Origin of the sequence: Nocardioides sp. NPDC087217 (genome assembly GCF_044744805.1) — a bacterium.
In the GTDB taxonomy this organism is placed as follows: Bacteria; Actinomycetota; Actinomycetes; order Propionibacteriales; family Nocardioidaceae; genus Nocardioides.
On the sequence record NZ_JBIUZB010000002.1, the window covers coordinates 1,401,137 to 1,446,967 of the forward strand.

General features: G+C 70.0%; 40 protein-coding genes (1 of these 40 running past the window's edge). 11 read left to right on the forward strand and 29 right to left on the reverse strand.

Features of this window, described 5'->3' with window-relative positions:
* Both ACIO3S_RS14165 and ACIO3S_RS14170 read right to left on the reverse strand, forming a co-directional pair.
* Positions 1-1,014 carry the 5' portion of a PLP-dependent aminotransferase family protein gene (locus ACIO3S_RS14165; protein ID WP_400464482.1) on the reverse strand. It extends 378 nt beyond the left edge of the window, so the window shows 1,014 of its 1,392 coding nt (coding positions 1-1,014); the start codon lies at positions 1,012-1,014; the stop codon falls past the left edge of the window.
* A gap of 38 nt (positions 1,015-1,052) precedes the next feature.
* Complete coding sequence (locus ACIO3S_RS14170; protein WP_400464485.1) at positions 1,053-1,625, reverse strand: hypothetical protein; 573 nt, start codon at positions 1,623-1,625, stop codon at positions 1,053-1,055.
* A gap of 49 nt (positions 1,626-1,674) precedes the next feature.
* Here ACIO3S_RS14170 and ACIO3S_RS14175 point away from each other — a divergent pair, with 49 nt between their 5' ends.
* Positions 1,675-6,363 carry a DNA glycosylase AlkZ-like family protein gene (locus ACIO3S_RS14175; protein ID WP_400464488.1) on the forward strand — a complete coding sequence of 1,563 codons (4,689 nt, stop codon included), beginning with the start codon at positions 1,675-1,677 and terminating at the stop codon, positions 6,361-6,363.
* Positions 6,364-6,367: 4 nt separating this feature from the next.
* The gene (locus ACIO3S_RS14180) at positions 6,368-7,120 is read left to right on the forward strand and encodes a DNA-formamidopyrimidine glycosylase family protein (RefSeq protein WP_400464491.1); all 753 of its coding nucleotides are present in this window, start codon (positions 6,368-6,370) and stop codon (positions 7,118-7,120) included.
* On the opposite strand, the gene ACIO3S_RS14185 is transcribed toward ACIO3S_RS14180, so the two are convergent.
* The 10 genes from ACIO3S_RS14185 to ACIO3S_RS14230 form a co-directional block, all read right to left on the reverse strand.
* The gene (locus tag ACIO3S_RS14185; RefSeq protein WP_160022459.1) at positions 7,117-7,359 is read right to left on the reverse strand and encodes a hypothetical protein; all 243 of its coding nucleotides are present in this window, start codon (positions 7,357-7,359) and stop codon (positions 7,117-7,119) included. The two genes, ACIO3S_RS14180 and ACIO3S_RS14185, sit on opposite strands and share 4 nt — an antisense overlap.
* 113 nt (positions 7,360-7,472) lie before the next feature.
* The gene (locus ACIO3S_RS14190; RefSeq protein ID WP_160022457.1) at positions 7,473-7,760 is read right to left on the reverse strand and encodes a helix-turn-helix transcriptional regulator; all 288 of its coding nucleotides are present in this window, start codon (positions 7,758-7,760) and stop codon (positions 7,473-7,475) included.
* A 60-nt stretch (positions 7,761-7,820) separates the two neighbouring features.
* Positions 7,821-8,306: a CinA family protein gene (locus ACIO3S_RS14195; protein ID WP_400464495.1), complete on the reverse strand. Its 486-nt coding sequence runs from the start codon at positions 8,304-8,306 to the stop codon at positions 7,821-7,823.
* Between the two features lie 66 nt (positions 8,307-8,372).
* Positions 8,373-10,346 (reverse strand): ExeM/NucH family extracellular endonuclease, encoded by a 1,974-nt coding sequence (locus ACIO3S_RS14200; RefSeq protein WP_400464498.1) that lies wholly within the window; start codon positions 10,344-10,346, stop codon positions 8,373-8,375.
* Positions 10,347-10,500: 154 nt separating this feature from the next.
* Positions 10,501-11,124: a CDP-diacylglycerol--glycerol-3-phosphate 3-phosphatidyltransferase gene (pgsA, locus tag ACIO3S_RS14205; RefSeq protein WP_400464501.1), complete on the reverse strand. Its 624-nt coding sequence runs from the start codon at positions 11,122-11,124 to the stop codon at positions 10,501-10,503.
* A 10-nt stretch (positions 11,125-11,134) separates the two neighbouring features.
* Positions 11,135-12,538, reverse strand: coding sequence for a 30S ribosomal protein S12 methylthiotransferase RimO (rimO, locus tag ACIO3S_RS14210; RefSeq protein ID WP_400464646.1), 1,404 nt, complete (start codon positions 12,536-12,538; stop codon positions 11,135-11,137).
* Between the two features lie 106 nt (positions 12,539-12,644).
* Positions 12,645-13,067 (reverse strand): universal stress protein, encoded by a 423-nt coding sequence (locus ACIO3S_RS14215; protein ID WP_350718269.1) that lies wholly within the window; start codon positions 13,065-13,067, stop codon positions 12,645-12,647.
* On the reverse strand, positions 13,067-14,590 hold the full coding sequence (locus ACIO3S_RS14220; protein ID WP_400464504.1) for a tripartite tricarboxylate transporter permease: 1,524 nt from the start codon (positions 14,588-14,590) through the stop codon (positions 13,067-13,069). The genes ACIO3S_RS14215 and ACIO3S_RS14220 overlap by 1 nt, the downstream gene beginning before the upstream one ends.
* A 10-nt stretch (positions 14,591-14,600) precedes the next feature.
* Positions 14,601-15,131, reverse strand: coding sequence for a tripartite tricarboxylate transporter TctB family protein (locus ACIO3S_RS14225; protein WP_400464507.1), 531 nt, complete (start codon positions 15,129-15,131; stop codon positions 14,601-14,603).
* The gene (locus ACIO3S_RS14230) at positions 15,128-16,177 is read right to left on the reverse strand and encodes a Bug family tripartite tricarboxylate transporter substrate binding protein (protein ID WP_400464510.1); all 1,050 of its coding nucleotides are present in this window, start codon (positions 16,175-16,177) and stop codon (positions 15,128-15,130) included. The genes ACIO3S_RS14225 and ACIO3S_RS14230 overlap by 4 nt, the downstream gene beginning before the upstream one ends.
* Before the next feature lie 101 nt (positions 16,178-16,278).
* On the opposite strand from ACIO3S_RS14230, the gene ACIO3S_RS14235 reads away from it, so the two are divergent.
* Positions 16,279-17,961 carry an ATP-binding protein gene (locus ACIO3S_RS14235; RefSeq protein WP_400464512.1) on the forward strand — a complete coding sequence of 561 codons (1,683 nt, stop codon included), beginning with the start codon at positions 16,279-16,281 and terminating at the stop codon, positions 17,959-17,961.
* Positions 17,958-18,683: a response regulator gene (locus tag ACIO3S_RS14240; RefSeq protein WP_350718279.1), complete on the forward strand. Its 726-nt coding sequence runs from the start codon at positions 17,958-17,960 to the stop codon at positions 18,681-18,683. The genes ACIO3S_RS14235 and ACIO3S_RS14240 overlap by 4 nt, the downstream gene beginning before the upstream one ends.
* Before the next feature lie 9 nt (positions 18,684-18,692).
* On the opposite strand, the gene ACIO3S_RS14245 is transcribed toward ACIO3S_RS14240, so the two are convergent.
* The 4 genes from ACIO3S_RS14245 to ACIO3S_RS14260 form a co-directional block, all read right to left on the reverse strand.
* The gene (locus tag ACIO3S_RS14245; RefSeq protein ID WP_400464515.1) at positions 18,693-19,709 is read right to left on the reverse strand and encodes a LacI family DNA-binding transcriptional regulator; all 1,017 of its coding nucleotides are present in this window, start codon (positions 19,707-19,709) and stop codon (positions 18,693-18,695) included.
* Between the two features lie 23 nt (positions 19,710-19,732).
* Entirely contained in the window at positions 19,733-21,103 is a 1,371-nt protein-coding gene (locus ACIO3S_RS14250; RefSeq protein ID WP_400464518.1) for a glycoside hydrolase family 16 protein, read from the reverse strand.
* A 201-nt stretch (positions 21,104-21,304) separates the two neighbouring features.
* Positions 21,305-23,215 carry a helix-turn-helix domain-containing protein gene (locus ACIO3S_RS14255; RefSeq protein WP_400464521.1) on the reverse strand — a complete coding sequence of 637 codons (1,911 nt, stop codon included), beginning with the start codon at positions 23,213-23,215 and terminating at the stop codon, positions 21,305-21,307.
* Complete coding sequence (locus ACIO3S_RS14260) at positions 23,212-25,896, reverse strand: DNA translocase FtsK 4TM domain-containing protein (protein ID WP_400464524.1); 2,685 nt, start codon at positions 25,894-25,896, stop codon at positions 23,212-23,214. Before ACIO3S_RS14260 ends, ACIO3S_RS14255 begins: the two co-directional genes overlap by 4 nt.
* A gap of 76 nt (positions 25,897-25,972) precedes the next feature.
* On the opposite strand from ACIO3S_RS14260, the gene ACIO3S_RS14265 reads away from it, so the two are divergent.
* Entirely contained in the window at positions 25,973-26,626 is a 654-nt protein-coding gene (locus ACIO3S_RS14265) for a lysoplasmalogenase (RefSeq protein ID WP_400464527.1), read from the forward strand.
* On the opposite strand, the gene ACIO3S_RS14270 is transcribed toward ACIO3S_RS14265, so the two are convergent.
* From ACIO3S_RS14270 to gcvT, 9 genes are all read right to left on the reverse strand, one after another.
* Complete coding sequence (locus ACIO3S_RS14270) at positions 26,623-28,308, reverse strand: ribonuclease J (RefSeq protein WP_350718289.1); 1,686 nt, start codon at positions 28,306-28,308, stop codon at positions 26,623-26,625. The genes ACIO3S_RS14265 and ACIO3S_RS14270 overlap by 4 nt on opposite strands.
* An 11-nt stretch (positions 28,309-28,319) precedes the next feature.
* Positions 28,320-29,207 (reverse strand): 4-hydroxy-tetrahydrodipicolinate synthase, encoded by an 888-nt coding sequence (gene dapA, locus ACIO3S_RS14275; protein WP_400464530.1) that lies wholly within the window; start codon positions 29,205-29,207, stop codon positions 28,320-28,322.
* 16 nt (positions 29,208-29,223) lie between these two features.
* Positions 29,224-30,162, reverse strand: coding sequence for an LLM class F420-dependent oxidoreductase (locus ACIO3S_RS14280; protein ID WP_400464533.1), 939 nt, complete (start codon positions 30,160-30,162; stop codon positions 29,224-29,226).
* 27 nt (positions 30,163-30,189) lie between these two features.
* Positions 30,190-30,810: a hypothetical protein gene (locus ACIO3S_RS14285; protein ID WP_400464536.1), complete on the reverse strand. Its 621-nt coding sequence runs from the start codon at positions 30,808-30,810 to the stop codon at positions 30,190-30,192.
* Positions 30,811-30,993: 183 nt separating this feature from the next.
* A complete protein-coding gene (locus ACIO3S_RS14290; RefSeq protein ID WP_400464539.1) occupies positions 30,994-31,506 on the reverse strand; it encodes a dihydrofolate reductase in 513 nt (170 codons plus the stop codon).
* Complete coding sequence (locus tag ACIO3S_RS14295) at positions 31,496-32,290, reverse strand: thymidylate synthase (protein ID WP_400464541.1); 795 nt, start codon at positions 32,288-32,290, stop codon at positions 31,496-31,498. The genes ACIO3S_RS14290 and ACIO3S_RS14295 overlap by 11 nt, the downstream gene beginning before the upstream one ends.
* Before the next feature lie 26 nt (positions 32,291-32,316).
* Positions 32,317-33,147, reverse strand: coding sequence for a PhzF family phenazine biosynthesis protein (locus tag ACIO3S_RS14300; protein WP_400464544.1), 831 nt, complete (start codon positions 33,145-33,147; stop codon positions 32,317-32,319).
* A 33-nt stretch (positions 33,148-33,180) separates the two neighbouring features.
* Positions 33,181-33,438 carry a hypothetical protein gene (locus tag ACIO3S_RS14305; protein ID WP_176883497.1) on the reverse strand — a complete coding sequence of 86 codons (258 nt, stop codon included), beginning with the start codon at positions 33,436-33,438 and terminating at the stop codon, positions 33,181-33,183.
* 5 nt (positions 33,439-33,443) lie between these two features.
* Positions 33,444-34,586 (reverse strand): glycine cleavage system aminomethyltransferase GcvT, encoded by a 1,143-nt coding sequence (gene gcvT, locus ACIO3S_RS14310; protein WP_400464547.1) that lies wholly within the window; start codon positions 34,584-34,586, stop codon positions 33,444-33,446.
* A 77-nt stretch (positions 34,587-34,663) separates the two neighbouring features.
* Here gcvT and ACIO3S_RS14315 point away from each other — a divergent pair, with 77 nt between their 5' ends.
* Together ACIO3S_RS14315 and sucB are read left to right on the forward strand one after the other, a co-directional pair.
* Positions 34,664-36,205 (forward strand): leucyl aminopeptidase, encoded by a 1,542-nt coding sequence (locus ACIO3S_RS14315; protein WP_400464550.1) that lies wholly within the window; start codon positions 34,664-34,666, stop codon positions 36,203-36,205.
* A gap of 228 nt (positions 36,206-36,433) precedes the next feature.
* The gene (gene sucB / locus ACIO3S_RS14320) at positions 36,434-38,236 is read left to right on the forward strand and encodes a 2-oxoglutarate dehydrogenase, E2 component, dihydrolipoamide succinyltransferase (protein WP_400464552.1); all 1,803 of its coding nucleotides are present in this window, start codon (positions 36,434-36,436) and stop codon (positions 38,234-38,236) included.
* A 67-nt stretch (positions 38,237-38,303) separates the two neighbouring features.
* On the opposite strand, the gene ACIO3S_RS14325 is transcribed toward sucB, so the two are convergent.
* Positions 38,304-39,050 (reverse strand): DUF6612 family protein, encoded by a 747-nt coding sequence (locus ACIO3S_RS14325; RefSeq protein WP_400464555.1) that lies wholly within the window; start codon positions 39,048-39,050, stop codon positions 38,304-38,306.
* Positions 39,051-39,237: 187 nt separating this feature from the next.
* Between ACIO3S_RS14325 and lipB the strand changes: the two genes are divergently transcribed.
* The 3 genes from lipB to ACIO3S_RS14340 all read left to right on the forward strand — a co-directional run bounded on the left by lipB (position 39,238) and on the right by ACIO3S_RS14340 (position 41,745).
* Entirely contained in the window at positions 39,238-39,975 is a 738-nt protein-coding gene (lipB, locus tag ACIO3S_RS14330; protein WP_160022406.1) for a lipoyl(octanoyl) transferase LipB, read from the forward strand.
* 81 nt (positions 39,976-40,056) lie between these two features.
* A complete protein-coding gene (gene lipA, locus ACIO3S_RS14335; RefSeq protein WP_141794074.1) occupies positions 40,057-41,004 on the forward strand; it encodes a lipoyl synthase in 948 nt (315 codons plus the stop codon).
* 30 nt (positions 41,005-41,034) lie between these two features.
* Positions 41,035-41,745, forward strand: coding sequence for a DUF4191 domain-containing protein (locus ACIO3S_RS14340; protein ID WP_350718309.1), 711 nt, complete (start codon positions 41,035-41,037; stop codon positions 41,743-41,745).
* A gap of 3 nt (positions 41,746-41,748) precedes the next feature.
* Here ACIO3S_RS14340 and ACIO3S_RS14345 read toward each other — a convergent pair whose 3' ends face one another.
* The 3 genes from ACIO3S_RS14345 to ACIO3S_RS14355 all read right to left on the reverse strand — a co-directional run bounded on the left by ACIO3S_RS14345 (position 41,749) and on the right by ACIO3S_RS14355 (position 43,997).
* Positions 41,749-42,588 (reverse strand): class I SAM-dependent methyltransferase, encoded by an 840-nt coding sequence (locus ACIO3S_RS14345; protein WP_400464560.1) that lies wholly within the window; start codon positions 42,586-42,588, stop codon positions 41,749-41,751.
* Positions 42,589-42,676: 88 nt separating this feature from the next.
* Complete coding sequence (locus tag ACIO3S_RS14350) at positions 42,677-43,459, reverse strand: DUF6612 family protein (RefSeq protein ID WP_400464563.1); 783 nt, start codon at positions 43,457-43,459, stop codon at positions 42,677-42,679.
* 64 nt (positions 43,460-43,523) lie between these two features.
* Entirely contained in the window at positions 43,524-43,997 is a 474-nt protein-coding gene (locus tag ACIO3S_RS14355) for an RDD family protein (protein ID WP_400464566.1), read from the reverse strand.
* Between the two features lie 212 nt (positions 43,998-44,209).
* Between ACIO3S_RS14355 and glnA the strand changes: the two genes are divergently transcribed.
* Entirely contained in the window at positions 44,210-45,631 is a 1,422-nt protein-coding gene (gene glnA / locus ACIO3S_RS14360; RefSeq protein WP_160022394.1) for a type I glutamate--ammonia ligase, read from the forward strand.
* Positions 45,632-45,831: the final 200 nt, after the last annotated feature.

Here is a 45,831-nt window from a genome sequence, read left to right on the forward strand (position 1 = left end):
GGCGGCCAGGAGGCTGTCGACGAGCGAGCCCGGGGCGACCAGGTAGCCGGTGCGCAGGCTCGGCAGCAGCGACTTGGAGAAGGTGCCGACATAGATCACCCGGCCCTGATCGTCCATGGCGTGCAGCGGTTCCAGGGGCCGCTCCGTGAAGCGGAACTCGCTGTCGTAGTCGTCCTCCACGATCCCCGCGTCGTGCGTGTTCGCGAAGTCGAGCAGGGCTCGGCGGCGTGGGAGGGAGAGGCGTACGCCGAGCGGGAACTGGTGGCTCGGGGTCGTGTAGACGAGCCGTGCCTGCTCCGGGATCTCCTCGACGACCAGTCCTTCCTCGTCGACCGGGACCGGTACGACCCGGGCGCCGTGGGAGGCGAAGAGGTCGATCGCGGACGGGTATCCGGGATCCTCGACGGCGACGACGTCGCCCGGCTCCAGCAGCACCCGGGCGACGAGATCGAGCGCCTGCTGGGTGCCGCTGGTGACCACGATCTGCCCCGGGTCGGCCCGCACCCCGCGGTGGTAGGCGACCGTGTGCGCCAGCGCCTCGCGCAGCCTCGGCAGGCCGGCGGGCGAGGCGTAGGTGCCGGGGTTGTGGCCGCGTAGCCGCGACTCCGCCGCGAGGATCCGTCGCCAGGTCTCGAACGGGAAGAGCTCGGCATCGGGGATCCCCACCCGCAGGTCGTACGCCGGCACCGCCGCCTCCGCGCTCGTCGGCCGGGGCGCCCAGCGCCAGCCCGGGCGTGGCGTCAGCGACCCGGGGGCGTGATCTCGGCGCCGCCGCGTGGTCTCGGCGACGTACGTCCCCGCGCCCACGCGCGACTCCAGGAACCCCTCCGCGACCAGCCGCTCATAGACCGTGGCGACCGTGTTCCGGGAGATGCCGAGGTCCTTGGCCAGCGCCCGGCTCGGGGGCAGCCGGTCGCCCGCCTTCAGCCTGCCGTCGCCGAGCGCGTCGCGCAGCGCCTGGTAGAGCGATGCGGATCGTACGGCGCGGTCGGTCAGATCAAGCGCGAGGTCCACAGCGGGATTGGACCATATCCCTGTTGGCGGCGGGGCTTTCACCCCGGCAGCCCCAGACGCGCGATGATCTTCTCGGCCACCTCGGCTGCCGACAGATCGGTGTTGTCGATGACGAAGTGTGGGAGGTCGAGCGGGAACGGCACCTCAGGGCCCGTCGAGAGCTCCCAGCGCTCGTTCGACCCGATGACGTCTCCGCGTGCCCATTCGGTGTCGCGTTTGGACGGCTTCGCGGCCAGCCGCTCGGGCGTGCCCTCACGAGCGAGCCGGACCGTCACGTCGGCGTACAGCTCCACGAAGTCGATCCGCGCTCCCGCCTCGACCGCAGGCGCGATCATCCACTCGACCTCCTCTGCATCTGCGGGGACGTCCAGCGCCCAGGTGAAGGTCAGGATCAACCCCGGAAGGTCGTACGCCACCGCCTCCTCGATCACCCGCCTGCGGAGCTCCCTCTTCAGCGTGTTGAACGGCTGGGTCCCCCAGTCGAAGACCTCCAGCAGCGGCTCGATCGTGGCGTGGTTGTGGAGGAGGCGGTACGTCGTCCGGGACGTGATCTCCCGGCCGACGCTCATCTTGCCGACCGCCTGCGGGCCGAAGAGGACGACGAGGTGCATGAGGTCAGTGTGGCCGCTGAGTGTCGGTGGTCGCGACTAGGTTTGTCCCATGAGCCGAGAAGATGGCTTCGAGCTCCGCTTCAGCGATACGGATTCGGCGTTGGCGCGGTTCAGCGACCCGACACGTACGTGGTTCGCGGCTGCCTTCGCTGCGCCGACCGCGGCGCAGGCTGGTGCCTGGGAGGCGATCGGGGCGGGGCGCAACGCGCTGGTGGTCGCGCCCACCGGTTCGGGCAAGACGCTGAGCGCGTTCCTGTGGTCGATCGACAAGCTGCTCAGCGAGCCGGTGCCGGAGAAGAAGCAGCGGTGCCGGGTGCTCTACATCTCCCCGCTCAAGGCGCTCGGCGTCGACGTGGAGCGCAACCTGCGCAGCCCGCTGGTCGGGATCAGGCAGACCGCCGAGCGGCTGGGCGTGGAGGCGCCCGAGGTGCGCGTCGGCGTGCGGTCGGGCGACACGACCGCTGCCGACCGGCGCAAGCTGACCACCGCTCCCCCGGACATCCTGATCACCACCCCCGAGTCGCTCTTCCTGATGCTCACCAGCCAGGCCCGCGAGACGCTGCGCAGCGTCGAGACGGTGATCGTGGACGAGGTCCACGCGGTCGCGGCGACCAAGCGCGGCTCTCACCTGGCGCTGACCCTGGAACGTCTCGACGCGCTCCTGGACAAGGCTGCCCAGCGGATCGGGCTCTCCGCGACCGTACGGCCCTTGGAGGAAGTGGCTCGTTACCTCGGTGGCGCCCAGCCCGTCGAGATCGTCGCGCCACCGGCGGAGAAGCGCTGGGACCTCAGCGTCGTCGTGCCGGTCGAGGACATGACCGCGCCGAGCGCCTACGGCGAGGAGGAGGACGACGACCCGCAGCGGGCCTCGTCGATCTGGCCCCACGTCGAGGAGCACGTCGCCGACCTGGTCACCGCCCATCGCTCCACCATCGTCTTCGCCAACTCCCGGCGGATCGCGGAGCGGCTGACCGCCCGGCTCAACGAGATCGCCTCCGACCGGGTCTTCGAGACCGGTCCGCCGCCCGCGCAGGTGATGGCCCAGTCGGGGCAGTCCCACGGCGCGGTCCAGGTGATCGCCAAGGCCCACCACGGAAGCGTGTCCAAGGAGCAGCGTGCGCTGATCGAGGACGATCTCAAGTCCGGTCGGCTGCCCGCCGTGGTCGCGACCTCCAGCCTCGAGCTCGGCATCGACATGGGCGCGGTCGACCTCGTCGTCCAGATCGAGTCGCCGCCCAGCGTCGCCTCCGCTCTCCAGCGCGTCGGGCGAGCCGGCCACCAGGTCGGCGAGATCTCCCGCGGCGTGCTCTTCCCGAAGCATCGCGGCGACCTCGCCCAGACCGCGGTCAGCGTGCAGCGGATGCGGCAGGGCCTGATCGAGTCGATGAGCCTCCCGGCCAACCCCCTCGACGTACTCGCCCAGCAGATCGTCGCCGCCACCGCGCTGGACACCTGGGACGTCGACGAGCTGTTCACGCTGGTCAGAAGGACGGCTTCGTACGCAACCCTCCCCCGCTCCGCCTACGACGCCACGCTCGACCTGCTCGCCGGGCGCTATCCGAGCGAGGAGTTCGCCGAGCTGCGTCCCCGGATCGTGTGGGACCGGGTCGCCGGGACCGTGACCGGGCGTCCGGGAGCGCAGCGGCTGGCCGTCACCAGCGGAGGCACGATCCCCGACCGCGGGCTCTTCGGGGTCTACCTGGTCGGCGAGGGGACCGGAAGGCGCGTCGGCGAGCTCGACGAGGAGATGGTCTACGAGTCCCGGGTCGGCGATGTCTTTGCCCTCGGCGCGACCAGCTGGCGGATCGAGGACATCACCCACGACCGGGTGCTGGTGACCCCGGCTCCCGGCATCCCCGGACGCCTGCCGTTCTGGAAGGGCGACTCGCTCGGCCGGCCCGCGGAGCTCGGCGAGGCCGTCGGCGCCTATACCCGCGAGCTCGCCGCGCTGCCTGCGAAGAAGGCCGAGGCGCGAGCACAGGAGGACGGCCTGGACGCATACGCCGCCGCCAACCTGGTCACCTACCTGCACGAACAGGCCGAGGCCACCAACGTCCTCCCCTCCGACAGCAACATCGTCGTCGAGCGCTTCCGCGACGAGCTGGGCGACTGGCGACTGGTGGTCCACTCCCCCTACGGCCGCCCGGTCCACGCACCGTGGGCGCTGGCGATCAACGCGCGGATCCGGGAGCGCTACGGCGTCGACGGGCAGGCCATCGACAGCGACGACGGCATCGTGATCCGCCTCCCCGACACCGATGCCGAAGCACCGACCGGCGAGATCATCGTCTTCGAGCCCAACGAGATCGAGGACCTGGTGACCACCGAGGTCGGCGGGTCGGCGCTGTTCGCCAGCCGCTTTCGCGAGTGTGCGGCGCGGGCCCTGCTGCTCCCCCGCCGTGACCCCGGCCGTCGCTCGCCGCTGTGGCAGCAGCGCCAGCGCTCCGCCGCCCTGCTCGAGGTCGCCTCGCAGTACCCGAGCTTCCCGATCATCCTCGAGGCCGTACGCGAGTGCCTCCGCGACGTCTACGACCTGCCCTCCCTCGTCGGCCTCCTCCGCCGCATCGAGCGCCGCGAGATCTCGATCGTCGACGTCGCCACCCCGACCCCCTCCCCCTACGCCCAGTCGCTCCTCTTCGGCTACGTCGCCCAGTTCCTCTACGAGGGCGACTCACCCCTGGCCGAGCGCCGCGCCGCCGCCCTCACCCTCGACCAGGGCCTCCTCGCCGAGCTGCTCGGCCGGGCCGAGCTCCGCGAGCTCCTCGACCCAGAAGTCCTGGCTGAGGTCGAGTCCGAGCTCCAACGCCTCGCCCCCGGCCGGAAGGCCCGCGGCGCCGAAGGCATCACCGACCTCATCCGCACCATCGGCCCGCTCACCATCGACGAGATCACCGCCCGCACCACCCCCGCCGAGACGTCACGTACGTCGGGCGAGACGTCAGCTACGTCGCCCGAGACGTCACCGACTGCCATCTCGGCCGACGCGAGTGACGCTTCGACCGACGCCAGCGACGCCTCGGCCGACCGGGGTGACGTCTCGGCGATGCTGGAGGGGCTCGCCACGGCTCGACGGGTGGTCGAGGTGCGGGTTGCCGGGGAGGCTCGGTGGGCGGTGGTCGAGGATGTGGCCAGGCTCCGGGACGGGCTGGGGGTGGCGGTCCCTCCGGGCGTACCGTCGGCGTTCACCGAGCCCATCGAGGACCCGGTCGGCGACCTGGTCTCGCGGTATGCGCGCTCGCACGGACCGTTCACGGCCGCCGACGTGGCCTCGCGGCTGGGGCTGGGCGAGGCGGTCGTCCGGCACGCCCTCGCGCGGCTCTCGGCGCGCGGACGGGTGCTCGACGGGGAGTTCCGGCCCGGCGGGAGCGGGCTGGAGTGGTGTGACGCCGACGTGCTCCGGATGCTGCGGCGACGCTCGCTGGCCCGGCTGCGCAAGGAGGTCGAGCCGGTCGAGCCGGCGGCGCTGGGCAGGTTCCTGCCGGCGTGGCAGAAGACATCCGTACGCAAGGGCGCGCTGCGCGGCGTCGACGGGGTGCTGAGCGTGGTCGACCAGCTCGCCGGCTGCCCGGTCCCGGCCAGCGCGCTGGAGAGCCTGATCCTGCCGGCCCGGGTGGTGGACTACGAGCCCGCGTTCCTGGACGAGCTGACCTCCGGCGGCGAAGTGCTCTGGGCAGGCCACGGCACCCTGCCCGGCACCGACGGCTGGGTCTCGCTGCACCCGGCCGACACCGCCGAGCTGACGCTGCCGTCGCCCGCTGAGATGCCACCAGGGCCGCTCGCCGAACGGCTCCTCGAAGCCTTGGCGCCCGGCGGCGCCTGGTTCTTCCACCAGCTCGCCCGGACCATGGCGGCCGACGACGAGAAGACTCCGAGCGACGCGGATCTGAGCGCGGCGCTGTGGGAGCTGGTCTGGTCGGGGCGGGTCAGCAACGACACCCTGCTGCCGTTGCGGTCGCTGACCCGTTCCGGCACGCCGTCGCACCGCTCCCGCCGGCCACCACCGCGCGCCCGCGGCGGGCGCTACACCGGCGGTGCGCGGATGCCGGCCCGGGCCGGTCTACCGGAGACGGCCGGGCGATGGACGATCCTGCCCGAGCCCGATCCCGACCCGACCAAGCGCGCCCACGCGGCCGCCGAGCGGCTCCTGGACCGCCACGGTGTGGTCACCCGCGGAGCGGTCCAGTCCGAGCGCACCCCGGGCGGGTTCGCCGCCGTCTATAAGGTGCTCAGCGCGTTCGAGGACTCCGGCCGGGCCCGCCGTGGCTACTTCGTGGAGGGCCTGGGCGCGGCCCAGTTCGGCACCGCGGGATCGGTCGACCGGCTGCGTACGTTCTCCCGGATCGAGCCGGCCGACAAACCGGTCGCCCTCGCGCTCGCCGCGACCGACCCCGCCAATCCCTACGGCGCGGCCCTCCCGTGGCCGGTTGCGGAGGAGGGCCATCGGCCCGGCCGCAAGGCGGGCGCGATCGTGGTGCTGGTCGACGGCGAACTGGCGATGTACGTCGAACGCGGCGGCCGCACCCTGCTGACCTGGTCGGAGGATCCCAACCTTCTCGAGCCCGGCGCCGAGGCGCTCGCCGAGGCCGTCCGGAGAGGGGCGCTGGGGCGGCTCACGGTCGAGAAGGCGGACGGCGCCCCGCTGCTCGGCTCGGGAGACACCCCGCTGCGCCAGGCGCTCCAGTACGCCGGCTTCGTCGCCACCCCGCGCGGCCTGCGCCTGACCTCGCCGAGCAGGTGAGGTCGTGCCCGAGGGTGACGCGGTGCTCCGGACCGCCCGCAGGCTCGACAAGGGACTGGCGGGCCAGGTGCTCACACGTACGGACTTCCGGGTGCCGCAGCTGGCCACGGCGGACCTGTCCGGCGGCACCGTGCGCGGGACGCTGACCCGCGGCAAGCACCTGCTGAGCCGGATCGACCATCGCACCGGCGAATGGACGCTGCACACCGACCTGAAGATGGAGGGATCCTGGCGGGTCTTCGAGGCGGGCCGGCGATGGCCGAAACCCGGCTTCCAGGCGCGCGTGGCGCTCCGCACCGAGAAGACCGAGGCGGTCGGCTTCCTCCTCGGCATCGTCGAGCTCGTCCCTCGCGACCAGGAGGAGCGACTGGTCGGCCACCTCGGCCCGGACATCCTCGCCGACGACTGGGACCCCGACGCAGCCGTCGAACGCCTCGCCCGGGAACCCGACCGGCCGCTCTTCGACGCGTTGCGCGACCAGACCAACCTGGCCGGGATCGGCACGATCTACGCCGCCGAGACCTGCTTCATCGCTGGGATCAGCCCGCTGCGTACGGTCGCGGATGCCGGCGACCGGCTCCCCCGCATGCTCCAGCGCACCCGCGACCTGATGCAGGCCGACTGGTCACTCTCCCGCCGGATGTGGGTCTATGGCCGCCGGGCATGCCGACGCTGCGGGGGCACCGTGACCGTCGCCCGCGTCGGCCCCCCGGGCAAGGAGCGCCCGGCCTACTACTGCGCGAGCTGCCAGCCCTAGCGCCCGTGCAGCAGACGCAACCGGATCTGGGCGATCCGGACGCGGGTGTCACGCATGTGGCGGGCGACATGCGTCCGCTCGCCGGGAGCGACCGAGGTGAACTCGTCGCGAAGGATGTTCAGGGTCTCCTCCAGCCCGAAGAGCTCCGCCTCGAGTAGGTCGGGGGAATGCACGTCGCCCTCGAGACACGGTGACGGCACCGTCAGGTCTGGACGCTCGTTCTCGACTGCCATGGTCATCGCACCATCTCCCCATGAATGCGCGAGCCCGTGGTGGGCTCACATCGGCAAGGAGACGGAACGGACCCCGTTGAGACACGGGTGAGGGAATCTCCCCCAGATTGGGGAGAGAATCAAGCGGCGGCGGCGTCGGCCGCGGCGCGGACCGGCATCCGGAGGATGGTGGCCTCTTCGACGGCGACCGCGTGGGAGACGTCGCGAAGGACGTCGGAGAGAGCGACGTCGAGAGCGCTGCAGAGCGAGGCGAGGAGCTCGGAGGAGGCCTCCTTCTGGCCACGCTCGACCTCGGAGATGTAGCCGAGGCTGACTCGCGCCTGCGCGGAGACCTCGCGCAGGGTCATCCCACGCTCCAGCCGCTGGGCACGAAGCACCTCGCCGAGAAGTCGACGGAAGAGCACCATTGCGGTCAGCCTCCTACAGTTCACAAGTCACCGACATCTGGGTGACGTCTTGCTCCAACGCTACCTGACCCCTCGATGTTCCCGCCGAAGTAGTCCGAGTAGTTCATCAACAGCGAACAAACACGTATCACGCTGGATCTCCATGCGCGAGCCCGACAGTCCGAGAAGCGTCGTTGTTTCACCGTGTGGACCGGAAAGGCCCACATAGACCGTCCCGACGGGCTTTCCCTCCTGCTCCTCGGGCCCGGCCACACCCGTGGTCGAGAGTCCGTACGTCGCACCCGACCGCTCCCGCGCCCCCGCGGCCATCGCCGCCGCGCACTCCGCGGAGACCACCCCAACGGTCTCGATCACCGAGATGGGAACACCCAGCAGGGTGTGCTTCAGCTCCGTCGCGTACGTCACGAAACCCCCGCGGAACGTCTTCGACGCGCCCGGCGGATCGGTGAGCAGCGCGGCCAGGCGGCCGGCGGTCAGCGACTCGGCGGTCGCCACGGTGGCGTCGGCTTCCCGCAGAGCGGCATGGAGGTCATCGACTGCTGCCATGGAGAAAAAGGTAGCGGCCCGGTCACCATTTCGGTGACCGGGCCGCGTCGTACGGTTCGCGAGTCGCTAGCCCGCGTTGCGCTCCAGCCCGACGATCACGGGATCGTGGTCGGAGGAGCGGTAGGGCGAGTCGGTGTGCAGGTCGACACCGGTGTAGTTGTAGCGGCTGTACTCCATCAGCAGGGACTCACCCGAGTTGATCGACCAGATGTCCGAGCCGGTGAAGCGGCGCTGAGCGTGCCTGTTGAGCAGCACGTGGTCGAGCGATCCAGCGAGACCCGAGAAGGAGTAGCTGTACTCGTCGTTGCCGCTGAGCGTCTCGGAGTCGGCATAGCCGGCCTGGTAGAGGACCTGCATCGGGTCCTCCTGGGTGTAGGAGTTGAAGTCGCCGGCGAGCGCGACGTCGGTGACCCCCGTCTGAGAACGGATCGAGGAGACCCAGGAGACCAGTGCGGTGGCCTGGCGGACCCGCGACTCGTTGGAGGCACCCTGGCCGTCGCCGGTGTCGCCGTCCCCCGGCCACGGGCCGGGCGAGCCCTTCGACTTGAAGTGGTTGACCACGAAGAAGAACGGTGCGCCACCGTCGGCGGGCTTGAAGATCTGGCCGATGGGCTCGCGGGCGTTGCCGAAGGCCTGGTCGTCGCCGCTCTGGTCGCCCAGCGCACGAGCCTCACCGATGCGGCGTACGGCCGAGCGCTTGTAGATGATCGCGTTGGTGATCACGTCGGCGCCGGACGCGTCGGGCAGCTCGGCCGAGGACGGGTTGGCCGTCCAGACCTTGCGGCCGGCGGCCGCGTTGAGCGCGGCGACCAGCGAGTTGGTCGCCTCGTCCGGGGTCTCGCCCAGGCGGGCGGAGTTCTCGATCTCCATCAGGCCGACGACGTCGGCGTCGAGCGCGTTGATCGCCGAGACGATCTTCGACTGCTGGCGGCCGAAGTCGGCCGGGTCCCAGGCGCCGCGCTGGTCGCAGCCGCCGCTGACGTTGTTGCCGTCGCCGGCGCGGTCCTTGTAGGCGGTGCAGCCACCATCACCGACGTTGTCGTCGTTGGCGTCGCCGAGCGTGGTGAAGTAGTTGAGCACGTTGAAGGAGGCGATCTTCACGTCGGCGCGGCGGCCGATCTTGTGCTCGTCGGGGGCGTCGGTGCGTACGTCACCGAAGTCGGCCGGCCACGACGCCGGGTCGGCGGTGGCGACCTGGGTCGGCTGGAAGCGGTAGGTCGGCGCCGAGGGCGAGCCGCCCTCGGAGAGGATCACCGGGCCGCGGAAGTCGACGGAGGCTCCGACCACGACGGGCGCGGTGTTGGAGACGTAGGGGATCGTCCGGCTCGTCGGCGGGCGCAGCGTGGTCGAGGAGCCGTCGTCGAGCACGATCCCGCGAGCGGCGTTGTCGGCCTCGACGGCCTCCGCCTCGGCCGACCCGGGACGGGCCACCTCGGTCGGCTGGAGCAGCGGGCGGTCGCCCTGGGCCAGGCCGAGCTCGCCGAAGTTCTCCACACCGTAGGTGTTGCTCACGGTGACGTCGCCCTGGGGCGCGAAGAGCATCCCCTCCAGCGACTCCTTCTGCGCGGCGGTCGCCGGCCACTGCGACACGACCGGGTCGATCGACCCGGTGCCGTCGGTGACGATGTCGGCGGCCGTGGGCACCGAGATCTCGGTCAGCCCGGCGTACTCGGTCACCGCACCGGTCACGGTCACCGCGTCACCCGGCTTGACCGTGACGGCACCTGCCGAGCGGGGCTGGTAGACGAAGACCGCGTCGGAGGCGTCGTGGGACCCGAGGTCGAGCGACCCGCCCGTGCCCGGGGTCTGGAGGTAGAAGCCGAAGAAGCCGCCCGAGGGGTAGGCGGCGGTGACGATGCCACTGGTCGTGACGGTCTCACCGACGAGCGGGCTGGCGGTGCCGGTGCCCTGGATGTCGGCGATGGTGACGGCCTCGGCCGTCGTGGCGGCGCGCGCGGTCGGGATGGCGACCGCGCCGATGCCGGCGACGGCGGCTGTCAGGCCGACCACCGAACCGAGCACCTGACGTGCTGAGAACATGGATGACTCCCCGCATGGAAGTAGAAGGCGATGGGCGGTCTGCCCGATTCAGCACCGACCGAAACCACGCGACCATAACGCGGCGTACGCCCTCACGGCGGGGATCTTGGGTGAACGTCCGGTAACGGAGTTACAACTACCCGAAATTGGAGATCTACGAGGAGCGGAGCGCGGCGCGCTGCTTCCAGACGCCGTGGAAGAACTGCGCGCCCGACCACATCGTCAGCGCGACCGCCACCGCGAGGCAGATCTGGAAGGCGTAGAAGAGCAGTTCCCAGACCAGGGCGTCACCGAAGGCACCGCCGTGGGCCGAACCGTGCGGCAGCGGCAGCAGCAGACCGCCGAGGGCGACCGCCTGCACCGTGGTCTTGATCTTGCCGAGCTGGTCGGCGGCGATCACGATCTTCTTGAGCACCGAGAGCCGCAGCAGGGTGACGCTCCACTCGCGCAGCAGCACGATGATGGTCACCCACCACCAGATGTCGCCGACGATCGAGAGGCCGATGAAGGCCATCCCCGTGACCGCCTTGTCGGCGATCGGGTCGGCGATCTTGCCGAAGTCGGTGATCAGGTTGTGCTTGCGGGCGAGGTCGCCGTCGATCTTGTCGGTGATCATCGCCAGCACGAAGATCACGAACGCGACCCAGCGCAGCGTCGGGTTGTCGCCGCCGTCGGCGAGCAGCGCCCACGCGAAGAACGGCACGGCGAGGATCCGCAGCGTGGTCAGCGCGTTGGGTACGTTCCAGTTGCTGGTCTTCTCGGCCGTCGTCTCGTTCACGGGCTGCACCTTAACCGTTCACCATCGCGACCAGGTCAACGCCTTCGGAGGCGATCACCGTCGCGCTCACGAGATCACCCGGACGTACGCCAGCGACGTCTCCTTCGAGGGACGTCATCCCGTCGACCTCGGGGCCCTGGTGAGCGGCCCGGCCGAGGATCTCGCCGTCTTCGACCTCCTCGACGAGCACGACGACCTGCTCGCCGATCCGCTCCTCGGCGCGCTGGGCGGTGAGCTCCTCGACGAGCTCGTTGACGTGCTCGACGCGGGCGCGGATCTCGTCGGCGTCCAGCTTGAGCGAGTCGTCGAAACCGGCAGCCTCGGTGCCCTCCTCGTCGGAGTAGCCGAAGACGCCGGTGACGTCCATGCGCGCGGCGACCAGGAAGTCGGTGAGGATCTGGAGGTCCTCCTCGGTCTCACCGGGGAAGCCGACGATCACGTTGGACCGCACCCCGGCCTCGGGCGCGTAGCCGCGGATCTGCTCGAGCAGGCCCAGGAAGCTCTCCGGGTCGCCGAACCGCTTCATCCGCCGCAGGACGGCGTTGGAGGCGTGCTGGAAGCTCAGATCGAAGTAGGGCGTCACGCCGGGCGTGGTGGCGATGACCTTCAGCAGGTCGGGCCGGGTCTCGGCGGGCTGCAGGTAGGAGACGCGTACGCGCTCGATGCCGTCGATACCGGCCAGCTCCGGCAGGAGCGTCTCGAGCAGGCGGATGTCGCCGAGGTCCTTGCCGTAGGAGGTGGAGTTCTCCGAGACCAGGAAGAGCTCCTTGACACCCTGCTGGGCCAGCCACTGGCCCTCGTGAAGCACGTCGGAGGGGCGTCGCGAGACGAACGAGCCGCGGAACTGCGGGATCGCGCAGAAGGTGCAGCGCCGGTCGCAGCCGCTGGCCAGCTTCAGCGGCGCCCACGGGGCGTCGTCGAGCCGCGTACGTCCCGCGAAGCCGGGCACCTGGTCGACCGCGGCCATGCCGGGGACCGAGATGGCGGAGGCGTCGCGCTCGACCGGGGAGATCGGGAGCAGCAGGCGCCGGTCCTGAGGTGTGTGCGGGTGGTGGGCCTCCCCGCTGAGGATGGAACGGAGCTTGGCGGCGATGTCGGGGTAGTCGTCGAAACCGAGCACCGCATCGGCCTCGGGGAGCTCGGCGGCCAGGTCCTTGCCGTAGCGCTCGGCCATGCAGCCGACCGCGACGACGGCCTGAGCCCGGCCGGTCTCCTTGAGATCGGCGGCCTCGAGCAGCGTGTCGACCGAGTCCTTCTTCGCCTGCTCGACGAAGCCGCAGGTGTTGACGACCACGGTGTCGGCCTCGTCCGGGTCGGCGACCAGCCGGAAGCCTCCCGCCGTCAGCCGGCCGGCGAGCTCCTCGGAGTCCACCTCGTTGCGGGTGCACCCGAGGGTCACCATGGCGACGGACACGAGGGGCTGGTCGGTCTCGGCGGAGGGTTCGGTCGCAGTGCTCATCACCGTGAAGTATGACGGGCACACCCGCCTGAGACCGAACCCTCGCGCCGGGACGAGGCGATCAGTCGGGCACGGAGCCCGGCTTCACGGAGAGGACCGGGCAGGACGCGCCGAGCAGGATCCGCTGCGCGACGCTGCCCATCAACAGCTTGCCGACCGGCGTGCGCCGCCGCAGACCGACCACGACCAGCTTGGCGTCGAGCTGCTCGGCGGCATCGAGGACGGCGCCGGCGACGTCCGGGTCGATCGACTGCCGGATCTCGTGCGGCCGGCCCGACTCGGTGAGCCGGCGTTCGAGCTCGCCGACCTGCTCCTCGAGGGCGTAGCGGTCGTCGACCAGGGCGTCGCCCCGGGAGGCGTTGACGACCACGACGCCACGGTCGCGGCGCTCGGCGTCGGCCAGCGCCCAGTCCAGCGCGACCGAGCCGTAGACGTCGGGCGCCCACGCCACGACCACCCAGCCACCTGCGGGGGTCTCACTCATCACAACACCTTCTCCTTCTCGTCCTCGACCTCGGCCGACTGCTCGGCCCGTGCCCGGAGCCGGGCGATGAACGGCCGGCCCAGGATGAACAGCGCGATCAGGACGTAGATGACCACCGCGAGCGGCTCACTCAGCAGCGCCGCGTAGTCACCGCCCGAGATCGTCAGCGCCTCCCGCAGCTTGGTCTCCATCAACGGCCCCAGGATGACACCCAGGATCAATGGGAGCACCGGCAGTCCGAAGCGGCGCATCATCAGTCCGAGCAGACCGAAGGCCACCAGCAGCGCGATGTCGAACGGGTCCAGGTTGGTGGCGTACGCACCCAGGCAGGCGAAGAACAGGATGCCCGCGTAGAGCTGCGGCCTCGGGATCCGCAGCAGCCGGGCCCACAGCGGCGCCAGCGGCAGGTTGAGCACCAGCAGCAGGGTGTTGCCGATCAGGAGGCTGGCCAGCAGCGTCCACACCAGGTCGGCGTGGTCGGTCATCAGCTGCGGACCGGGGGTGATGCCGTAGCCCTGGAGCGCGGAGAGCATCACCGCGGCCGTGGCCGTCACCGGCAGGCCGAGAGCCAGCATCGGCACGAACATCCCGGCGGCCGAGGCGTTGTTGGCTGCCTCCGGCCCGGCGACGCCCTCGATCGCGCCACGGCCGAAGTCGCCGCGCTTGGAGAGCTTCCGCTCGGTCAGGTACGAGAGGAACGTCGGGATCTCCGCGCCACCGGCAGGAAGCGCGCCGAACGGGAACCCGAAGGCGGTGCCGCGCAGCCACGGCTTCCAGGAGCGACCCCAGTCGTCGCGTCCCATCCAGGGCCGGCCGACCGGGACCACGTGCGCCGGACGTCGGCGCAGGTGGGCGGCCACCCACAGGGCTTCGCCGAGGGCGAAGATGCCGACCGCGACGACCACGATGTCGAGGCGGTCGACGAGCTGGGTCACGCCGAAGGTGAGCCGCGGCTGGCCGGTGTTGAGGTCGAGACCGACCAGACCGATCGTCAGGCCGAGGAACAGCGCTGCGAAGCCGCGCAGGGCCGAGGTGCCGAGCACCGTCGTGGTCATGACCAGAGCCAGGACCATCAACGCGAAGTACGAGGGCGCACCCAGCTCGACGGCCACGTCGGCCAGAGCCGGCGAGAAGAAGGCCACCAGGATGGTGCCGATGGTGCCGGCGACGAACGAGCCGACCGCGGCAGTGGCCAGCGCCTGCGCGCCACGCCCCGCCCTGGCCATCCGGTTGCCTTCCAGCGCCGTCATCACCGAGGCGGACTCCCCCGGTGTGTTCAGCAGGATCGAGGTGGTGGAGCCGCCGTACATGCCGCCGTAGTAGAGGCCGGCGAACATGATGAACGCGCTGGTCGGCTCGAGCCGGTACGTCACCGGCAGCAGCAGCGCGATGGCCATCGCCGGCCCGATGCCGGGCAGCACGCCGACGAAGGTGCCCAACAGCACGCCGATGGCGGCGTAGAGCAGGTTCATCGGGGTCAGGGCGGACTCGAGCCCACCCATGAGAAGTTCGAAGTTCTCCATCAGTCAGTCCTCACAGGATCCCGTCGAGTACGCCAGGGGTGAGCGGGATGCCCAGACCGACGTAGAAGGCGTACCAGCTGGCGACCGAGAGGACCAGCCCGACGATCACGTCCCGCACGAGCGTTCGGCTGCCGAGGCACCAGGCGGCGCCGGCGAACAGCGCCGCCCCCGAGATCGCCCAGCCGAGCAGGTTCACGGTCGCGACCGTGAACAGCAGGACCGCGACCAGCTTGAGGACCGTCAGCCAGTCGGCCGACGAGCTCAGGTCGACGTCCTCGCCCTCCTCGGGCTCCGGCTGGGAGCCGCGGGCGGTGGCGACCGCCAGCAGCGCACCGACGACGACGAGGCCGGCTCCGATGACGTACGGGAAGACGCGGGGGCCGACCGGGTCGGCGAAGCCGACGTCCAGGCCGGTGGCGTCGACGACGGTATAGATCCCGATGACGACCAGGAACAGGGCCAGGCCGTACTGGCCGACGTCGATCCGGCGCGCGGGACTCGTGGGCTCAGGGGGTTGGGTTTCGGTTTCGTGGACGCTCACAGCAGATCCAGCTCCTTCAGGGTCGAGGCGACGCGCTGGTCCTGCTCGACCAGCAGGTCGTCGAAGTCGTCGCCGGTGACGAAGGCGTCGGTCCAGCCGTTGTCCTTCAGCGCCTGCTGCCACTGCTTCGAGTCGTGCATCCGGGTGAGCAGGTCGATCAGCTCCTGCCGGCGCTCGTCGCTGATGCCCGGCGGGGCGAGTACGCCGCGCCAGTTGAGGAACACCAGGTCGACGCCGCTCTCGGTGAGCGTGGGCGCGTCGGCGAAGACGCCGGTGCCGCGCTCGTCACCCGAGACGGCCAGGACCCGCAGCTCACCGGCCTCCACCTGGCCCTCGAACTCGGCGAGACCGGAGAAGCCGACGTCGATCTTGTGACCCAGCAGAGCGCTGGTGAGCGGACCACCACCGTCGTAGGGGACGTACTTGACCTCCTTCGGGTCGATGCCGGCGGCCTCGGCCAGCTGCATCGGGAAGAGGTGGTCGGGGCCACCGGGTGAGGAGCCGCCGCCGACCACGATGGACTCGGGGTCCTCGGACCAGGCCTTCACCAGGTCGTCGATGGTCTTGAAGGGCGAGTCGGCCGGAACCAGCACACCCTCCTGCTCCTCGATGAGCTGGGCGATCGGGGTGGCGTCCTGGGGGCGGGCGTCCACGCCGAAGGAGTAGGTGGAGCCGACGACGCCCAGACCGATGGTCATGAGCAGGTTGCCGTTGCCCTCCTCGCTCATCAGGCGGGACATCGCGACGGAGCCGCCGGCGCCCAGGATGTTGGTCACCTGGATGTCGCCGCCGGTCATGTTGTCGCGGTCGAGGACCCCCACGGCCGCCCGGCCGGTCTGGTCGTAGCCGCCACCGGGGCTGTTCGGGATCCACATGTCGAGGTCACGGGACTGCTCGCCACGGGTCACGCCGCAGGCCGATGCCGCGGCGAGCAGGCAGGTCACGAGCACGACGGCGAGGGCGCGGGTACGGCGTATGCTCGCTGCCCGGCCCCGCTGCGTCGGCAGCGGCGGTCGGGGCGGGGACTGCGATGTCGGCGTCGACAACGGCTGGCCTCCAGACTCAGGGGGATGAAACGGTCAGTGGCGATGGTCACAGTCAGGGGTGACCGCCGTCACTATTCGGCAACCAAAGGAGGTTGTGTAACTTGTGGCCACAGCGACCGCGGCGCCACCTGTCGCTGGCAGGGCAGGTGCTGCTGCTGCAGCTCTCGGTGCTGCTGCTCGTCGTCGTGGCGACCAGCATCGTCTCCCTGCGGCAGAGCGACGCCGACTTCCGTGACTCCCGCGAGGACCGGCTGCGCGCCGCCGCGGAGAGCCTGGCCGGGATCGCGGCGGTCCAGGACGGGCTGACCAGCAGCGCTCCCGACCGGCAGGCCCTGGGCTTCTACCTGCAGACCCGGGCCGCGGACGCGGGCGCCGACACCGCCTACCTCACCGCGCTCGACGGCACGGTCCTCGTCGCCACCGACCCCACCCGGGTCGGCGAGACCCTCGATCTGGGCAGGCGCGAGACGAGCCGGGCCTGGTCCGGCGACATCGACGACGCCGGCCGCCGGGCGATCGCCGCCCAGGTCCCGGTCTACGGCGGTGGCTCGACCGGCGCTGACGCCGAGGCGCCGCGTCCGGTCGGCGTGGTCGTCGTGACCGAGGACTATCCGCCGCTGACCGAGCGCCTCGCCCGCACCTGGGCCGACGCCCTTACCGTGCTGCTGGCCGGTCTCGCGCTCGGCGTGCTCGGGTCGTGGCTGCTGGCGCGGCTGATCAAGCGGCGTACGCGTGGGCTGGAGCCGCGCGACATCGCCGCCCTCGCCGACCACCGCGAGGGGCTGCTGCGCTCGATCCGCGAGGGGGTGCTGGCCGTCGGCGCGGACGGGCGGGTCAGCCTGATGAGCGACAGCGCCCGGGAGCTGCTCGGGCTGACCTCGGACCCGACCGGGCACCGGCTCGACGAGCTCGACCTGCCCGCCGAGACCCTCGCCCTGCTCAGCGGAGCCGAGGAGGTGCACGACGCGCCGCTGGTCGCCGGTGAGCGGGTGCTCGTGCTCAACCGCAACCGGGTCCACCACGACGGCCGCCCCGCCGGCACCGTCACCACGCTGCGTGACCGCACCGAGCTGGTGGCACTGCAGAGCGAGCTCAACGCCCGCGAGAGCGTCACCGAGACCCTGCGGGCGCAGACCCACGAGTTCAGCAACCAGCTGCACACCATCACCGGGCTCCTCGAGCTGGAGGAGTACGCCGAGGTGGGCCAGTTCGTCACCGGGCTGACCGCCCGCCGCGCGGCACTGAGCGACCACATCACCTCCCGGATCGACGACCCCGCGGTGGCCGCCCTGCTCATCGCCAAGGCGAGCCTGGCCGCCGAGCGCCGGGTGAGCATCGACCTGGACGCCACCAGCTCGCTCCCCCGACTCACCCCCGACGGCTCCGCCGACGTGGTCACCGTCCTCGGCAACCTGGTCGACAACGCCGTCGACGCGGCCGCGCTGGTCGGGCCGCTCGACGGTCGGGTCGGCGTACGCCTGACGGCCGAGGGCGAGACCGTGACCGTCCGCGTCTCCGACACCGGCGGCGGCGTGCCGGCCGAGCGTCTGCCCGAGATCTTCCGGCGCGGCTTCAGCACCAAGCCGCGCGACGCCAGCGGCCGCGGTGTCGGGCTCGCGCTGGTGCAGCTGGTGTGCCGTGCACGCGGCGGCGAGGTCGAGGTGGAGAATAGCGGGTCGGCGGAGCGACCCGGAGCGGTCTTCATCGCGACCCTGCCGGGCGCCGCGCCGCTCGCCCCACCCACCACCCCACCCGCCGACAATGCCCCCGAGGAGGCCCGATGACGTCCGCACCGGAGCTCACCGTGCTCGTGGTCGAGGACGACTTCATGGTGGCCTCGATCCACACCCGCTTCGTGGAGCGCGTCGACGGGTTCCGCGTCGTCGGTGTGGCCGCGACAGGCTCCCAGGCGCTCGAGGAGACCGCTCGCCTCTCCCCCGACGTGCTGCTGCTCGACGTGCACCTTCCCGACTTCAGCGGCATCGAGCTGCTGCGCCGGCTGCGCGGACGAGGCGACGACGCCGACGTCATCGTCATCACCGCCGCCCGTGAGGCCGACACGGTGCGGGCCGCGGCGGCCGGCGGCGCCGCCCACTACGTGGTCAAGCCGTTCCCGTTCGAGGACCTGGCCGCCCGGTTGGATGACGTACGCCGCTCCCGCGAGGCGCTCGCCCGGATCGGGCAGCGCGCCGAGGGAGCCGAGGGGGCCGAGCACCGCGACGAGGTCCAGGCCGGCATCGACGAGGTCTTCAGCCACCAGGGCGCACGCGAGACTCGTGAGCGGCTGCCGAAAGGGCTCAGCGCGGAGACCGCCCGGGCCGTGCTGGCCGCGCTGCAGGCCGCCGGCGAGCTCAGCGCCACCGAGTGCGCCGAGGAGATCGGAGTCTCCCGGGTGAGCGCGCGCCGCTATCTCGAGCACTTCGCGAGCACGGGCCGGATCGGCGTACGTCTCAACTACGGCACCGCCGGACGCCCCGAGCGCCGCTACCGGGCGGGCGACTCCTGAGCCGTCGGCTCAGGCGGACTCGCGGATCACCAGCCTCGTCGGGAGCACGACGGAGGGCTCGACGTCCTCCCCCGCGACCAGATAGAGGATCTGCTGGGCCAGGCGGGTGCCGATCTCGTGGATCGGCTGGTGCACCGTCGTCAGCGGCGGGTCGGTGAACCGGGCCGCCTCGACGTCGTCGAACCCGATCACCGCCACGTCGTCGGGGACCCGGCGGCCGAGCCGGCGCAGCGTGCGCAGGGCGCCGTCGGCCATCAGGTCGGAGGCCGCGAAGACGGCGTCGATGCCGGGATCGCGCTGCAGCAGCCGCTCCATCGCGTCGATGCCCGACTGGCGCATGAAGTCGCCCTCCTCGACCAGCGGAACCGCCCCCGGCAAGGCTTGCAGACCGGTGAGGTAGCCCGCCAGGCGCTCGCGCCCGGCGACCATGTCCTGCGGCCCGCAGATGGTCGCGATCCGGCGCCGGCCGAGACCGATGAGGTGGTTCATCGCCGCCTCCACGCCGCTGGCGTGCTCGACGTCGATGTACGGCACGGTCGCCTCCCCCAGCGGCCGTCCGCTGGTGACGACCGGGACGCCCGCCGCCCGCAGCTCCTCGGGCAGGGTGTCGGCCCCATGCATCGACGCCAGCACGACGCCGTCGACGGTGCGGCCGTGGACGTAGCGCAGGATCCGGTCGTGGCTCGACTGCGTCGAGGCGAGCAGCAGCACCAGCTGCTTGTCCGCCCTCTCCAGCGCCTCCCCGACACCCCGGATCACGCCGGGGAAGAAGGCGTCGTCGGAGAAGACCCGGGTCGCGGACTCCGGCAGGATCAGGGCGATGGAGTCCGTACGCTGCGTCACCAGGCTCCGCGCCGCCGGGTTCGGCACGTAGCCGAGGTCGGCGATGGCCCGGCGGATGCTCTCGGCGACGTCGGGACGTACGGTCGTGGAGCCGTTGACGACGCGCGAGACCGTCGCTCGCGAGGCCCCGGCCGCCCGGGCCACCGTCTCCAGCGTCGGTCGGCCGGCCGGGGTCTCGTTCATGAGTGGAACCTATCGCCTCCCGCTCACCGGGAGAACGTGAACCAGTTGAGGTTGACGAAGTCGGCCGGCTGACCGCTGGCGAACCGCAGGAACACCGTGTGCGTTCCGGTCACCCCGCTGATGCTGCCCGGGACCGTACGCCAGCTCTGCCAGCCTCCGGTGTTGGCCACCGAGAAGCTGCCGATCGGGGCGTTGTTCACGTTGTCGAGGCGTACCTCGACCAGGCCGCTCACCCCCGCCGGCGCACCGGAGGCGACCCGCGCGGAGAACGTGTGTGCGGCGCTGGAACCGAAGTTCACGCCGTCGTAGCGGAGCCAGTCGCCGTTGCTGAGATAGCCGACGTTCTGACCGCCGCCGGTGTCGGCGGTCGCCTCGGTCTGGGTGCCGCTCTGGGCGTTGTAGGACTCGGCCTGGATCGTGGAGTAGGCGTCCCGGTTGCCCGGGGCGGGCGGGTCGGTCGGCTCGGTGGTGCCGCCGCCCTTGGAGTAGACCGCGACGTAGTCGACCAGCATGGGCACGCCGGAGGCGGTCGCCGAGGTCGGGTTGCCGGGCCAGCCGCCGCCGATCGCGACGTTGAGGATGATGAAGAAGCCGTGGTTGGTCGCGTTGTTCCAGGTCGTCGCGTCGACCTGGTCCGAGCGGACCGTGTGGTAGAGCGTGTTGTCGACGTAGAACCGGATCTGCTGCGGACTGGTGCTGCGGTCCCACTCCATCGCGTAGGTGTGGAACGACGACTGGCAGGTCGAGCCCGGGCAGCCCTGGAGGGTCCCGCCGAGGCCCGTGGTCTCGTTGCACGGGCCGCCGGGCGAGGTGCCGCAGTGCAGCGTGCCCCACACCTGGTTGGCCCCGTTGACGTTCTCCATGATGTCGATCTCGCCGATGCCCGGCCAGTTCCAGTAGTTGCCGCGGAAGGGCTCTCCGAGCATCCAGAACGCCGGCCAGATGCCCTGGGCCGCCGCGCCGGTGACGTTGGGCATCTGGATGCGGCCCTCGACGCGGAGCACGCCGCCCGAGGGCGGCTGGAAGTCGGTACGGGTGGTCTCGATGCGCCCGGAGGTCCAGTTGCCGGCGCCGTCGCGGATCGGCTTGATGACCAGGTTGCCGTTGCCGTCCTGGTAGACGTTCTGGGTGCTGTCGCTGTGGTAGGCGATCTCCCCCGTGCCCCAGTTGGCCGCGCCGCCCGGGTAGGAGTGGCCGATGTCGTACATCCAGTTGTTCGTGTTGATCCGCGACCCGGCCGCACCGGTGAAGTCGTCGCTCCACACCTTCGTCCAGCCGGCCGGTGTGCCCGGCTCCGACGCCTCGGACGCCTGCCCGAAGGATGTCAGTGGGATCGCCACGGCGACCACGCCGGCCGCGACCACAGCGGCTCCTAATGCCTTGAGACTTCTCATGATGACTCGCTTCCCGATGAATGAGCGATGAGTCTGGCGACTCGTGAGAGCGCTCTCTCGGATGTCATGGTCCCAAACCCGATGTGACCCGCGTCACCAAATCCCGATCTCTTTAACAACCCGCCGAGTCGGCGCGTTCTGACCGAAAACAGCGCCGAGTCGGCTCGTCATGACGAGCCGACTCGGCGGGGAAGGCGCGTGCTAGTTGGCGGTGTAGGTGCGTTGAGCGGCGTCGCCAGTCTTGCCGAGAGCCTTGGCCTTGCCGTCGCCGACGGCGACCTTGAGGGACCCGTCGGAGGTCTGTACGCGCAGGGGCGGGGTGACCTGGAGCTCCTTGGACTCACCGAAGGCGAGGTCGCCGCTGAAGACCACCTTGCCTCGCGAGTCGCGGACGACCACGTGGGCACCGCCACCTGCGGCGGAGATGGTCACCGGTACGGGCGAGGACTTGCCGTAGGGGCTGTCGGTGCCGGCAGAGCCGTCGAGCTGGATCGCTCCGGCCTCGGGCTCGTGCTGGGTGCCGTCGATGACCAGGCGCGCGACCGACCAGACCAGGATGACCGCCATCACCGCGGCGACCAGGACCGACCAGGACGGACCGCCACGCATGCGCCGGACCGGGCGGATCGCGGCGCTGTGGGCGAGCTCGGCCTCGAAGACGGCGCGCGGGCTGACCGGGCCGGAGGCGTACTTCTCGTCATAGGTGCGCAGCAGAGGGGCGACCTCGATGCCGAGGACGCGCGCCAGCGTACGCAGGTGGCCACGGGCGTAGAAGTCGCCGCCGCAGGGGCCGAAGTCGTCGACCTCGATCGCCTCGATGACGTGCGGACGGATCCGGGTCCACTCGGCCAGGCCGTCCATGTCCAGGGCGAGCCGGCGGCGGGCCGCGGCGATCTCGGCACCGATCTCGGGGACCTTGGCCGGCACCACCTCGGTGGGCTCGTCGTCGACGCCGTCGATGCGGTGTCCTGAGCTTGTCGAAGGGGCCAGCGCCTTGACGCCTTCGTCGGGCACCGCGATCGCACGTACGCCCTCGGGCTCGGAGTCCTCGAGGTCCTCGTCGACGTCCTCGTCGACATCCGAGTCATCGATCTCCGCGTCGGCGAACGCGGCCTCCGCGAGGTCCAACTGGAGCGCGTTCGCGCCGTGGATGGCGATGGTCTCCTGAGGCTCCTCGGGCACGTAGCGTACGTCCACCCGGACCGCCGTGGAGGGCTCGCGCAGCGGTGCGACCGGCTCCGCCTTCGCCTCTGCCACGAGATTCACTTCGGGCTCGGGGTCGGTCTTCGGCGTCGTCTCGTCCTGGTTCGTGTCCCGGTCCACCTGGTCCTGCTCCGCCTCGTCCACCACGTCTGCGGCATTGATATCAGGCTCGTCCAAGACCCGGAGCATCCGGGGGTTGGTGTCTCCGGCCCGCTCGGAGAGGGGCGGACGGACCGCGGTGTCACCGTCGTCCGAGGCGACATCGGCAGGGTGGTCCTCGGCGCTCTCGTCGGTGTCCGTCTCCGGCTCCTCGACGTCGAGCGCGGGGTCGATCTCGACGACCTCGACGCCGTCGGCGGCGACGATCGCGATGGCCTCGGTGACGTCGTCACCGGCGCCCAGGACGCGGGTGGAGAGACCGAGCGGGAGCGAGAACGGGAGGCCGTAGAGGCGCTCGGTCAGCATCGCCTGGCGCCGGGCGGTCGGCGAGAGCTCCTCGAGCACCTCGTCCTCGTCGTACAGCAGCACGCCGATGCGGCCGTCCTTCCAGAACCGCTCGATCCCGTCCGGACGCGGGGTGTGCTCGACGGACTCGATCTTCGACCACGGGATGCCCTGCCAGGTCTGGCCGAAGCGGAGACGTACGCCCTGCTCGTCCACGAGCAGCAGCGGCATCCGCGAGTCCCAGGCCGTCCAGCCCTGCACCGCCGCGACGACGAGCAGGATCAGGCCGACCAGATAGCCCTCGATGCCGCCGCGCAGCACGAAGGCGATGCCGACGAGCAGCGACGCGAGCGCCACCACCAGCGCGAGGCGGCCGTTGCGGCGTACCTCGACGACGTCGACGTCGTGGGTCTCGACGGTCTCGGCAGGGTCGACGGTCTCGACCGCCGGTGAATTCTCGCTCACATCTCCCCCTGGATTGTTGCGATGACGCCGTCGATCTCGTCCGGCTTGACGAGTACGTCGCGTGCTTTGGAGCCCTCGGAAGGACCGACCACCCCGCGCGACTCGAGGATATCCATCAGGCGACCGGCCTTGGCGAACCCGACGCGGAGCTTGCGCTGCAGCATCGAGGTCGACCCGAACTGGGTCGAGACGATCAGCTCGATCGCCTGGATGACCAGGTCCATGTCGTCGCCGATGTCGTCGTCCAGCACCCGCTTGGACTCCGCCGGGGCGGTCACGTCGTCGCGGTAGGACGGCTCGAGCTGTCCCTTGACCGACTTCACGACCGCGTTGACCTCCGACTCCGAGACCCAGGAGCCCTGCACACGGATCGGCTTGGAGGAGCCCATCGGCAGGAACAGCCCGTCACCCTGGCCGACCAGCTTCTCCGCACCGGGCTGGTCGAGGATGACGCGCGAGTCGGCCAGCGACGAGGTCGCGAAGGCGAGCCGCGAGGGCACGTTGGCCTTGATCAGACCCGTGACCACGTCGACCGAGGGCCGCTGCGTCGCCAGCACCAGGTGGATGCCGGCGGCGCGGGCGAGCTGGGTGATACGTACGACCGCGTCCTCGACGTCGCGCGGGGCGACCATCATCAGGTCGGCGAGCTCGTCGACGATGACGAGCAGGTAGGGGTAGGGCGACAGGACCCGCTCGGAGTCGGGCGGGAGCTGAACCTTCCCGGCACGGACGGCCTTGTTGAAGTCGTCGACGTGACGGAAGCCGAAGTTGGCCAGGTCGTCGTAGCGCATGTCCATCTCGCGTACGACCCAGGCCAGCGCCTCGGCGGCCTTCTTCGGGTTGGTGATGATCGGCGTGATCAGGTGCGGCACGCCCTCGTAGGAGTTGAGCTCGACCCGCTTCGGGTCGACCATGATCATCCGCACCTCGTCGGGTGTGGCCCGCATCAGCACCGAGGTGATCATCGAGTTGATGAAGGACGACTTACCCGAACCGGTCGCACCCGCGACCAGCAGGTGGGGCATCTTGGCGAGGTTGGCGACGACGAAGCCGCCCTCGACGTCCTTGCCGACGCCGGTGATCATCGGGTGGTGGTCGCCGCGCGCGGCGTTGGAGCGGAGCACGTCGCCGAGGGTGACGATCTCCTTGTCGATGTTCGGGATCTCCACACCGACGGCCGACTTGCCGGGGATCGGCGAGAGGATGCGTACGTCCGCGGAGGCCACCGCGTAGGCGATGTTCTTCTGGATGCCGGTGATCTTCTCGACCTTCACGCCGGCGCCGAGCTCCACGATGTAGCGGGTGACCGTCGGGCCACGGGTGTAGCCGGTGACCGCGGCATCGATGTTGAACTCCTCGAGCACCGCCTGGAGCCGGCTGACGATGTCGTCGGAGGCCTTGGAGCGGGCCTTGTGCGGCGAGCCGGGCTTGAGCAGGTCGCTGCCCGGGAGCGTGTAGGCGACGTCACCGGCGAGCATCAGCTGCTCGACCCGCTGCGGCAGCTCGGCGTGCGGCGGCGGCTCGAGGTCGCCCTTGGGGCCCCGCTTCTGACCGGGCCTCGGTGCCCCGTCGGAGACCGCGGGCATGAGGCCCGCCGCATCGCTGGGCACGGCCTCGTCGGGCTGGGTGTCGGCGTCCGGGTCCTCGTCGAGGGCGAGCGCGATGTCGAGCCCATCCTTCTTGCGCTTCTTCTTCGGCTTCTCCTCCTCGAGGAGCGGCGTCTCGTAGGGCTCGAAGCCCTCCGGGTCGAAGGTGTCGTCGTCGGCGAAGAGCTTGTTGCCCCGGCGCACCCGCCGGATGTTGGTGCCGCTCTCGCTCATCTCTTCGGGCGGGGTCAGGCCGAGCGCCCGGTCGCGCAGCTCCACCAGGCGACTCGGCACCTGGTAGAGCGGGGTCCCGGTGATCACCAGGATCCCGAAGACGACCAGAAGGGACAGGAGTACGACGACCACGGCCGTCGAGCGCAGCACGTCGAGCAGCAGGCTGGCCACGACGTAGCCGATCGCACCGCCGGCCCACTGCAGCTCGGTGCTGTCACCCGAGGTGGGCTGCGGGTTGCCGTTGGCGATCTGGATGATGCCGAGCGTGGCCATCAGGAACGCGGCCCAGCCGATCGCGAGCCGGCCGACCGGAGCGGCGTTGACCGGGTCGCGCATCAGCCGGGCACCGGCGACGACGAGCCCGACCGGCACCAGCCAGCCGACCTTGCCGACGACGCCGGCCACGGCGATGCGTACAACGTCGAAGAACTGCCCGCCGAGCTGGAACCAGACGCCGGCGGCGACGAGGACGGAGAGGCCGATCAGGAACAGGCCGACGCCGTCGCGCCGGTGCTCCGGCTCGAGGTCGCTGGCGGCCTGGCCACCGACGCGGAAGATGGCCGCCACTCCCCCGGCGATCGCCAGCCACAGGCTCGCGATGGTCGAGAAGATGGCATCGAAGAGGACCGCGATCGGGCTGGGCCCGTTGCGCACGGCACGAGGTGGCGTACGGTTCGTCGTCTTCCGGTTGGTCGACTTTGCGGCGGGACGGCGCTTGTTCTGGCCCTTGTTCGGCGCTGCCTTTGAGCGGGCCCGGCTCGTGGCCGTTGCTCGCTTTGTCGTGGTCGTACTCCGGGGACGGGTGCTCTTGGTGGTGGTCGAGCTCCGCGAACCCGGCGGGGAAGACGTACGGGTCGCCATACAAGCAGGGTATTTGACCGAGCGGCCTGGCTCCGGGACCCCATGGGGGTGTGTTGCATCGGTGTAGTTTGCCGCCATGCAGAGCCTCGCAGTCCTCATCGCCCTTCTCACCGCCGCCGATGCCGTGGCGGACTGGATCTGCGTGTGGTTCGGCTGGCGGCGGATCCACTACGTCACCAAGCCCCTGGTGATGGTGGGGCTGATGGTGTTGGTGGGGCTCGTCAGCGACGGCGAGCCGGCAGCGTGGTGGCTCATCGTCGCGCTCTTCTTCGGGATGCTCGGCGACATCTCGATGATCGGGGCCTCCACCCGGCGCTTCCTCGGCGGAGTGGCGTTCTTCTTCGTCGGCCATCTGGCGTACGCCGTGACCTTCCTCGCCCTCGGTCTGGAGACCCCCGCGTGGTCCTGGGCCGGAGTCGTGGTCGCGGTCGTGCTGGCGATCCCGATGGGCCGGGTGCTCGGGGGCGCCCGTCAGATGGGCGGTGTGCCGACGGCTGCGGCCCTGGCCGCGTACTCGCTGGTGATCGCCACCATGCTCGTGCTCGGCTGGATGACCGGGAGCGTGTGGATCGCCGTGGGCGCGCTGATCTTCGTCGTCAGCGACACCCTGATCGGGATCAACCTCGCCGAGCACGGCAACGAGCCGCCGCGCCTGACCAACGTGCAGATCATGGTGACCTATCACGTCGGCCAGGCGCTGATCACGGCTGGCGTGCTGCTGGCGCTCTAGGCTTCGATGACGACCGGGACGATCATCGGGCGGCGACGGTGGGTGCTGGAGACCCAGCGCCCGAACGTACGCCGGATGGCCTGCTGCAGCTGGTAGGTGTCGGTCGCACCCTCCGAGATGGCCCGGTTGACCGCCTTGACGATCGGCTGCTTGATCGGCTCGAAGGCATTGTCCGGCCACACGTGGCCGCGGGCGTGGATCTCGGGGCCGCTGGCGACGGTGCCGTTGACCGAGTCGACCACGACGATGATGGAGACGAAGCCCTCCTCGGAGAGGATGCGGCGGTCCTTGAGCTCGGACTCGGTGACGTCGCCGACGGTGGTGCCGTCGACGAAGACGTAGCCGCACTCGACCTTGCCCGCGATCTCGGCCTTGCCGTCGATGAGGTCGACGACGACGCCGTCCTCGGCGTAGACGACGCTCTCAACGCCGGTCTGGCGGGCCAGGTCGCCGTTGGCGAGCAGGTGGCGCACCTCGCCGTGGACGGGCATCACGTTGCGCGGGCGGACGATGTTGTAGCAGTAGAGCAGCTCGCCGGCGCTGGCGTGGCCGGAGACGTGCACCAGGGCGTTGCCCTTGTGGACCACGTTGGCGCCGAGGCGGGCGAGGCCGTTGATCACCCGGTAGACCGAGTTCTCGTTGCCCGGGATCAGACTCGAGGCGAGCAGGACGGTGTCGCCCGGCTCGATGTGGACGAAGTTGTGGGTGCCGTTCGCGATCCGCGACAGCGCCGACATCGGCTCGCCCTGCGAGCCGGTCGAGACCATGACGACCCGCTCCGGCGGCAGCTCGGCGAGCTCCTTGGCGTCGACGATGACGTCCTCGGGCACGTGCAGGTAGCCCAGGTCGGAGGCGATCTGCATGTTGCGGACCATCGAGCGACCGACGTACGCCACCTTGCGGCCGTGTGCGACGGCGCTGTCGAGCACCTGCTGGACGCGGTGCACGTGGGAGGCGAAGCAGGCCACGATGATGCGCTGGTCGGACTCGCGGAAGACCTGCTCGATCGCGGGCGCGATCTTCTTCTCGGCGGTCGTGAAGCCGGGGACCTCGGCGTTGGTGGAGTCGGTGAGGAACAGGTCCACCCCCTCCTCGCCGAGCCGGGCGAACGCGCGCAGGTCGGTGATCCGGCCGTCCAGCGGCAGCTGGTCCATCTTGAAGTCGCCGGTGTGCAGCACGAGGCCGGCGCCGGTGCGGATCGCGACCGCGAGCGCGTCCGGGATGGAGTGGTTGACCGCGACGAACTCGAGCTCGAACGGCCCGAAGGAGATCGTGTCGCCCTCGCGTACCTTGTGCTGGACCGTCTCGCGCAGGCGGTGCTCGCGCAGCTTGGAGCCGAGCAGGGCCAGGGTCAGCTCGGAGCCGACCAGCGGGATGTTCTGACGCTCGCGGAGCAGGTAGGGCGTCGCGCCGATGTGGTCCTCGTGACCGTGGGTCAGGACCAGCGCCTCGATGTCGCCGAGGCGGTCACGGATCGGGCCGAAGTCGGGCAGGATCAGGTCGACGCCGGGCTGCTGCTCCTCGGGGAAGAGCACACCGCAGTCGACGATCAGCAGCCGGCCGTCGTATTCGAAGACGGTCATGTTGCGGCCGACCTCGCCGAGGCCGCCGAGAGGGGTGACCCGCAGGCCGCCCTTGGGGAGCTTGCCGGGTTCGGTCAGCTCCGGGTGTGGGTGAGACAAAGGCGTTCCTTCTAGAGAAGGCCAGAGGCCTCCAGCCCGGCTCGCAGCGCCTCGACCTCGTCGCTGTCGAGAGCCACCAGGGGCCCTCGTACGTTGCGGTTGTCGATCACGCCGGTCAGCTCGAGAGCGGCCTTGGCAGTGGTGGCTCCGTAGTTCGGGACGCCCATGATGGCGTCGATCGCGGGGAGCATCCGCGCATAAGTCTTGCGGGCGGTCTCGATGTCGCTCGCCGCGAAGGCGTCGATCATCGTCCGCGTCTGGTCGCCGAGCACGTGGGCGGCGACGCTGATCACGCCGACGGCGCCGTGCGCCAGCCAGGCGAGGGTGAGCGCGTCGTCACCGGAGTAGATCGAGTAGCCGAGGTCGAGCAGCCTGGTGCCGCGCGGGAAGTCGCCGGCGGCCTCCTTGACCGCGACGACGGTGTCACAAGTGATCGCCTCGCGGTAGGTGTCGAGGGTGATCGGGGAGCCGGTGCGGCCGGGGACGTCGTAGAGGATGACCGGGGTGTCGGTCGCCGAGACAACGGTGCGGAAATGCTCGCGGATGCCGCGCTCGCCCGGCTTGTTGTAGTAGGGCGTCACCAGCAGCAGGCCGTCGGCGCCGACCGACGCCGCCTGCTTGGCGAGCTCGACGGTGGTGCGGGTGTCGTTGGTGCCGATTCCGGCCACGATCTTGGCGCGGTCGCCGACGGCGTCCTTGACCGCGGCCAGGATCTCGCCGTCCTCGGCCGGAGTGGTGGTCGGCGATTCGCCGGTGGTGCCGGAGACGACGATGCCGTCGTGGCCGTGATCGACCAGGTGCTTGGCGACTTTCTGGGTCTGCTCCAGGTCGACCGAGCCATCGTCGTTGAACATCGTGACGAGTGCGGAGAGCACGGTGCCGAAGGGAGCATCAGTCATGGCGTACAGACTATCGTCAGACGCGCTGCATGGCCTCGTCGGCTACGAGTGCGAGATGGTCGAGATCGCTCAGGTCGAGCACCTGGAGGTAGATGCGGGTCGCGCCGGCGTCCTCGAACCGCTTGATCTTGGCGGCCACCTCGTCCGGGGTGCCTGCCAGACCGTTCTCACGCAGCTCGGCGGGCTCGCGGCCGATCGCCTGCGCCCGGCGGGCGATCTCGTCCTCGTCGCGGCCGACGCAGAGCACCTGGGCGGCGGAGTAGATGATCGAGTCGTCCCGGCCCGCCGCCTCGACGAAGCGCCCGACGTTCTCGAACAGCGCCTGGGATTCCTCGACGGAGACGAACGCGGCGTTGAACTCGTCGGCGAAGGTCGCGGCCAGCGTCGGCGTACGCTTCTTGCCGCCACCGCCCACGATCACCGGGATCGAGCCGGCGTGGCCACGGGTCTGGATCGGCTTCGGCAGGCCCGGGCTCTCCTTGATCGTGTAGTGCTTCCCGTTGAAGTCGAAGGTCTCTCCCGGCTCGGTCGCCCACAGCCCGGTGATGATCTCGAGCTGCTCCTCCAGCCGGTCGAACCGCTCCCCCAGGGCCGGGAACGGGATCCCGTACGCCTCGTGCTCCTGCTCGAACCAGCCCGCTCCCAGGCCGAGCTCGACCCGGCCCTCGGACATGTCGTCGACGTTGGCAGCCTGGATGGCCAGCACACCCGGGAGGCGGAAGGTCGCCGAGGTGACCAGGGTGCCGAGCCGGATCGTGCTCGTGTCGCGGGCCAGGCCGGCGAGCGTCGTCCACGCGTCGCTCGGTCCGGGCAGTCCGTCGACCGAGCCCATCTTCAGGTAGTGGTCGGAGCGGAAGAACGCCCCGAACCCCAGCTCCTCGGCCTTCTTGGCGACAGCGAGGATGTCGGCGTAGGACGCCCCCTGCTGGGGCTCGGTGAAGATGCGCAGCTCCATGCCGTTTACCTTAGAGGGGCGAGGCACCTACTCGCGCGTCAGGGAGCGAAGGCGGGCTGTGGAGCTCAGCTCACGGCGCTCTCGTTCGGCCATGACCTGCGCCTGGTAGTGGGCACTCAGCGGATCGGCTCGCGGCGCTGTCGTCACGGGCGCTCCCCACATCGTCCAGGTCGGCCCGTTCTCGATCGGGAGCCAGGTGTTGGTGAAGTCCGCCGCCCAGTCCCCTGGCGGTTCGAGCCGCAAGTCTGATCGCTCGAGGCCGACGAGGTCGGCGGTGAAGACCGCCCAGGCCCCGAGCGTCGCCACGAGCGGAAGGGGCTTGCGGGCGGCGATCTGGAAGGCCGTCAGTAGGGGCAGGTGCCAGTCTCCTGCCACCACGGTGGCCTGCTCCTCCCATGTCGCCTTCAGGTCGAGAGGTCGCTGGCGCCCGATCCGCGCGATGAACGGTCGCCACCGGTCGAGCACCTCGTCGCTGCACCTCGGCCGCGCGAGCAGCTCCTCGAACCGTTCGTTCTCGTAGAAGTACGCCGACCCGACCCGGTGCCGCGGACCGGCCAGCCCCGCGCGCAGCACCCGCTTCGCCTGGGCCTCGCCCAACAGGTGCACGTCGGCGAGCCGGAGCACGGCCTCGGTCGTAGTGATCCACATACGCCGAACGTACGTGCGAGCACCGACATCGATGATCCGACCGGATCGGCCGGGTCGCAGCAACAACCCGCGATGGGGCGACTATGACTCAGGATCCGAGCTTGTGAAGCCTTCACAAGCTCGGATCCTCAGTCATAGCGGGCGAGATCGCACTGCCCTGCCGCTAGTCGAGGCGCTTGCGCATCAAGACGTCGTCGATGCCCGGAGCTCGACACGACTGAGAAAGACCCGGTCGTACGCCTCGTGGGGCTCACGCTTCGTCTCGACCCATTCCGTCTCGTCGAAGTCCGGGTAGAGGACGTCGCCCTCCGGGGTCAGGTGGACCCGGGTGATGACCTGCTCGGTGGCGTACGCGAAGGCGGCCGCATAGACCTGCGCGCCCCCTGCGATGACGATGTCGCCCTGCTCCGCTGCGGCCAGGGCGAGAGCGGAGTCGATGTCGTGGGCGACCAGGACACCGTCGTACGCCCAGTTCTCGTCGGTGGTCAGGACGACCGTCGTGCGGCCCGGGAGGGGGCGGCCGATGGACTCGAAGGTGGTGCGGCCCATGACGAGCGTGTGGCCCATCGTGATCGCCTTGAACTCGGCCTGCTCGCCGGGGATCTTCCAGGGGATGTCGGGACCGTTGCCGATGACGCCGTTGTCGGCGACGGCGGCGACCATCACGACGCGCCCCGAACCGGCCTCAGACGGCAACGGGAGCCTTGATGGCGGGGGCGGGGTCGTAGCCCTCCAGCGTGATGTCCTCGAGCTCGAACGCGTCGATGTCCTTGACGTCCGGGTTGAGCCGCAGCGTCGGCAGCGGCCTGGGCTCGCGGGTGAGCTGGAGGCGGGCCTGCTCGAGGTGGTTGCTGTAGAGGTGGGCGTCGCCGAGCGTGTGCACGAAGTCACCGACCTCGAGCCCGGTCACGTGAGCGACCATGTGGGCCAGCAGGGCGTAGGAGGCGATGTTGAACGGCACCCCCAGGAACACATCAGCGGAGCGCTGGTAGAGCTGCAGGCTCAGCTTGCCGTCGGCGACGTAGAACTGGCACAGCGTGTGGCATGGCGGCAGCGCCATGTCGTCGATGTCGGCCGGGTTCCAGGCGCTGATGACGTGGCGGCGGCTGTCGGGGTCAGTGCGGATCTGGTCGATGATCTTGGCGATCTGGTCGACGTGGCGCCCGTCGGGAGTCGGCCAGGAGCGCCACTGGTAGCCGTAGACCGGGCCCAGGTCGCCGTTCTCGTCGGCCCACTCGTCCCAGATCGTGATGCCGCGCTCCTGGAGCCAGCGCACGTTGGTGTCGCCGCGCAGGAACCAGAGCAGCTCGCCGAAGACCGAGCGGGTGTGGACCTTCTTCGTCGTCAGCAGCGGGAAACCCTGGCTGAGGTCGTAGCGGGTCTGGTGACCGAAGACGCTGATCGTGCCCGTCCCGGTGCGGTCGGACTTCTCCACGCCCTCGTCGAGGATGCGGGTCAACAGGTCGAGGTAGGACTGCACGGCCCCAGCCTAGGTCAGAGCTCGGCTCAGAGCTCGACCGTCCCTCGGATGGTGGTCAGCGTGTCTCCGCCCACCCACACCTGGTCCTCGATCCGCTCGACGTGCACACGCCCCCGCCGCTTCATGACGGTCCCCTGAGAGGCGACGTATGCCTCCGGTAGCTCCGACCCGGCGAGCCACTGCCCCAGCGCGGCGTTGAGCGACCCGGTGACCGGGTCCTCGAAGGCGACGCCGTCGGCCGGGAAGTACGCCCGGACCTCGACCGCGCACTCGCTGCCCTCGGGGTAGCGCCCGACGAGGCCGACCTTGTGACTCCCCAGAGCGGCGTGGTCGGGCGTCACGGCCAATACGGCCTCCGCATCGGCGAGCATCACCCCGACCCAGCCCGGCCCGTTGTCGCACCACCGCGCGCCCTGGATGTCGTCCCGAGAGATCTGCAGCCCCTTCGCGATGGCTCCCAGCGTCTCCTCGTCGACCTCGCCGCCCCGGATCAGCTCAGGCGCAGCGAAGGCGATCCGCTCCTCACGGCGCAGCTCGACCAGACCGACGCCGCACTCCTGCACCAGGCTGGCGCCCTTCGGCTTCCCGCCCGCCTCCAGCCAGGCGTGCGCCGACCCGAGCGTCGGGTGGCCCGCGAACGGCAGCTCGCCGCTGACCGTGAAGATCCGCAGCCGGTAGTCGGCAGCCGGGTCCGTCGGCGTCAGCAGGAACGTGGTCTCGGACAGGTTGGTCCACCGCGCGAAGGCAGCCATCTGCTCGTCGGTGAGGTCGTCGGCGCCGTGCACGACGGCGACCGGGTTGCCCAGCAGCGGCTCGTTGGTGAAGACGTCGACCTGGCGGAACTCGTAGGCAGTCACGCGCGAGAGCCTAGCCATGGCCGGAGAGAAGCCTCAGGCGGTCAGCTTCATCGGACCGTAGACCTGCCGGTCGTGCTCGAAGAGCACCACCGCGGCCACGCCCGCGTCCAAGAGGTCCTGCCAGACCTCGCCCACCCACGACTCGGCGTCGCTCTGGTTGGCGAAGCGCTGGCCGGCGAGGTCGCCGTCGACCGACACCTCGGCGCCCGAGGCGTCGACGAGCTGCCACCACCACGGCCGGTCGGCCGCCGACGGCTGCTTGAAGACGGAGGGGACGTCGGGAATGCTCACGTTGCTCACCCCTCCCGCACGTGCGAGGGGACGAAAGGCGGCTTGGTGAGCTGGAAGATCTCGCGGCGGCCGCGTACGTCGATGCCGATCTCGGCCTCCGGGTTGACCGTGGTCGAGACGAGCACCAGGCCGACGCCCTTCTTCAGCGTGGGCGAGAAGGTGCCGGAGGTGACCTCGCCGACCGGCACGTCGGCGGTCAGGGACGCGGTCATGTGTGGGCGTGGGATGCCTCGTCCGACGGCGACGATGCCGCGCAGGACGCGCTCCGGGCCGGCCTCCTTCTCGGCGACCAGCTTGTCGCGGCCCCAGAAGGCATCCTTCTTCCAGCCGACGGCCCAGCCGAGGCCGGCCTCGTTGGGAGTGACGTCCAGGGCGATGTCCTGGCCGTGGAGCGGGTAGCCCATCTCCGTACGCAGGGTGTCGCGGGCGCCGAGGCCGCACGGCACCGCGCCGAGCTCCTCGCCCCGGGACAGCAGCGCTTCCCAGAGCGCGGCGGTGGCCTCGTTGGCGACGATCAGCTCGTAGCCGCGCTCACCCGAGTAGCCGGAGCGGCAGACGACCACGCCGATCTCGTCACCGAGTACGTCGGGAGCGGCCGCCTCCACGAAGGACATGTACTCGTGACCGGCCGGCAGCCCGACCGCCTCGAGCAGCTCGTCGGACTTGGGCCCCTGGACGGCGAGCACCGCGTAGTCGCGGTGGTGATCGGCGAGGTTGATCCCCTCGGGCGCGGCCTCCTGGAGCCGACGCACGACCTCCGGGGTGTTGGCGGCGTTGGGAACGATCAGGACGTGCTCGTCGTCGCGGTAGTAGGCGATCAGGTCGTCGACGATGCCGCCGGTCTCCTCGTCGCAGCACAGCGTGTACTGGGCCTTGCCCGGCTTGATCCGGTTGAGGTCATTGGTGAAGGACTCGTTGACGAAGTCGGCCGCACCCGGCCCGCTGATCATGACCTTGCCCAAGTGGCTGACGTCGAAGACCCCGACTGCCTCACGGACCGCCGTGTGCTCCTTGATGACGCCGGAATACTCCAGCGGCATCGACCAGCCGCCGAACTCACCGAACTTCGCGCCGAGCCCGACGTGGTTTTCGTGCAGAGGGGACTGGAGCAGCTCCGACCCGCCCCCCGTGGAGGTCTCTTCAGCCATACCGCGAACTTATCGCACCAGGCCGACACTCCCCGGTCGGCGCCCCCTCCGGGCGCGCCACACCTAGACTGCACGGCGTGACCCTGCCTGACATCACCTACACGCTGCGTACCGCCTCCCCTGCCAAGACCCGTGCCGAGGCGGTCGTCGTCGGCATCGGCCAGGGCGCGAAGGCTGTCGAGGCGACCGCCGGCGCGGAGGATGTCAAGGCCGCCTACGGTCGCCGGTGGCGCGGGATGCTCGCCACCCTCGGTGTCAGTGGCAAGGCCGGTGAGGTCACTCGCCTCCCGGCCGGGAGCGAGATCGGCGCCCAGCTCCTCGTGCTGGTCGGGCTCGGCAAAGCCAGGGCGGACGGCACCTACTCGGCCGATGCCGTACGCCGCGCCGCCGGCGCCGCCGCTCGCTCGGTCCCCAACGCGACCTCCGTCGCCGTGTCCCTTCCCTCCGACACCCCCGAACTGGTGCGTGCCGTCACCGAGGGCTACGTCCTCGGCGGCTACACCTACACGACGTATAAATCGAGCGCAGCCAAGTCGAACGGCGGCAAGTCGGGCGGGGACAGCAACGGGCCGAGCGATGTCGCGATCCTGAGCGCGATCGCGCGGCGTACGGACGCGGTCACCGCCTTCGAGGAGGCGCAGGTCCTCGCCCAGGCGGTCGCCGGCACCCGCGAGTGGGTCAACATCCCGCCGGCCGACCTCACTCCCCCGGCGTTCGCCGACGCCATCGCGCACGTGGCCGAGCTGGTCGAGGGCGTCGAGACGACCGTGTATGACGAGAAGCAGCTCGCCGAGCTCGGCTGCGGCGGAATCCTCGCGGTGGGCATGGGCTCGGCGGCCAAGCCGCGTCTGGTCGAGCTCACCTACTCCCCCGACGACGCGCGCGGCCACATCGCGCTGGTCGGCAAGGGAATCACCTTCGACTCCGGCGGCCTCACCATCAAGCCGGGCAGCTCGATGTCCACGATGAAGTCGGACATGGCCGGTGCTGCCGCGGTGGCCCAGGCGACCTTCGCGATCGCCCGCCTCGGGCTGCCGGTGAAGGTCTCCGCGTTCGTGCCGATGGCGGAGAACATGGTCTCCGGCTCGTCCTACCGCCCCGGTGACGTGGTCACCCACTATGGCGGCACGACCGTCGAGGTCTCCAACATGGACGCCGAAGGCCGGATGATCCTCGCCGACGCCCTGGTGCGGGCCACCGAGGTCTCGCCGGACCTGATCATCGACGTCGCCACCCTCACCGGTCACATGGTGATGGCGCTGGGTGACCGGGTCAGCGGCGTACTCGGCTCCGAGGACGTCGTCGACCGTGTTCTCGCCGCCGCCGACGTCGCCGGCGAGCAGATGTGGCCGATGCCCATCCCGGAATGGATGGACGAGCGAATCCGTTCTTCCAAGGTGGCCGACCTCAACCAGCACGACTGGATCCGCTGGGGCGGTGGGCTGTACGCCGCCGCCTTCCTGCGCGAGTTCACCGGCGGTCTCCCCTGGGCCCATCTCGACATCGCCGGACCCTCTTTCAACAGTGGTGGCGCCTCGGGCCATCTCACTCCCGGAGGTACGGGTGTGGCGGTGGCAACACTGGTGGACTACGTACGCGAGATGGCTACCGATCAGTAGTGGTCCGGTTGACACAGCGCTGCGGGGGTAGTGACAAGATGGGCTCCGTGATCGACGCCCTTGGCCGCCCGTCTGGCGGCATCATGAGTGCGTCGGGCAGGTGTCGACCCAGACCGATGCGCCTTTCTCTCACGGAGTCTCCTCGCCGAGCCCTCGGGCTCGGTCGTGGCGACGCGCGTGTCCGGACATACAAGTAGAGCAACGAACAGACGTAGAACGAAGGAACCCATGGCCACCGAAGTAACTCTCCCGGCACTCGGCGAGTCCGTCACCGAGGGCACCGTCACCCGCTGGCTCAAGCAGGTCGGCGACACGGTTGCGGTCGACGAGGCCCTGCTGGAGGTCTCCACCGACAAGGTCGACACCGAGATCCCCTCGCCGGTCGCCGGCACCGTACTCGAGATCAAGGCGTCCGAGGACGACACCGTCGAGGTCGGTGGCCTGCTCGCCATCATCGGCGCTGCCGACGAGGCCGGCGCCGATGACGCTCCCGCGGAGCCCGCCGCGCCCGCGGCCGAGCCCGAGGCCGCCGCCCCCGCCGCCGAGCCCGAGGCTCCGGCCGCTCCGGCCGCTCCCGCCGAGCCCGCCGCGCCTGCCGCTCCGGCGCCCGCCGCCGGCGGCAACGCCACCGAGGTTGCTCTCCCCGCGCTGGGCGAGTCGGTCACCGAGGGCACCGTCACCCGCTGGCTCAAGCAGGTCGGCGACACGGTCGCCGTCGACGACGCGCTGCTCGAGGTCTCCACCGACAAGGTCGACACCGAGATCCCCTCGCCGGTCGCCGGCACCCTGCTCGAGATCAAGGTCGCCGAGGACGAGACCGTCGAGGTCGGCGCCGTGCTCGCGCTCGTCGGTGACGCCGGCGCCGCTCCGGCTGCCGAGCCCGCGCCCGCCGCCCCGGCCCCGGAGCCCGCCCCGGAGCCCGAGCCGGCTCCTGCCCCGGAGCCCGCACCCGCTCCGGCCGCCGCCGCACCCGCTCCGGCCGCCGCCGCACCCGCTCCGGCTCCTGCCGCCCCGGCTCCGGCCGCGCCCGCCCCCGCGGCTCCTGCTCCCGCGGCCCCGGCTCACGCGGCGCCGTCCACCGACGGTTCCCCGGCCATTCAGCCCGGCGGCTACGTGACCCCGCTCGTACGCAAGCTCGCCGCCCAGCACAACGTCGACCTCGACACTGTCCAGGGTTCGGGCGTCGGTGGCCGCATCCGCAAGGAGGACATCCTCCAGGCGGCCGCCGCGAAGTCGGCTCCGGCCGCTGCCCCGGCAGCCGCCGCTCCGGCGGCCTCGGCTGCTCCGGCCGCCTCCGCCGCCCCCGCGGCCCCGTCGCCGCTGCGTGGCACCACCGAGAAGATCTCGCGTCTGCGCAAGGTGATCGCCGAGCGGATGACCGAGTCGCTGCACACCGCGGCGCAGCTGACCCAGGTCATGGAGGTCGATGTCACCAACATCGCCCGCCTCCGTGAGGCCAACAAGGCCGGGTTCCTGCAGCGCGAGGGCGTCAAGCTGACCTACCTGCCGTTCTTCGCCAAGGCCGCGATCGACGCGCTCAAGGTGCACCCGAAGCTCAACGCCGGGATCGACATCGAGGCCGGCACGGTCACCTACTACGACCGCGAGAACATCGCCTTCGCCGTCGACACCGAGAAGGGTCTGCTGACCCCCGTCGTCAAGGACGCGGGCGACCTCTCGATCGCCGGCATCGCGAAGAAGATCGCGGACGTCGCCGACCGCACGCGCAACAACAAGATCACCCCGGACGAGCTCTCCGGCGGCACCTTCACGATCACCAACCTGGGTTCGTTCGGTGCGCTCTTCGACACCCCGATCATCAACCAGCCGCAGGTCGCGATCCTCGGCCCGGGTGCTGTCGTGAAGCGTCCGGTCGTCATCGACGACCCGGACCTCGGCGAGACGATCGCGGTGCGCTACATGGTCAACGTCGCGCTGACCTACGACCACCGCTTGGTCGACGGCGCCGACGCCGGCCGCTTCCTCCTGGACGTCAAGAAGCGCCTCGAGGCAGCTCAGTTCGAGCTCTGAGCCGGTAAGCAACGAGCGGCGCGGTCCCCACGGGGGCCGCGCCGCTCGTCATCTCACCGGGTGACGGCTACAGGTCCATGTCGGACATGTCGGTGATCTTGCCGCTCGGCTTCTCGATGGTCACGGGCTCGCCGTGAGCGGACAGGTCGAAGACGATGTTCCCGGAGTCCCCGCCATCCATCCTCATGCGCACCAGCCGACCCTCGGAGTCGACGTTGACATCGACGGTCGAGCCCTCCGCTCCGAAGTCCGACTCGCCCGCATCGAACGTGTAGTGAGCGGTGTCGACACCATCGATCGTCGCCTGCCCGACGTACGTCGTGGTGTCCGCAGAGATCGCGTGGGTGACAGAGTCCAGGAAGAGGTTGGGCGACGGCATCATCGCCGACATCACGGTGGCGAACCCGCCCATCACCCATTCGCCATCCATGCTGGCGTACGCGGTGTCGTCGAGAGTGACGAACTCGACCGTGCTCGGTCCGTCGTCGCCACTGATCTCGCCCTTCACGTGGAAGGCCATCGGGTCCTGCTGATAGTCGCCTTCGCCGGTTCCGGCGATCTTCTCGCCCTCCTCGACGGCATTGATCTCCATGTCGACGTGGACTGTCGACATGGATGCGGCGGCCGCTTTCACGACGTTCATGGCCTCTGACGCCGACAGCGTGGTGCCGGGCTCGATCGAAGGTGCGGCATCGGCCGCGGAAGCCGTGTCTTTCGCGTCGCTGCCGGTCTCACCACATGCCGCAACGGTGCAGGTCGCGGTCAGGGCAAGGACGGCCGCCGCGAGGCGGCGACGGTTCTGGGTGGTACGCACGTCTGGGTGCCTTTCAAGACTGATCCGAAGACCGATCGCTCCCGAGCGCGGCCAGTCGAAACACGCGCATTCTGCGCACAGCCTCTTTACCTCCGCCGGGATATCGCCAAACCGTTATCCCGCCGATCCGGCGCTCACCGTTCCGGGCACTGCCCGTCCGGCTCGGCCCGGGGCGTACGATCTCGGTGTGACTGAGCTGCGCTTCGTTGAGGTCGGGACGATCGACTACCTGGACGCCTGGGAGCTGCAGAAGCAGATCCATCAGCGCGTGGTCGACCGCGAAGAGCCCGACACGGTGCTGCTGCTCGACCACCCGCCGACCTACACCGCCGGGAAGCGTACGAAGCCGGAGGACCGGCCCGCTGATCCCGGCGGCGCCCCGGTGATCGACGTCGACCGCGGCGGCGAGGTGACCTTCCACGGCCCCGGCCAGATCGTCGCCTACCCGATCGTGCGGCTGCCGGAGAAGGTCAAGGTCGTCGACTTCGTACGCCGTCTGGAGCAGGCGATGATCCGCACCTGCGCCGAGTTCGGCGTCACCGCCTACCGCGTCCCGGGCCGCAGCGGGGTGTGGCTGCCCGCGGGCGAGACCCCTGACGGCGTACGCCGCCTGGAGCGCAAGGTCGGAGCGATCGGGCTGCGGGTCAGCCAGCACGTGACTATGCACGGCATCGCGCTCAACTGCGACGTCGACCTGGGCTGGTACGAGCGGTTCGTGCCGTGCGGTATCTCCGACGCCGGGGTCACCACCCTCTCGATCGAAGCCGGGCGGCAGATCGGCAACGCCGAGGCGATGCCCGTGCTCCACGCGCAGATCGCGGAGATGCTCTCCTGGCGCGACTACGAGCAGGGCCCGAGCCTCGAGGCCAAGCCCGACCCCGCGAAGACCCCACGGGTTCCGCTGCTCTCCCCCAGCCTGGGCTGAGCGGATCGGCAACGGCCGGTGTGACCGACCAGTAGCCGCCTGCCTTCGAGGTTCCACCACCACGCGGCGTACCCTTGTGGGGTGACTCAAGCTCCTGCCCCAGAAGGTCGCAAGCTCCTCCGTCTCGAGGTCCGCAACGCGCAGACTCCGATCGAACGCAAACCGGAGTGGATCAAGACGAAAGCGAAGATGGGGCCCGAATACAAGGAGCTCACCGCGCTGGTGAAGTCCGAGGGCCTGCACACGGTGTGCCAGGAGGCCGGCTGCCCCAACATCTTCGAGTGCTGGGAGGACCGCGAGGCCACCTTCCTCATCGGTGGCGACCAGTGCACCCGGCGCTGTGACTTCTGCCAGATCGACACCGGTAAGCCGACCGACCTCGACCGTGACGAGCCCCGCCGCGTGGCCGAGTCCGTGCAGACCATGGGCCTGAAGTACGCCACCATCACCGGCGTCGCCCGTGACGACCTCGCCGACGGCGGTGCCTGGCTCTACGCCGAGACCGTCAAGCAGATCCACGAGCTCAACCCCGAGACCGGCGTCGAGAACCTCATCCCCGACTTCAACGGCATCCCCGAGCTCCTCAACGAGGTCTTCGAGTCCCGCCCCGAGGTCCTGGCGCACAACGTCGAGACCGTCCCGCGGATCTTCAAGCGGATCCGTCCCGCGTTCCGCTACGAGCGCAGCCTCGACGTGATCACCCAGGCCCGCGACTTCGGCCTGGTCACCAAGTCCAACCTGATCCTCGGCATGGGCGAGACCCGCGAAGAGGTCTCCGAGGCGCTGCGCGACCTGCACGCGGCCGGCTGCGAGCTGATCACGATCACGCAGTACCTGCGCCCGAGCGTGCGTCACCACCCCGTCGAGCGCTGGGTCAAGCCCGAGGAGTTCATCGAGCTCCAGGCCGAGGCCGAGGAGATCGGCTTCTCCGGCGTCATGTCCGGTCCGCTCGTTCGTTCGTCCTACCGCGCCGGTCGGCTGTACCGTCAGGCGATCGAGGCGCGCGACGCCTCCTCCGTGGCTTCCTGAGTCCCTGCGTACGAGAACTGAAAGAGGAAGATGTCCCAGACCGACCCGAGCACCATGAGTCGCCGCCAGCAGATGGTGGAGACCTACAAGCTCACCAAGCAGTCAGACCCCAAGATCGGCCTCATCCTCGGCTCGATCTTCGTGGTCGTCGCCGCGGTCGCCGGCGTGATCTTCTGGTTCCTGCCCGGCGAGGGCATCTTCTCCTGGATCTTCACGATCGTCGGCGCCCTGCTGGCCGGCCTTCTCGCCGCGATGGTGGTCTTCTCGCGGCGCGCGCAGAAGGTAATGTACGCCCGGCTCGAGGGCCAGGTCGGTGGCGGCTACGCCGCCCTCACCATGCTCCGCCGAGGCTGGACCGTCACCCAGGCGGTCGGCGTCGAGCCGCGCAGCCAGACGCTGGTCCACCGCGTGGTCGGTCCTCCGGGAGTCGTCCTCGTCGGCGAGGGCAACAGCCCGAGCAAGGTCCGCTCGCTGCTGGCCAGCACCAAGCGCACCCACGCCCGCGTCCTGTCCGAGGTGCCGATCACGACCGTCGTCGCCGGCAACGGTGAGGACGAGGTGCCGCTGCCTCAGCTGACCAAGCACGTCACCAAGATCGGCCGCAACGTCTCCGGCCCCGAGATCACCGACATCCTCAACCGCCTCAAGGCCGTCGACGCGACCCGCGGCACCATGCCGATCCCGAAGGGCCCCGTCCCGACCTCGATGAAGGGCATGCGCGGCAACCTCCGCGGCCGCTGACCGTCACAGCCGGCGTGCCCGGATCGCGTAGAGAAGCGGGATCCGGGGCGCCTGCTCGGGCAGCCTGAACCAGCCATCCTCCCCCGCCACCATGGACGGGAAGCGAGGCCACGGCAGCCGCTCGTCCTCGCGGACGACCTCGATCCGCAGACCCGCGCCGGCGAGGGCGGTGACGACCTCGCCGACCCCGTGGCGCCACTCGTACGCCGTCGTAGCAGTGCTCAGCGCCGGCCCGTCGGTGTAGGTGTGGGTCGAGTCCTTCACGATCGCGCCCCTTCCCGAGAGGTAGTCGTGGCGCAGCTCGAGCGAGTCCTCCCGACCGGGCTCCGGCACCTCACCGAGGGCGTCGAGGAGCGGGTGGAACTCGGCCAGATAGAGGAACCCGCCGGGCCTGAGCAGATCGTGGACGACCCGTGCCCACAGGTCGATGTCGGGCAGATAGCAGACCGCGCCCTTGCCGGTGTAGACGACATCGAACCGGCCGGCGCCCAGCACCTCGACGGCGTCGTGGACGTCGGCCTCGTGGTAGTCGACGGCCAGGCCGCGCTCGGCGGCGATCCGGCGCGCCGCGGCCACTGCCTCGGCCGAGATGTCCAGGCCGTACGTCACCGCTCCCCGCTGCGCGAACGCCACCGTCTCGGTGCCGAGATGACACTGCAGATGCACGACCTCGCGACCGGTGAGCTCGCCGAGGTCGCTCCACTCGTAGTCGGCGAACCACGACTCCGCGGGCCGCGACCCGTCGATGCCGTAGAAGGCGCTGGCGAGGTGGATCGGCGTACGCGCGTCCCAGTTGGCCCGGTTGGCCTCGATCTGCCGGGTGATTTCGGGGTCGAGAGTCATGCGAGCACGGTCCCACGAATACTGTGCCCCGAAAACGACAAAGGGCCGGCCCCGTTCGGGACCGGCCCTGCTGCCTACGAACTGGCTGTCAGCCGGCCATGCTCGGCATGTCGGTGACCTGGTCCGCCGGCGGCGCCTCGATGGTCACGTCCTCGCCGTGCTTGGACAGGAGCATCTCGACGGTGCCCGTCTCGCCCATGCCGACCTCGGCCTTGCGGAGCAGGCCGTCCGCGTCGACCCAGATGTCCTGGTCGATCGTCTTGGGCATGCCCTTGGTGCTGTCGGCACCGAGGCTCTCGGCGAGCCCGGCGGAGTCGACGGTGAAGCTGTAGTGCTTGGTGTCGGTGCCGTCGACCTTCTCCTCGCCCTCGAACTTGGAGGACTTGATCGACTCCTCCATGCCGTCGAAGAACGCGAGCGGGTTGCTCATCGACTCCAGGCTGGTCCCGCCCATCTTGGCGAGATCGTCGGTGCTCGCGGTCACCCACGAGTCGCCCATCATGCCCTTGATGTAGATCTTCTCGTCGACAAGGATCGTCTCCAGATCCATGTTCATCGAGCCACCACTCATCTTCATGGTGGAGTGCTGCGCCGGCGGCTCCTTCTGGATGTCGCCCTCGCCGGTCATCGAGACCGTCTGACCCGACGCCTTCGCGTCCATCTTGGTGGTGAAGTGGGCGGTGTCGATGTCGGTCGCCTTCTTCATCACCTCGGTCATCTCCTCGGCCGAGACCGAGTCACCCTCGCTGGCGCCGCCGGCCCCACCACCGCCACCGCAGGCCACCAGGCCCGAGAGCGATACGGCCAGCACGCCTGCCACAGCGGCGCGGCGCCAGAGGCCACGTGGCCCGAGAGTACGGTTGAGCGTCATTGAGCTTCCCTTCGTGTTTGCCGCTGCTTGCGGCTGACCTGTCAAACTTACCCTCGGAAGCTGCTCAACCAAGCCGGCGAAACACGTGTCGATAGGTCTGAAGCGTGACGGTCGCCGTACCTGCCGCCAGATCGTGGAGTCCGCGCCGATCAGGACGGAAGACCAGCGGCGGTACGACGAGGACGACCAGGATCTGACGGGCGATGCTCCGCAGCGGATCGAGCGGGCGTACGTCCGGCTCACCGGTCGTCACCCGCACCGTACGCAGCCGGGTGACCAGCTTGCCGAAGGAGCCTCCGCCGAGCGTGGTGAAGACCGCCGTCTGCACGATGAAGACGACCAGGATCCACAGGTTGTCGGTCGGCCGCGGGTCGACACCGGCGAGCAGCGACCCGAACGGCAGCGCCCGTACGCCGAGGAAGACCGACGCCACCAGCGACGACGCGAGCCAGTCGATAAAGAGTGCCAGGACGCGCCTGCCCCAGCTCGCGGTGTCATAAGGCAGAGTGGGCGTCGCAGGAGTGGCGGAACTGGTCACGTCGTAAGCGTAGGCGGCAACGTCTTGAGGGGTGAGATCCGGGATGGTTGCCGATCAAATCACACAACCTGTTACACGCCTGAAACATTTGCGACACTCCTGCGCAACCGTCCCTTCGTAATTTGCGTGGCACGGTCGGATCCATGAGGGTCCGGCCTCGATCGCGAGAGACCTATCTGGCTCTTCCCGCCCGGGTGAGCCAAGGAGGATTGATGTTCAGCACTGACGACGAGCTCTTGAAGTTCATCTCTGACGAGGGGGTCGAGTTCGTCGACATCCGTTTCGTCGACCTGCCTGGCGTCCAGCAGCACTTCACGGTGCCGGTGTCGTCGTTCAACCTGGAGCCGATGGCCTTCGACGGTTCGTCGATCCGTGGTTTCCAGACGATCAACGAGTCCGACATGGCGCTCTACCCGGACGTCACGACTGCGTACATCGACCCGTTCCGCGCCGCGAAGACCCTCGCGCTGATGTACTTCGTGCACGACCCGATCACCGGGGAGGCCTACTCTCGCGACCCGCGCAACATCGCGCGCAAGGCCCTGGCGTACCTCGCCTCGACCGGCATCGGTGACACCGCGTTCTTCGCCCCCGAGGCGGAGTTCTTCATCTTCGACAAGGTCGCCTACAACACCTCCGAGGGCGAGTCGTTCTACAAGATCGACTCCGTCGAGGCCTGGTGGAACTCGGGTGCCGACAAGAACCCCGACGGCTCGGACAACCTGGGCTACAAGACCCGCTACAAGGGCGGCTACTTCCCGGTCTCCCCCACCGACCACTTCGCCGACCTGCGCGACACGATGGTCAAGAACCTCGAGGCCTCCGGCCTGCTCGTCGAGCGCGCCCACCACGAGGTCGGCACCGCCGGCCAGGCCGAGATCAACTACAAGTTCGACACCCTGCTCAAGGCTGCCGACGATGTCATGAAGTTCAAGTACATCGTCAAGAACACCGCCTGGGAGGCCGGCAAGACGGTCACCTTCATGCCGAAGCCCGTCTTCGGTGACAACGGCTCGGGCATGCACGTCCACCAGTCGATCTGGAACGCCGGCGAGCCGCTGTTCTACGACGAGACCGGCTACGGCGGCCTCTCCGACATGGCCCGCTGGTACATCGGCGGCATCCTGAAGCACGCCCCGTCGGTGCTGGCGTTCACCAACCCGACCGTGAACTCCTTCCACCGCCTGGTCCCGGGCTTCGAGGCTCCGATCTCGCTGGTCTACTCCTCGCGCAACCGCTCCGCCGCGGTCCGCATCCCGATCACCGGCACCAACCCGAAGGCCAAGCGCGTCGAGACCCGGTTCCCGGACCCGTCCTCGAACCCGTACCTCGCCTTCTCGGCCCTGCTCCTCGCCGGCATCGACGGTATCCAGAACAAGATCGAGCCGCCCGCTCCGATCGACAAGGACATCTACGAGCTGCCGCCGGACGAGATGGCCGAGATCAACCAGGTGCCGACCTCCCTCGGTGCCGTCCTGTCGGCTCTGGAGAGCGACCACGACTTCCTCACCGTGGGCGACGTCTTCACCCCCGACCTGATCGAGACCTGGATCGACTACAAGACCAACGACGAGATCCTCCCGATCCAGCTCCGCCCGCACCCGCACGAGTTCGAGCTCTACTACGACATCTGAGCACCAACCGCCTGTTGACCTGCTGGTTTAGGTAGTCCCTCCTTCCGCAGTCCGCACGTGGTCCGCACGAGCCGTCATCGCCAGTCGATGGCGGCTCGTGTGCTCGGCGGAATCAATCGGTCGAGGCAACGCTGAGTGAGGGAGTGTTGTCATGCCGAAGGTGTTTGCGGCTGAGGTCCGAATCCGGGTGGTGGATCTGA

Excerpts from the sequence above, each read along its gene's own strand:
- ACIO3S_RS14170 (WP_400464485.1), bottom strand. The coding sequence starts at position 1,625 with ATGCACCTCGTCGTCCTCTTCGGCCCGCAGGCGGTCGGCAAGATGAGC.
- ACIO3S_RS14175 (WP_400464488.1), top strand. The coding sequence starts at position 1,675 with ATGAGCCGAGAAGATGGCTTCGAGCTCCGCTTCAGCGATACGGATTCG.
- ACIO3S_RS14185 (WP_160022459.1), bottom strand. The coding sequence starts at position 7,359 with ATGACCATGGCAGTCGAGAACGAGCGTCCAGACCTGACGGTGCCGTCA.
- ACIO3S_RS14190 (WP_160022457.1), bottom strand. The coding sequence starts at position 7,760 with ATGGTGCTCTTCCGTCGACTTCTCGGCGAGGTGCTTCGTGCCCAGCGG.
- ACIO3S_RS14195 (WP_400464495.1), bottom strand. The coding sequence starts at position 8,306 with ATGGCAGCAGTCGATGACCTCCATGCCGCTCTGCGGGAAGCCGACGCC.
- ACIO3S_RS14200 (WP_400464498.1), bottom strand. The coding sequence starts at position 10,346 with ATGTTCTCAGCACGTCAGGTGCTCGGTTCGGTGGTCGGCCTGACAGCC.
- ACIO3S_RS14215 (WP_350718269.1), bottom strand. The coding sequence starts at position 13,067 with ATGAGTGAGACCCCCGCAGGTGGCTGGGTGGTCGTGGCGTGGGCGCCC.
- ACIO3S_RS14220 (WP_400464504.1), bottom strand. The coding sequence starts at position 14,590 with ATGGAGAACTTCGAACTTCTCATGGGTGGGCTCGAGTCCGCCCTGACC.
- ACIO3S_RS14240 (WP_350718279.1), top strand. The coding sequence starts at position 17,958 with ATGACGTCCGCACCGGAGCTCACCGTGCTCGTGGTCGAGGACGACTTC.
- ACIO3S_RS14245 (WP_400464515.1), bottom strand. The coding sequence starts at position 19,709 with ATGAACGAGACCCCGGCCGGCCGACCGACGCTGGAGACGGTGGCCCGG.
- ACIO3S_RS14250 (WP_400464518.1), bottom strand. The coding sequence starts at position 21,103 with ATGAGAAGTCTCAAGGCATTAGGAGCCGCTGTGGTCGCGGCCGGCGTG.
- ACIO3S_RS14260 (WP_400464524.1), bottom strand. The coding sequence starts at position 25,896 with ATGGCGACCCGTACGTCTTCCCCGCCGGGTTCGCGGAGCTCGACCACC.
- ACIO3S_RS14265 (WP_400464527.1), top strand. The coding sequence starts at position 25,973 with ATGCAGAGCCTCGCAGTCCTCATCGCCCTTCTCACCGCCGCCGATGCC.
- dapA (WP_400464530.1), bottom strand. The coding sequence starts at position 29,207 with ATGACTGATGCTCCCTTCGGCACCGTGCTCTCCGCACTCGTCACGATG.
- ACIO3S_RS14280 (WP_400464533.1), bottom strand. The coding sequence starts at position 30,162 with ATGGAGCTGCGCATCTTCACCGAGCCCCAGCAGGGGGCGTCCTACGCC.
- ACIO3S_RS14285 (WP_400464536.1), bottom strand. The coding sequence starts at position 30,810 with ATGTGGATCACTACGACCGAGGCCGTGCTCCGGCTCGCCGACGTGCAC.
- gcvT (WP_400464547.1), bottom strand. The coding sequence starts at position 34,586 with ATGGCTGAAGAGACCTCCACGGGGGGCGGGTCGGAGCTGCTCCAGTCC.
- sucB (WP_400464552.1), top strand. The coding sequence starts at position 36,434 with ATGGCCACCGAAGTAACTCTCCCGGCACTCGGCGAGTCCGTCACCGAG.
- ACIO3S_RS14340 (WP_350718309.1), top strand. The coding sequence starts at position 41,035 with ATGTCCCAGACCGACCCGAGCACCATGAGTCGCCGCCAGCAGATGGTG.
- ACIO3S_RS14345 (WP_400464560.1), bottom strand. The coding sequence starts at position 42,588 with ATGACTCTCGACCCCGAAATCACCCGGCAGATCGAGGCCAACCGGGCC.
- ACIO3S_RS14350 (WP_400464563.1), bottom strand. The coding sequence starts at position 43,459 with ATGACGCTCAACCGTACTCTCGGGCCACGTGGCCTCTGGCGCCGCGCC.
- glnA (WP_160022394.1), top strand. The coding sequence starts at position 44,210 with ATGTTCAGCACTGACGACGAGCTCTTGAAGTTCATCTCTGACGAGGGG.